This is a genomic window from Algoriphagus sp., from assembly GCF_024305035.1.
Lineage (GTDB): Bacteria > Bacteroidota > Bacteroidia > Cytophagales > Cyclobacteriaceae > Algoriphagus.
This window is the reverse complement of sequence record NZ_JAMWZB010000002.1, coordinates 45,404-103,074: the sequence shown is the minus strand read 5'-3', so window position 1 is coordinate 103,074 and position 57,671 is coordinate 45,404. Positions and strand designations below refer to the sequence as shown.

38 protein-coding genes and 1 tRNA gene (1 of these 39 cut by a window edge) are annotated in these 57,671 nt (G+C 41.3%); 17 read left to right on the top strand and 22 right to left on the bottom strand.

Annotated elements, in window-relative coordinates; genetic code table 11:
- Positions 1 to 434: the 3' portion of a hypothetical protein gene (locus tag Q0L00_RS01450; protein WP_297335079.1), read on the top strand. It extends 352 nt beyond the left edge of the window; 434 of the gene's 786 nt are visible here — the last part of the coding sequence; its start codon lies off the left edge, out of view; its stop codon occupies positions 432 to 434.
- An 8-nt stretch (positions 435 to 442) separates the two neighbouring features.
- A complete protein-coding gene (locus tag Q0L00_RS01445; RefSeq protein ID WP_297335078.1) occupies positions 443 to 1,366 on the top strand; it encodes a DUF4097 family beta strand repeat-containing protein in 924 nt (307 codons plus the stop codon).
- Positions 1,367 to 1,686: 320 nt separating this feature from the next.
- Here the strand turns inward: Q0L00_RS01445 and Q0L00_RS01440 are convergent, their stop codons facing one another.
- Entirely contained in the window at positions 1,687 to 2,175 is a 489-nt protein-coding gene (locus Q0L00_RS01440; RefSeq protein WP_297335077.1) for a hypothetical protein, read from the bottom strand.
- Positions 2,176 to 2,185: 10 nt separating this feature from the next.
- Positions 2,186 to 3,289, bottom strand: coding sequence for a ferredoxin--NADP reductase (locus Q0L00_RS01435; RefSeq protein ID WP_297335076.1), 1,104 nt, complete (start codon positions 3,287 to 3,289; stop codon positions 2,186 to 2,188).
- 219 nt (positions 3,290 to 3,508) lie between these two features.
- Here Q0L00_RS01435 and purB point away from each other — a divergent pair, with 219 nt between their 5' ends.
- Entirely contained in the window at positions 3,509 to 4,852 is a 1,344-nt protein-coding gene (gene purB / locus Q0L00_RS01430) for an adenylosuccinate lyase (RefSeq protein ID WP_297335075.1), read from the top strand.
- Between the two features lie 111 nt (positions 4,853 to 4,963).
- Here the strand turns inward: purB and ctlX are convergent, their stop codons facing one another.
- Entirely contained in the window at positions 4,964 to 5,902 is a 939-nt protein-coding gene (gene ctlX / locus Q0L00_RS01425; RefSeq protein ID WP_297335074.1) for a citrulline utilization hydrolase CtlX, read from the bottom strand.
- 3 nt (positions 5,903 to 5,905) lie between these two features.
- Positions 5,906 to 6,781, bottom strand: coding sequence for a hypothetical protein (locus Q0L00_RS01420; RefSeq protein ID WP_297335073.1), 876 nt, complete (start codon positions 6,779 to 6,781; stop codon positions 5,906 to 5,908).
- Between the two features lie 80 nt (positions 6,782 to 6,861).
- Between Q0L00_RS01420 and Q0L00_RS01415 the strand changes: the two genes are divergently transcribed.
- From Q0L00_RS01415 to Q0L00_RS01405, 3 genes are all read left to right on the top strand, one after another.
- Complete coding sequence (locus tag Q0L00_RS01415; protein WP_297335072.1) at positions 6,862 to 7,284, top strand: hypothetical protein; 423 nt, start codon at positions 6,862 to 6,864, stop codon at positions 7,282 to 7,284.
- 72 nt (positions 7,285 to 7,356) lie between these two features.
- Entirely contained in the window at positions 7,357 to 8,214 is an 858-nt protein-coding gene (locus Q0L00_RS01410; RefSeq protein ID WP_297335071.1) for a hypothetical protein, read from the top strand.
- Between the two features lie 140 nt (positions 8,215 to 8,354).
- Positions 8,355 to 8,431, top strand: a tRNA-Asn gene (locus Q0L00_RS01405).
- 1,286 nt (positions 8,432 to 9,717) lie between these two features.
- Here Q0L00_RS01405 and Q0L00_RS01400 read toward each other — a convergent pair.
- From Q0L00_RS01400 to Q0L00_RS01390, 3 genes are read right to left on the bottom strand one after another with little or no spacing between them, the layout of a single operon-like run.
- A complete protein-coding gene (locus tag Q0L00_RS01400) occupies positions 9,718 to 10,119 on the bottom strand; it encodes a HipA N-terminal domain-containing protein (protein WP_297335070.1) in 402 nt (133 codons plus the stop codon).
- Positions 10,120 to 10,122: 3 nt separating this feature from the next.
- Positions 10,123 to 10,713 (bottom strand): hypothetical protein, encoded by a 591-nt coding sequence (locus Q0L00_RS01395; protein WP_297335069.1) that lies wholly within the window; start codon positions 10,711 to 10,713, stop codon positions 10,123 to 10,125.
- Positions 10,714 to 10,754: 41 nt separating this feature from the next.
- Positions 10,755 to 12,560: an alkaline phosphatase gene (locus tag Q0L00_RS01390; protein WP_297335068.1), complete on the bottom strand. Its 1,806-nt coding sequence runs from the start codon at positions 12,558 to 12,560 to the stop codon at positions 10,755 to 10,757.
- 241 nt (positions 12,561 to 12,801) lie between these two features.
- On the opposite strand from Q0L00_RS01390, the gene Q0L00_RS01385 reads away from it, so the two are divergent.
- Positions 12,802 to 13,875 (top strand): phosphatidylinositol-specific phospholipase C1-like protein, encoded by a 1,074-nt coding sequence (locus tag Q0L00_RS01385; protein WP_297335067.1) that lies wholly within the window; start codon positions 12,802 to 12,804, stop codon positions 13,873 to 13,875.
- 11 nt (positions 13,876 to 13,886) lie between these two features.
- Positions 13,887 to 15,719, top strand: coding sequence for a metallophosphoesterase (locus Q0L00_RS01380; protein ID WP_297335066.1), 1,833 nt, complete (start codon positions 13,887 to 13,889; stop codon positions 15,717 to 15,719).
- Positions 15,720 to 15,806: 87 nt separating this feature from the next.
- Here Q0L00_RS01380 and Q0L00_RS01375 read toward each other — a convergent pair whose 3' ends face one another.
- The 9 genes from Q0L00_RS01375 to Q0L00_RS01335 all read right to left on the bottom strand — a co-directional run bounded on the left by Q0L00_RS01375 (position 15,807) and on the right by Q0L00_RS01335 (position 30,225).
- A complete protein-coding gene (locus Q0L00_RS01375; RefSeq protein ID WP_297335169.1) occupies positions 15,807 to 17,552 on the bottom strand; it encodes a RagB/SusD family nutrient uptake outer membrane protein in 1,746 nt (581 codons plus the stop codon).
- Between the two features lie 34 nt (positions 17,553 to 17,586).
- The gene (locus Q0L00_RS01370; RefSeq protein WP_297335065.1) at positions 17,587 to 20,661 is read right to left on the bottom strand and encodes a TonB-dependent receptor; all 3,075 of its coding nucleotides are present in this window, start codon (positions 20,659 to 20,661) and stop codon (positions 17,587 to 17,589) included.
- A gap of 703 nt (positions 20,662 to 21,364) precedes the next feature.
- The gene (locus tag Q0L00_RS01365; protein WP_297335064.1) at positions 21,365 to 23,311 is read right to left on the bottom strand and encodes a tetratricopeptide repeat-containing sensor histidine kinase; all 1,947 of its coding nucleotides are present in this window, start codon (positions 23,309 to 23,311) and stop codon (positions 21,365 to 21,367) included.
- Between the two features lie 537 nt (positions 23,312 to 23,848).
- Positions 23,849 to 24,313 (bottom strand): hypothetical protein, encoded by a 465-nt coding sequence (locus tag Q0L00_RS01360; RefSeq protein ID WP_297335063.1) that lies wholly within the window; start codon positions 24,311 to 24,313, stop codon positions 23,849 to 23,851.
- 160 nt (positions 24,314 to 24,473) lie between these two features.
- A complete protein-coding gene (locus tag Q0L00_RS01355; RefSeq protein ID WP_297335062.1) occupies positions 24,474 to 24,887 on the bottom strand; it encodes an ester cyclase in 414 nt (137 codons plus the stop codon).
- Between the two features lie 184 nt (positions 24,888 to 25,071).
- Entirely contained in the window at positions 25,072 to 26,172 is a 1,101-nt protein-coding gene (locus tag Q0L00_RS01350) for a serine hydrolase (RefSeq protein ID WP_297335061.1), read from the bottom strand.
- Between the two features lie 471 nt (positions 26,173 to 26,643).
- Complete coding sequence (locus tag Q0L00_RS01345) at positions 26,644 to 27,795, bottom strand: aldose epimerase family protein (RefSeq protein WP_297335060.1); 1,152 nt, start codon at positions 27,793 to 27,795, stop codon at positions 26,644 to 26,646.
- Between the two features lie 11 nt (positions 27,796 to 27,806).
- Positions 27,807 to 28,511: an L-ribulose-5-phosphate 4-epimerase gene (locus Q0L00_RS01340; RefSeq protein WP_297335059.1), complete on the bottom strand. Its 705-nt coding sequence runs from the start codon at positions 28,509 to 28,511 to the stop codon at positions 27,807 to 27,809.
- Positions 28,498 to 30,225 carry a ribulokinase gene (locus Q0L00_RS01335; protein WP_297335058.1) on the bottom strand — a complete coding sequence of 576 codons (1,728 nt, stop codon included), beginning with the start codon at positions 30,223 to 30,225 and terminating at the stop codon, positions 28,498 to 28,500. The genes Q0L00_RS01340 and Q0L00_RS01335 overlap by 14 nt, the downstream gene beginning before the upstream one ends.
- A 387-nt stretch (positions 30,226 to 30,612) precedes the next feature.
- Here Q0L00_RS01335 and Q0L00_RS01330 point away from each other — a divergent pair, with 387 nt between their 5' ends.
- On the top strand, positions 30,613 to 33,054 hold the full coding sequence (locus Q0L00_RS01330) for a glycoside hydrolase family 127 protein (protein ID WP_297335057.1): 2,442 nt from the start codon (positions 30,613 to 30,615) through the stop codon (positions 33,052 to 33,054).
- Positions 33,055 to 33,120: 66 nt separating this feature from the next.
- Here the strand turns inward: Q0L00_RS01330 and Q0L00_RS01325 are convergent, their stop codons facing one another.
- From Q0L00_RS01325 to Q0L00_RS01305, 5 genes are all read right to left on the bottom strand, one after another.
- Positions 33,121 to 36,189 carry a beta-L-arabinofuranosidase domain-containing protein gene (locus Q0L00_RS01325; protein WP_297335056.1) on the bottom strand — a complete coding sequence of 1,023 codons (3,069 nt, stop codon included), beginning with the start codon at positions 36,187 to 36,189 and terminating at the stop codon, positions 33,121 to 33,123.
- A gap of 60 nt (positions 36,190 to 36,249) precedes the next feature.
- Complete coding sequence (locus Q0L00_RS01320; RefSeq protein WP_297335055.1) at positions 36,250 to 38,496, bottom strand: S9 family peptidase; 2,247 nt, start codon at positions 38,494 to 38,496, stop codon at positions 36,250 to 36,252.
- Positions 38,497 to 38,583: 87 nt separating this feature from the next.
- On the bottom strand, positions 38,584 to 40,185 hold the full coding sequence (locus Q0L00_RS01315; RefSeq protein WP_297335054.1) for a RagB/SusD family nutrient uptake outer membrane protein: 1,602 nt from the start codon (positions 40,183 to 40,185) through the stop codon (positions 38,584 to 38,586).
- 11 nt (positions 40,186 to 40,196) lie between these two features.
- Positions 40,197 to 43,238 carry a SusC/RagA family TonB-linked outer membrane protein gene (locus tag Q0L00_RS01310; protein ID WP_297335053.1) on the bottom strand — a complete coding sequence of 1,014 codons (3,042 nt, stop codon included), beginning with the start codon at positions 43,236 to 43,238 and terminating at the stop codon, positions 40,197 to 40,199.
- Between the two features lie 377 nt (positions 43,239 to 43,615).
- Positions 43,616 to 46,360 (bottom strand): DUF5695 domain-containing protein, encoded by a 2,745-nt coding sequence (locus Q0L00_RS01305; RefSeq protein ID WP_297335052.1) that lies wholly within the window; start codon positions 46,358 to 46,360, stop codon positions 43,616 to 43,618.
- A gap of 219 nt (positions 46,361 to 46,579) precedes the next feature.
- On the opposite strand from Q0L00_RS01305, the gene Q0L00_RS01300 reads away from it, so the two are divergent.
- The 3 genes from Q0L00_RS01300 to araA all read left to right on the top strand — a co-directional run bounded on the left by Q0L00_RS01300 (position 46,580) and on the right by araA (position 50,781).
- Positions 46,580 to 47,290: an NUDIX domain-containing protein gene (locus Q0L00_RS01300; protein WP_297335051.1), complete on the top strand. Its 711-nt coding sequence runs from the start codon at positions 46,580 to 46,582 to the stop codon at positions 47,288 to 47,290.
- 96 nt (positions 47,291 to 47,386) lie between these two features.
- Positions 47,387 to 49,261: a sodium/sugar symporter gene (locus Q0L00_RS01295; RefSeq protein WP_297335050.1), complete on the top strand. Its 1,875-nt coding sequence runs from the start codon at positions 47,387 to 47,389 to the stop codon at positions 49,259 to 49,261.
- 29 nt (positions 49,262 to 49,290) lie between these two features.
- Entirely contained in the window at positions 49,291 to 50,781 is a 1,491-nt protein-coding gene (gene araA, locus Q0L00_RS01290; protein ID WP_297335049.1) for an L-arabinose isomerase, read from the top strand.
- Positions 50,782 to 50,864: 83 nt separating this feature from the next.
- Here araA and Q0L00_RS01285 read toward each other — a convergent pair whose 3' ends face one another.
- Positions 50,865 to 51,353 carry a DinB family protein gene (locus tag Q0L00_RS01285; RefSeq protein WP_297335048.1) on the bottom strand — a complete coding sequence of 163 codons (489 nt, stop codon included), beginning with the start codon at positions 51,351 to 51,353 and terminating at the stop codon, positions 50,865 to 50,867.
- Between the two features lie 181 nt (positions 51,354 to 51,534).
- Between Q0L00_RS01285 and Q0L00_RS01280 the strand changes: the two genes are divergently transcribed.
- The 5 genes from Q0L00_RS01280 (at position 51,535) to Q0L00_RS01260 (ending at position 57,198) form a co-directional block, all read left to right on the top strand.
- Complete coding sequence (locus Q0L00_RS01280) at positions 51,535 to 52,491, top strand: YafY family protein (RefSeq protein WP_297335047.1); 957 nt, start codon at positions 51,535 to 51,537, stop codon at positions 52,489 to 52,491.
- Positions 52,492 to 52,735: 244 nt separating this feature from the next.
- On the top strand, positions 52,736 to 54,079 hold the full coding sequence (locus tag Q0L00_RS01275) for a TolC family protein (RefSeq protein WP_297335046.1): 1,344 nt from the start codon (positions 52,736 to 52,738) through the stop codon (positions 54,077 to 54,079).
- 100 nt (positions 54,080 to 54,179) lie between these two features.
- Complete coding sequence (locus Q0L00_RS01270; RefSeq protein ID WP_297335045.1) at positions 54,180 to 55,274, top strand: HlyD family efflux transporter periplasmic adaptor subunit; 1,095 nt, start codon at positions 54,180 to 54,182, stop codon at positions 55,272 to 55,274.
- Positions 55,271 to 56,518, top strand: coding sequence for an ABC transporter permease (locus tag Q0L00_RS01265; protein ID WP_297335044.1), 1,248 nt, complete (start codon positions 55,271 to 55,273; stop codon positions 56,516 to 56,518). The genes Q0L00_RS01270 and Q0L00_RS01265 overlap by 4 nt, the downstream gene beginning before the upstream one ends.
- Positions 56,515 to 57,198, top strand: a complete 684-nt coding sequence (locus Q0L00_RS01260; RefSeq protein WP_297335043.1) for an ABC transporter ATP-binding protein — start codon at positions 56,515 to 56,517, stop codon at positions 57,196 to 57,198. Before Q0L00_RS01265 ends, Q0L00_RS01260 begins: the two co-directional genes overlap by 4 nt.
- Positions 57,199 to 57,671 lie beyond the last annotated feature (473 nt).

Below are 57,671 nucleotides of genomic sequence, written 5' to 3'. Positions count from 1 at the left end.
GTATCGGAGTTTCTTGGTATAATTTCAAATTGGATGACCGGGACCTATTCATCGATCGTACAGCCGACGGACTGGTATTCAGTGAGTTTTCCGAAGGAATCGGAACTAAATCCAAACTTTCAGCTTCATTTGCCAACTTAACTTTGATCCCTACTTTATTGACAAATAATGGAAAAGTTAGATTTGGATTAGGTGGATTTGCCGGACTCCGAATCGGGGGTCGAGGGAAATTTGTCTACGATGATTCGGACGGAAACCAGGAGAAAATCTTCACCAAATCACCTATGTACGTTAATAATTTCCGCTATGGTCCACGTGCCGAAATTGGAATCGGAGATGTAAATCTCTATTTCAATTATGATGCTAATTCGCTTTTCGAGACTGGAAAAGGTCCCGATGTCCATGCCCTTAGCTTTGGTTTAATCTTTAAATAATTCATCCCATGAAACAACATCTAATCCCCACATCCCTATTGGGACTATTTCTTTTCATTGCAACGATCAGTCAGGCACAGCAGGTCCTTGTTGATGTGGATAAGCACTATCCTGGCATCAAAACCATCGAAGTCAATGGAGGCTGGCTGGATGTAAGCTACACCGGTGGTTCTGAGGAGGTGCATGTAGACGCTTTTCTTCAATCCAATGACGATCGACAAGACATTGTCTTTGTGACTCTGGGTGATGTACTCAAAATCTCCTACAAACGGGAATCCGGAAACTATTCCTGGAACAACCGAAGCAAAGGTTTTATCAAAATCACCGGACCTGAAGACATCAGCATTCAAATGAAAAACAGTTCGGGTAATCTTGAAATCCAACAGGTAACTCAAGAACTCACTAAGCTCAGCGTAAGCTCCGGAAAGATTTCTGCAAAAAACTTGCAAGGCAACCTAGATGTCCGAGCCACTTCCGGATCCATTTACGTGGAAGGCGTCAGTGGAAATGTAGCGGCCTTTATGACCTCGGGAAATGCCGATATCTATTCCTTGGGTGGGAATCTGAGCTATGAGTCCACCAGTGGATCCTTGACTGCCGAAGACATCAAAGGGTCAGTTGCAGTCCAGCTCACTTCCGGCAATGCCAAACTTGCAACTATTGGAGAGCTAGGACCACTTCGTTTTACTTCAGGGAATATTCGAGCTGAAAACGCAGGACTTGGTGAGCAGACTTCGTTTAGTGGGTCATCTGGAAACTTTAGGATAAAAACCAACTCCAATCTCAAGGATTTCAATTTTAACCTGAAAGCTTCATCCGGCAATCTAAAAGTAGGAAATATCTCTACTGGCAAAACTTTAGAAATCGATAACAACTCTTCCAAATCCATCAAAGGAAACATTACTTCCGGATCGATTGTGATAGAGAATTAAATCGGATTTATTTCTACAAGAATACGCTCATTCCAGTAAGGCTTTAGACTTTAGCCTAAAGGAAGGGAGTTTAAAATAGCAAATAATCGAAATTAGGTTTTGAAGAAAGGGATACTCAAAATAATTCGTACCATCGTAAATTATTCACCTATCCTTTACTAAAAAAATACCATTACTCCGTTTTGGAGCTGCACTGAGGTCAACTTGGTCGGAGACGAGATTTTGTCGACTCCGCTCAGGTTGACCTCCTTTTTAGCAGGAATACCAGCGTAAAATTTTAACTAGCTTTCTACAGAAATTTCGCTGGTTTTACCCAATATTCAATCCGGTCTAGACATCAATCGAACAAGTTCCGAATCTGCTTTATTCAAGCCATAAAGCCGTCTAATCCGATCTGGTGTTGGTTTAGCTAAGGAGAAAAAAACCAAGGTCACCGCAAATAGCACCACATATACCTCACTTTTAAAAAACAATAAACCAACTGCACTAATCACAGAGGAAAGAAATAAGAAATAAAACCTTACCCTAGTGGATTGAATGTAGGTTTCCACCTTTTTAGTCAGTTCTTCTGAGGCCTTTCCCTTTTTGATAGCTTGATGAAACTTCACATATTGAGCAATTAAAATCCCGATAGAAAAACCTACCAGTAAACCATTAATAAAGCCGGGCAAGTTGGGTAATTGCCAATCGAGATTTCCTGAAATAAAGTATAAGTAAATCATACCAAAAATCGGTAAAGCGATGATCATCAATACCAACACCAATCGCTCCAGCTTATGGTAAGATTTTTTTAGTTCGTCGTGAATCAAAATTTAAGATTTATTCGATGGAAATTTGGATGTCATCTGAAAGGGCTCTAGAAGAACAACAGAGGATAAACCCTGCTTCAATTTCATTTTTACTCAATCCAGCGTCTTCATCCATTTTTACTTGACCTTCTACTAACCTCCCTCGGCAGGCTGTACAAAGTCCACTTTGGCAGCTGTAAGGCATGTTCAGCCCTTGCTCCAGCCCTGCCTCCAAAATCGTCTTGGAAGGATCTACGCTAATCCAATGCTCCTCTCCCTCGAGAATAATTTTCACGTCTCGCGTAAGTAGTCCCTTTGTCACGCCAGCCTTTGCCTCAAGTTTAGCCTGCTCGGCAGCCGCTGAATAAAAGCTTTCTTCATAAATCCGGGCTTCATCTACTCCCTGCTCAACCAATACTTCTTTGGCCGTATTCATAATCCCATCCGGTCCACAGAGAAAGTAAATTTCCTCACACCGTTGTTCATATTCGGAAATACTCACCAGACTTCTGAAAGAATCTTGGTTCAATCGACCTTTGAATCCTTTCCAAGATTCTGAAGGTTGACTGAGATTATGTTTCACTTTAAGACGATCCGGATTGGCCTTTTCCAGCATATCCAGTTGATTTTTGAAAATAATCTGATTTTCGTTCCGACTACAATAAATCAAGGTAATAATGGACTTGGGCTCGTTGACCAAAACAGACTTCATGATCCCCATAATTGGAGTGATGCCGCTTCCTCCGGCCACTAGGATATAATGGCGTTGGTTTTTCGAATGGAAATCAATCGTAAAATTGCCCATGGGAGGAAGGACGTTGATGGTTTTACCAGGAAAAACCTTTTCATTGAGAAAATTGGAAAAAAGTCCGCCAGTGACCCGTTTGACCGATATCCCCGGGAAGGGATCGACATAAGGCGAGGTGCAAAGACTGTAGGATCGACGCTCCTCTTTTCCTTCAAAATCCATCACTAAAGTCAAAAACTGACCCGGCTTGTAATCCATCGCAGGCTCCGGCTGTTCAAAATAAATACTCACCGTATCGGGTGTTTCTCGGACTACTTCACGTACCTTCAATGGGAGAAAGGCATTTTTCTTATTCTCCTCTTTTTTCTTCTTAAATAAATTGAACATTCGAAAATTGGATTCTTTTAATCGGGTGCAAAATTAAGGGCTTGAAAGAATTAATTTGTCTCTAACCCGGTAAATTCAAAATCAAAACCGAAAAAGCAGAAAGTAAGTTTGGCTCAGATAGAATATTCTTTCGGTGAACGGGAAATTTTGCAGGCTTTGCCCTAAATTGCAGCGTCAAAAATAATTTTCGCTGAGCCATCTGGCAAAAACTAAATCCCCATGGAATTGAATGCACTAAGCGCGATCAGCCCGGTAGACGGTCGATACGAAAGTAAAACACTCCCTTTAAGAACGTATTTTTCTGAATTTGCGTTGATCAAATATCGGGTGCATGTCGAGGTTGAATATTTCATTGCGCTCTGTGAATTGCCCCTTCCCCAACTTCAAGACTTTGATGCAAGTCTATTTTCGGCTCTCCGAGCTTTAGTGATCAACTTTTCCCAACAAGATGCCGATTGGATCAAGGAAACCGAAAAAACCACCAACCATGACGTCAAAGCGGTAGAATATTTTTTGAAGGAAAAATTTGATGAACTGGGCCAGCAGAATTACAAAGAGTTTATCCACTTTGGATTGACTTCCCAGGACATCAACAATACTGCTACTCCACTGATGCTTAAAGATGGATTAGAAAACGTGATCCTTCCAGCCTTATACCAAGTGATGGAAAAACTCCAAGCTCAAGCGGAAGCCTGGCGTGAAATCCCCATGCTCGCCAAGACGCATGGACAGCCCGCTTCGCCTACTCGCTTGGGAAAGGAAATTCAAGTTTTTATCACCCGATTGGAAAAGCAATTGGAGCTGTTGACTCAGGTCCCCTTTTCAGCAAAATTCGGAGGAGCAACAGGAAATATGAATGCTCATGTGGTTGCCTATCCAGCTCAGTCTTGGAATGATTTTGCCAATCATTTCGTAGAAAAATACCTGGGTCTAAGTCGCTCATTTCCTACCACACAAATTGAACATTACGATAATTTAGCCGCTATTTTTGATGGGCTCAAGCGGATCAATACTATCCTTTTGGATTTTTCAAAAGACGTGTGGCAATACGTAGCGATGAACTACTTTAAGCAAAAAATAAAAGCCGGTGAGGTGGGGTCCTCGGCTATGCCACATAAGGTCAATCCTATCGATTTTGAAAATGCAGAGGGAAACCTGGGAATTGCCAATGCGCTTCTGGAGCATTTGGCGGCAAAACTTCCGATTTCCAGATTACAGCGGGATCTGACCGATAGCACCGTTTTACGTGCCATCGGTGTGCCACTTGCTCATATGTTGATTTCATTTGAATCCTTGAAAAAAGGACTTGGCAAATTAGAATTGAACCGAGCAGCGATCGATGAGGATCTAGAAGATAACTGGGCTGTGGTGGCTGAAGCGATCCAAACGATTTTGCGCAGAGAAGGATTCCCTAAGCCTTATGAAGCCCTCAAAGACTTGACCCGAACGAACACTAAAATCACCGAAAAATCCATTGCTGAATTTATTGATGGATTAGAAGTAACTCAAGAGGTCAAAGAAGAGTTAAAAAGAATTACTCCGTTTAACTACACGGGAATCTAACTATTGAAAATAGAATGGAGAAAGCAGTGGCAATTTAACCTATAAAATACAACCGGAGCTTCATTTCTTCTGCGCATGTATCTTTGATCATCTTTGCCATTGCAGGTGTCCTCAAAACCGTTCACTACTGGGTAAAAAAATCTCTGCCATCATACAGCGAGCACTTCCGCCGCCGAGCTTTTCAATCGTGGGAATTTGAGGACTGATGATGGTGGTGAACTTCTCGATTTGTTGAATTTGTCCCACATTCAACGAGTCATAAGCCGACTGGGACATTACAGTGAATTTTTCTCCCCCATCGTTACTTACCTCCAGCATATTTCCGGCAAAGTTAAACTTTTGCTTTTCTGTAATGGGGATGACTTTTTTTCCACTTTTGGACAAAGCCTCCTGCACTTTTCTCCGTTCGGAAGATTTGCGAATACTTTCCAAACAAATTACAGCTAAATCCCGACCGATATGCATCATGACATTGGTATGATAAATGGGAGTCCACTTTCCATTAAGCTCTTGAAGTGCCTCAAAACCTATCAAATCGTAACCCAATAAATCAGCCACATACTTCAAAGGAACTGGGTGGGTGCGAACGGAGTACCCTGCAAAAATCAACTTTTGCTCATGATCCATTACCATACTTCCGGTTCCTTCCAAAAACTGCGCATCCTGCTCAAAAAAGCTCAAATTGATAATTTCATTGACCATGAAACCCAAAGACATGAGATGCTCTATGAGGTCCTTTCGACGCTCAAGACGACGATTTGAGGAATACATCGGATAGAGAATGAGTTTACCATCTCGATGAGTGCTGAACCAATTATTAGGGAAAACTGCATCGGTTTTGATAGGACGGTCAGTGTCCTCTATGACGATTACTTTTACTCCTTGATCTCGCAGTAAGGCCACAAATGCATCAAATTCCTGACCAACAACCTGCTGAATTTCCTCAGGACTCCTTAAGTCAGTTTTTTGATAAAAATTGGTGCTGGCTGTTTCTGGGTTAAACCCAAAATTTGCCGGACGGACCATCAGAATATGTGAAGTAGTTTGCATGAGTTAGTCCTTGGCCTGGTAGCGATATAAAACAGGTACTACAGAAAAACGCTTTTCACTTATCGTGAAAAAGTTTTTACCAGAAGGTTCAAAAGCAATAGCTTCTCCCTGAGGCTCGGGCACATAGGAAAGCTGTTTTGGAGCAGCTTTTAAGGCCTCAACAAGCATTTGCCCTTTTTCTCTAGTCCAATGATAGATCGCAAAATAATTTTTGATCAAAACCTGACTTCCATCCGCTGAAATATCAGCGGCGGTGCTACTGGAAAATGAGAACTGATGATGCTCCTCCAATTGGGTAACTCCTTCCTTTTTAAATGCCTCTTGCGAAAAGGAATACAGTGTATTTTTCTTGTCCCGTTTGGACACCAAATATATTCTCCCATCAACGGGATCCACGATCAAAGACTCCGAATCTCTTGCCCCGCCTGGATAAACCAATTTCGCCACCTCAGGCTCAACTTCTATTTTTTCATTCAGTTTCTCAGGCTCAACAAATCGATAAACCATGATCTCAGAGTGAACGGCAAGATTATCTCCTATTTCAGCCACATAAATGTAATTTTCACCTTCAGGCCCAGGACCGATAGCCATATCTTCCCAATCCCGGTTTTTAATCCCTTTCAAGGTAATCTCTCCAAGTAAATCCCCTTCCATATCCAAAAAATACACGATGGGTTCTCCCCCACTATCGGTATGGGTATACCAAATGTTAGGATGTTTTCTCGAAACAGCCATTCCGCTCATTTCTTCCAATTCGGGATTAGAAATCGTCTGAACAGGTATTCCTTCCGTAAATATGGAATCCACTGGGGTTTGACTTTGTCCTAAAGCGACAACATTCAAAACTAGGAGTACTAACACAGAGAAGATCCCTCGCATAAAATTTATTTTAGCCTAAATTTAGCCAATTGCCCCACAATGGAGCAATAAATTAGGAGATAAGCCAAAAATTCAGAACTATGGATAGCCTATTAAAAAAGATGAACTTCAAAGAAGGGATGAAGATCAAAATCTGGAGCCTACCTGATGAACTGAACTATCTCTATGAATCTTGGAACCAAGCCGGTTTAGTGAGCAAAGAATCCGAACAAACAGATTTCTTCCTGGCCTTTGTAAAATCAGAGGAAGAAATCGAACAAATTTTCCCTCAACTGGCAACTCACTCTACGAACGATGAACTCCTATGGATTGCCTATCCTAAGGGAAGCTCTAAAAAATATACGGTGAACATCAATCGAGATAGGGGTTGGGGAATTGCTGGGAAATACGATTTTGAAGTGGTGAGACAAATTTCAATTGATGAGGATTGGTCTGTTCTTCGCTTTCGAAGCATTAAATTCATTAAAACCTTGACTCGGAAATTCAGCACCAAGGATCAATAAGAAACAGGTGGGTGGCCTTAGTTTTTAAACAAAAGTAACAACAAGTTACTTTACCATAGGTTAGCCGCGCATATGTTCATCCACCGATTCTTCCTTTACCAAATTAAAATTTTTGACTTTCTCGATGAGCAATGGGAAAGCCCGCGAGTCAATAAATTTATCAGCAATAGTGTGGTAGTATCCTTCGCATTTGGACTTCTGGTAGGTTTGATGAATTATTTGGAGATTCATACCCCCTTAAGTTCGGTCTCCCCTTTTTTCTCAATAGAGTTAGCCTTCAACGTGCTTTTAATTTTTGAAATCTTAGGATTGATTTTTTTAATTCCCCGGTCAGTGGCCGATTCAGTGGGAAAGCAGTTTGAAATCATTTCTTTGATTCTGCTCCGAGATGCATTTAAGGAGTTTGGTCACTACCTAGGCGACTTAAAATGGGAGATCGACTTTCTGTGGGAATTGGCTCCCATCGTTTCAGATGCTTTTGGAGCGATAGTGATCTTTTTGATTACGGGAATTTTTTATCGAAATCAGCGCCATGTTCAAATTACTGGGAACTATGAAGAACAAAGCGGATTTATCAGCATTAAAAAATTAATCTCCATCTATTTGACTTTGAGCTTTCTGGCAATAGGTATTTATGATTTGATCACTGCTTATCAAGATCAACATTTTAATACCAGTCTGGAGTTATTTTATACCCTGCTTATCTTTGCCGATGTATTCATTTTATTGTTCTCGTTACGCTATAGTTCCAAATACCTGAATTTATTCCGGTATTCATCCTTTGCCTTAGCCACTATTTTTTTGAGACTTACCCTTTCGGCTCCACCTTATTTTAGCGTAGTATTGGCCATAATAGCAGGATTGATGGTACTTGGCGTCACTTATATTTACAATGGGATGCTCAAAAAATCAATTCAGGCTGTCGAATGAAAAAAATAAGTGACTGAAAGTGAAACCCAAACCTTAACTTCCAGGAATAATTCCACTTTTTTTTACATCTGGGTTTGGAAAAAATCACTTAGCCTTCTACATTTGCATCACGTTATCGGAAAGCGGTAACAAAATAAAATTCCTCCTTAGCTCAGCTGGTTAGAGCACATGACTGTTAATCATGGGGTCCTTGGTTCGAGCCCAAGAGGGGGAGCCATTTTAAAAAAGAGGTCAGAGATGACCTCTTTTTTGTTTTTACCCCAGTCAAAACCCTTTCTAAACCCAAAAGAACGGACATTTCAGAAGTGAAGGGTGTGGTTGCAACTTTGAAATCGAGATTTTCAATTTTATCACGAAAGATGCAACCGAGGATCTTTTTCTTGGTTTTCCCATCACTCTTCCTCCTCCAAAAGGAAGGAAGCTTCTGGATCATTGAAAGTGTTTTATTTAAATACTCCTTGAATGGAGACATCTCAGACTGGTAACTATTTATAGTTTCCTCAACTTTAAAAATCTGCTCCTCTACCCTCTTTTTCATTTCCTTGAAATCTTCGGAATCAATATACCCATCCAAAAAAGAGTCCTGTAGGTTCAATTTTCTTTGAATCAATTTCTCATGTTCTGATTTCAATTTTTCGATCTTCGCCTTTTGCTCTGTAAAGTCCTTTTCTATCATCGCTTTAATCGCACTTTTATAAACCAAGACCATTCCAGCAGTCCACGAGATTTTCCCAAGAAGATCCTCTATTTTCATTTGTACTTCCTCAACTCGGTATCGAAAACAACCTCTCCTAGTACAGATATAATAGTGGTAATGTTTTCTCTGGCCATTTCCTCCCCTAGCCTGATATGCCGTAATAGTTCGACCATGTTTGAGACACCTCATGAACCTCTTAACAGGGTATAGATCGGTTTTATCTGATTCGAAGTCCATTTGCCTAACCCTTCCATCAAGAAATGGAATCACTCTTATCCATCCTTCGGATTCTGTCCTATTCTTTTGGTAAGGATCCTGGTTTCCGAGCATCTGATCCTTTTCTTTTCGGTACCATTCTTCGTTACCATACGGAAAGGTTCGGCCCTTCCCAAACCAACTCATGATCCGGTACTTTGCCCTCGGCTGACTCCTCATGACCAGCTTTTCCGTGCTTTCCCATACTTGAGGGATTTTCACACGCCCATGAGGTCTCCCGTGTTAAGGCAACCCACTTTCCCGCCAACTCCCCGCCTTATTTACACTCCGATGTCCTGGTAATCTTTGGACTTTGACTTGTTTGGAAGTCTCATCCCATCGGATAGACCTGATAAGGTTCGTGTTCTTCGGGGTAGCGATTTGCCGCTAGCTTCCTTCAGACTCCACTTCGCAGTGGACACCCTTGCTTTAGGCTAGTGGTTGGCGATTACAACCCCCCACAGTGGACTTACACCACCTAGTTGATTGCCATGCACGGCACACCATAAAAAAAGCCTCGGAACTTTATTCTTCCGAGGCTTTTGATTTTTTTAAACTAGATCCAGTTCATATGGATTAGAAATGGTCTTTTTCCCGAATCGTTTCAACAATTCTAATTCATTGGTTTCATTAATTTTTTCTTTCCGAAGAATTTCTTTAACGGCAGGCTGTTTTAACCCTGGAATTCGAGTTTGAAAAAACGGCCAAAGGGTATCATTTGAATAAACCTTATCCAATTTCGAAAAACCAGGAATATGATTGTATTGATTCTGAAGTGTTTTAAATTCATCTGTGTACATAAATTTCCACACACCGTCCTCACAAAGAAGCTTTCCAATTACAATCTTATCGATTTTCAGTTCAAATGTCGCCTTTTCGTTTGAAGGAAGATGAATTTTGATTTCATTATCATCTACAGACTTTGAAAACAATTTTTTTAAATGCTTTAACATATTTTATACCTCCCTAATACTTTTAAATCTCTCTTTTACAATATGTTCAATTAATTTGCATCTTTCTGGAATGAAAAAACAGAAAAATTCTCTTTTTAACATTCCCAAAACTCGAGTTTCATTTGACTCTGATGCTAATTCATCAATTATAACCCTGAATTCCTCATTCAGGTTCTTTAAATATTTAATTAAGCCAATGTGATTTATTTCACTATCTCCATCAATGCTAATTCTTGGGGATGCAAATTTGATATATTTTTCTACCTTTTTGCCACCTTTCCCCATCAAATTCAGATTTTTGATGATCCATTCATCACTATTATTCCACAGCAAGCCTCTTGCCGAATCATAAATAGTTGCCATTCTTAGAGTAGCTCCTGCTTTTTTAGTGTTGGCAATCACACCCCAATTGTAGAAGTGTCTATCATTGTTACCTACCAACCCATCAAACCCGATCATTTTTACTAACTCCTTAGTCAATCTACCTCCTTCTTCTTTAAATTTAAACTCAATGGCATTTTGAATAAACTCAAAAGTAAATAGTTCTCGAGAAGTCGTTTTTTCATTGGCAATTTCTGCAGCAAATTCCCGCACTTTTTGAGAGCCTTGTAAGCACCTAAATCATTCCAAGCACCTCATTCCTTCCTTACCAAATCAACTATTTTTCGAAACACCTCCGTGTTTTCATACACCCCGCGGAATCGATCAGAATACGATCCATAAGCAATTATGGGAACCAAAATTCCAGTATGGTCATCACTATGAAACCCCAACTCTACTCTATGTGATGCTAGGTCCCCTTGGGGGATTGAAACCCCACCCGTTTCGTGGTCGGCTGTAATCAAAACCAAGGTCCCAGGATTTTCATCAGCAAATCGGATCACCTCCCCTAGTAGGGCATCAAAGTCCAACATTTCTGAAATCAGGGTAGAGGTACTGTTGCTATGCCCTCCCGAGTCAATAAAAGCAGACTCGATCATCAAGAAAAAAGGGCTTCCTTTTCCCTGAAAAAACTCCAACGCAAATAAAGTACTCTCCACTAAAAAATCTCCTCTCCCTTCCAATTTTTTGGGTAAAGCCCCTTCAGCGGCAAAATAACCCAATCGGTCTGTTTTAATGGGTTTGAGTCCTTCTACCAAGGTAAATCCCGCATCAGTCAGATTCTTTTTTTCAGCACGGAATGCCCTTTCTCCTCCTCCTATAACTAAATCCAACGGACTTTTAGCTAAAAATTTTGCGATTTGCTCGGATGCGTCCCGCTCTGAATGATGGGCATAAAACGAGGCGGGGGTAGCTCCGGTGAGCTGATCGGTGGTAATAATGCCATTTTGAAAGCCCAGGCTATCCAAAAATTCGGGCAAGGTTGGCAAGACCTTCCCTTTTGGATCAACTCCTATTGCCCGATTATTGGTTTTATGACCCGTGGCAAAGGCCGTTGCCCCTGCTGCAGAATCCGTGGTAAAATCGTCCGCAGCCTGGGTTTTGATCAAGCCAATATTTTTCAATTGGGTTACATTTAACTCATTCTTGTGACTAAAGAGGCCTGCCGAAAGCTGAGCCAATCCATTTCCATCACCGATCAAAAGAATTACGTTTTTTACCGGAACATCAGCTCCATCCCACTCAAATGTCGGCTGATAAATGGAATGGAAGGCCGTATTTTGATAGATATTTTCGTTCAGCTTACCCAAATATTCAGCCGCCTGCACAGGACGATCCGTATTGATGAAGTCTTCTCCCATCTCATAGAATGCCTTCCAAGCGGATTTACTGTCCGGACTGGCCCAAAAACGAACCGGTTTATCAAAACTATGAACCAAATCGATAAATTCCTCAACCCTTTTCCGTTCTTCTTCCACCATTCTTCCCTTACCATTCCAAACTGAAAACTGCCTAAAATTTAAACTGACCATCGCAATTTTATCCCAAGGAAGCTCTGAATTCAAAGTTTCACTTTGATAGTCAAAAAACATCCACTCGGGATATTGGGAGTAAGTTTCTGGTTTTGGTCGGTTGCCTGAGATAATCAATTTCAGTCCATTGGGATTGGTATCTCCGAAAAGAATGGGGCTATACTGCTTCATTCGCTCCATCAGAACCTCAAGGGTCGGTTCTGCTGCTGTTTTCAAGTCAACCAATAAATGAAAGTTAATTGTTGAAATCACTCCATTTTCAAGTCCTTCGGTAATGGGGTCTAGGTACAAACTTTCTAGGGTACGTTTGGAATCCATACTTTCGGGTTCATGAGCTACCATTAATTCCCTACGGTGCAAAATCACATCTACCTCTATTGAAGATGCTCCGGCACTGTAAGCGGCCCAAAAGGGCACCTCCTGCAAATAATCATTATGGGAATGAAGTCGGAAGGGTTGGGTAGTTTGTGCCTGTGTTCCAACAACCCAGAAAAGGGCTGAAATAACACTTACAAAGAATTTTTTCATGATCAAAAATAAGGGATTCCCCCTCGATTTTTAGGAGCTAAAAGCGAATTTAACCGATCCTTAACTTCTGGATAAAGCCCTAGAAAGAAATGCTCAAAAAACGGATTGATAATAAATTATAGCCACTGATTTAAAGACAGTTGCTTGGAACATCTCATTTAAAATTCATAACAAAAAGATGAAGTCCACCACCCAATTTCTCTGGTAAAAAAAGTAAAACTTGCAAATTAAATTGACCGATATGAAAACTCCCTGCTTTTTGATTCTTGTCTCCTTTTTGGTGACTTTCTCTCTGCCAGTTTCCGCGCAAAAACTGAATGAAATCCAGGTGATTGGCAGTCACAACAGTTACAAAAGTGAAATGCCCGCTGAAATTCTGGATTACCTAAACGAAATAAACCCTGAAACTTCCAAAAGTTTAGCCTATGAACACATCCCCTTAGAAAAACAATTGGATCTAGGTCTCCGAAACTTGGAGCTTGATGTTTTCCACGATCCCCTAGGAGGCAGATACAGCAATCCCAAAGGCTTGGAAATCATTAGATCTCAAAGGGAAAATATGAGCGAATTTGATCCTGAAAAGGTATTAAATCAACCTGGATTAAAACTTTTCCACGTTCAGGATTTGGACTTTCATTCTCATTACCTGCTTTTCGCGGATGCGCTCAAAGCATTGAAAAAATGGAGTGAAAACAATCCCGGCCATAGTCCAATCTTTATTTTGATCAATGCCAAAGATGGAAATATTCCCGGCACCCAATCCACGCTGCCTTTCACTGCATCTGCCTTGGATAGTATTGATTTGGAAATCAAAACCTATCTGGGACTCGATCATTTGATTACCCCTGACATGGTAAAAGGAGAATATCCTACTTTAGAAAGTGCAGTCCTGGCAGGAAATTGGCCTTTGTTGGAAGAAGTCAAAGGAAGATTTTTAGTTGTATTGGATGAAAATGAGGAGAAAATTAACCGATATCTTCAAGCCAAACCCGAACTCAAAAACGCTGTTCTGTTTGTCAATCAAAAAGAAGGAAATCCTACCGCGGGATTTCGAATCATCAATGACCCGGTAAAAAATGAATCTTATATTCAGGATCTCGTCAAACAGGGCTACTTGGTCCGAACACGGTCCGATTCCGGAACTCAAGAGGCCAGAGCAGTAGACTACAGTCGCTTCGAAAAAGCCAAATCTTCCGGTGCCCAGGTAATTTCAACGGATTACTATCAGCCTTCCAGGCTGTTCTCATCCACCTATCAAGTGAATTTTGGAAACCTGAAATTCGAAAGACCCAACCCCCTTCTTACTGAGCAATAATTCAAGTTATTTTGAAGAAAAAGTATTTGATTCCAAGCTTAATGGGGGCAGTATTTCAGTTGGCCTTCCCTCAATCAACCGCGCTTGCACAGACCAAATTAGCCGAAGTCGCATTTTTGGCAGACATCCATTTACAGGATGTTTATGCCGAGCTAAATTCCGCTGAATTTAAAGGGGTCCTCAATCCAAAAAACGGAAAATATGCCACGATACGAACCATGAAAAGCCAGTTGAATTCTACCCGACTTTTTAATGAGAACTACTTTGCTTTGATCTCAGCTTTGGAAGATTTAAAAGAAAAGGGAATTAAGCTGGTTGTTTTACCGGGGGACTTCACCGATGATGGGCAACCGATGAATGTACTGGCTCTAAAAAAAATTCTAGATCACTATTCTCAGAATTCAGAGATGCGTTTTTTTCTGACTACCGGAAATCATGATCCAGTCAAACCCTTCGGTGGAATAGCTGGAAAACGTGATTTCTTGGGAGTAGATGGGTCGGAACAAGCCATTGCAGGAGATAAAAATAGGTTCCCGATGACCAAGACCGCTATCTCTGACCAAATCAATTATTGGGGTTACCAAGAAATTACACATGCCTTATCCCGCTTCGGATTTTTCCCTTCTGAAAAAGATCTATTTTGGTCCCATCCTTTTCAGGAATTGGAAGTAGATGAGTATTCATTTGCCAAAGCAAAGGAAACTTCTAAGTTGGAATATCGAGTAGTTCACATTAATTCATCTGAGTTAGCGATCCCAGATGCCAGCTATGTCGTTGAACCGGTGGAAGGCCTTTGGTTATTGGCATTGGATGCCAATGTGTATGTTCAACAGGAAGGAGAATGGAAAGGATCATCCCTTGGCTTTAACCAGGCTATTGACGCTAAAAAACATCAATTGGATTGGATCAAAAAAGTAAGTCTTGAAGCTAAAAAAAGAGGAAAAACACTAATTTCTTTCAGTCATTATCCGCTGGTGGATTTTCATGAACAAGCCTCTGAGGAAATGAAAATACTATTTGGAAATCAAAAGTTCCAGTTGGCCCGAGTACCTTCTAAATCCATCAGTGAACACTATGCCTCTGCTGGAATCAAACTCCATTTTGCCGGGCATATGCACATCAACGATACCGGAATTTTTCAGAGTCTTAATAATCAGCTAACCCTGTTCAATATTCAAGTCCCTTCGCTTGCAGCCTTCCCTCCTGCCTACAAAATAGCTGCTTTTGATGATCAGCAACAAGTAGAAATTGAAACCATCACCCTTAATCAAGTAGATAATATGCAGGAGTTTTTTGACTTGTACCAGCTGGAGCATCGGTGGTTAGAGGAAAATCAGGACCCCGGAATCTGGGATCGTAGTATTTTATCTTCAAAGGATTACTTCGAATATACCAGAAATCATCTTTTGGGATTGACTAAATCCAGATTTATCCCTGCCGATTGGCCAGAAAACCTGGCATCCCTGCTTCAAAATCTAGGCCCGAAAGAATTTCTTATTTGGAGTAAGCTTCAGGAAAAAGAAGCAGAAGAATTTCTTCAAAAAAGCCTAAAACCCCAACACCAAACAGGTACTCTTAATCCAGATCCCCTACAGGTTATTGACGATTTTTACCTAATAAAAAACGGGGATGAGATTGGAAAAAGGATTATTCCAACTGAGCGCTTGGAATATTATCAAGCTATTTTTTCACAAAATCAAACAAAAACCACTTCCCAATTTTATCCTTTGAACCAAACACTCCATCAATTTTTTGTGATTTTCGAAAAGCTCTTCAATTCCCAGCCATCAGATCATTTTAAGATAGATCTTCAGGAAAATAGAATAGAAAAGATTAGCGATTAACCCCTAGTTGAAAATTCAACGCAGCAAAAAGCCGATGAGGAAATCCTCATCGGCCTTACTTTGTCCGCTAAGCAGAAAAAATAGGGGTTAATAGCCTGGGTTTTGCACCAAGAATCCTACTTCATTGGAAGCTCCGTCAATGGCGCGTTGAGGAATTGGAAAAAGTCGTTTGTTCACATCGCTATCGGTCTTTTCAGTCCAGCTGTCCTCGTATTTACCAAAACGAATTTGGTTCACTCTTCGATGACCTTCCCAGTATAATTCAAATCCTGATTCCCGGAACAAAATATCCAAATCAATGGAGCTCAAAGCCGGAGGAGTCTGTGCAGGACGGGCGTTTCTGGAAGTTCTCAGCGTATTCACATCAGCAAGAGCCCCCACATTGTCTCCTTTGCGCAATTTGGCCTCTGCCCGCATCAAATAAATTTCTCCCAACCGAATCAACACGATGTCCACACTACTGTTTGAACAGCAATTAGGAGCTGTACTACTGAACTGGTATTTGGAAAAGCGATGCCCCGTATTGTGGAGACTTCCCTCATTGGTAAAATCTACCTGAAACGTGTGATCCACGTATCGGATGTTTGCTCCACTACTTCTTCTGTTGATCACTGGATAAATTCTCACTTTTCCATCCTCACAGGTAAGAATAGTACCATTATCATCTCGGCGAGGTCCCCAAATAATGCCCCTCAAAATTCCCCGATTAATTTGAAATTCCTCCGCCTCTACGCAGAAGTAATGATCCTCATCATTGGTAGGATTGACATTGGTAAGATCCCTTAACTCCTCTGGAATTAGAGTATTTTCCTGAAAAAAGCGGGCATCAGCTTCGGCTGGATCCACATCCCCGTAGGCATCATACCAGGACTGAATAAAATCAGGCGTTGCCGCAACCGCATCGGTACCTCGGGTATTGGGAAATTCAGGTCTTGGAATCAGGTCTCCTGAAATAGACCAATATTGCCATCGGCTATGTTCTGTCTGGAGTACTCCTCGCTGATCCAATGAAAAAATGATTTCAGGATTAGTATTATTGTCATCGTTGAATAAATCAAAGTATTCAGCAGACAAGGAATAGGGGCCATTGATGATATTGGTGGTATACTGAATCACCTTATCCATATCCTCAGCTCTAAAGTTCGGAGTTCCATAAGGGTCCCGGTAAACTGCAGCATTTAAATACAAGCGCGCCAGTAATGCCTCTACCGCATACTTATTCATTCTGCCAGGACCATTGGCACTACTAATCAGGTTAACTACAGACAGTAACTCCGATTCCAAATAATCCACTGCTTCTTGTCCTCTTAGAATTTCAGACTGTTGATCTGATGCATCCTTTCTGAATACCAGTCCCCAATTGTCCAAGGCTAACATATTGAGATAGGCTTTCATAGCAATCATTTCGTAGAGAGGATTCTGTGCACTGGAATTACCGTTTTCAACCTCCAAAGCCAGTTGTTCCTGCGCAGCTACTGCGCGGGAAAGGGTGAGGGTAATAAAGGTCCAGGCATCTCCCACCAAACTATTGCTTGGGGTCATCAGGTGCTGATGCACGGCAATAAATTTACCTCCATCAAACCAATCCGTCCCTCCCCGATAAGGGAGAATTCCCTCGTCAGAAGCAACCTCCTGAAGTCCAAAATTTACCGTATGCAACCAAACCTGCCGTAACATTCCATAAACTGGTGCTATGGAACCACTGACTATCTCTGCTTGGCCCGTCCCGGTTAGGGATTCGTCAAGAATATCTTCATCCAAATCCGTACAGCTTAGAAAGGCGAAGAAAAAAGCTGCAAGAGGAAGAAACTTATAAATTTTAGTTGCTTTCATTTTCATGTGTTCTAGTGATTTTACAAATCAAATTTTAAAAGGTGAGATTAAGATTGACCATAAAAGTCCTCGCTCTAGGATAGGTAAATCGATCGATACCAAAGGTTTGAATACCTGCAGAAGTCGCTCCTGTATTCACTTCGGGATCAAAACCAGTATAGTCTGTTATCACAAATAGGTTTTGGCCGGTTACCGAAAGACGAATCGCCTGAAATGCATTGTTGATTCCAATACGGACAGGGTTCAGATTATAGCCCAGGGTGGCATTGTTAAGTCTGAAGAAAGAACCGCTCTCCAAGAACCGAGTCGATACGGTATTGGCATTGTTAAAAGACTCTTCGGGAAACTGAACCGCAAAATCTGTGGTATTATTTGAGCGTGATAATTGAGCCTTGGTGAACAGCGACATGGTCGTATGATTGTAAATTTTGTTGCCCGCGGCTCCATTGAAATTCAATCCCAAGTCAAAATCCTTGTATCGAAAATGAGTATTCAAACCGTAGATTACTTTTGGAATGGCACTTCCGACCACCACTCGATCATTATCCAAGATTTCACCATCTCCATTCACATCTATAAATTGATTAAGACCATCCTCTCCGATCCCATCAAACTGAAGCATGTAAAAGGCTCCAATAGGCTGATTGTTGATGTAGCCATTAATTGTGGCTCCGGTCTGTCCCGCTCCTTGGGCAGCCCCGGTAGTCAATACCGAATAAGGGGAATCCCGAACCTCATTTTGAATGAAGGTGATATTTCCTCCGATGTTATAAGTAAATGCCTGTTGAGGTCTATTTCCATAATTTAAGGCCAGTTCAATGCCGCTATTGAAAATTTTCATATTGTCAATATTATTCCAAAAAGTAGAGGTAGGCTGAACAGGATCTGCAGGAACCACTTCCAACAAAATGTTGGAAGACACTTTATTAAAATAATCCAAGGTACCAGTCAATCGACTATCCATGAAGGCAAAATCAATTCCCACATCAAACTGCGTAGATACCTCCCACTGCAAATTGGGATTGGCTAAGCGAGTAAATACAATGCCGTAGGGATAACTATCCAGGGTATTGCCATCGGTATCGATGGGATAGGTATTGAGACTTCCACCTCCCGTAGCTAATCGGTCCTCTGAAAAACTTGCTTTCGTAATTTTTGAAGGAATTTCCTGATTTCCAGTTTGACCCCAACTGCTTCGGATTTTTAAATTGTTGAATATTGAATTGGCCATAAAATCCTCTTTTGAAAGATTCCAGCCCAAGGCAAAGGAAGGGAAATAGCCATACTTGTTATTATCTCCAAATTTAGAAGATCCGTCTGCCCGAAGAGTAGCCGTTAAGAGGTACTTGTCTTTAAAGGTGTAATTCACCCGACCGAAATACGATTGTAATTCATTTCTGGTGGCTGAGGAATTTACCGTAGTTGGAAACTCACTGGTGCTGTTATGGTCCTGATACCTCGGATCGATATTATTGGCTGCAAAGCCACGGGAAGAAGTTCTTCTGAATTCATCCAAAAAAGTCTGATACGAATGCCCTACCAATACGGTCAGGTTGTGCTGATAATTATTCCAATTATAGGTCAACGTATTTTCAATCAGGCTATTGGTATTGGCAGTGATTAATTCATCCAAAGTGCCATCTGAAACATTTGACTCGTTTACCACCTCTGTAAAGGGTCTGTATTGAATGTATCGGGCAGTATTGGAATAATCCACCCCAAGATTCACCTTATAAACCAAGCCGTCAAAAATCTCAAAGGAAGGAGAAATCGCCCCTAAAATCCGATTGTTGGCCGCATCATCACTATACAATTCATTTCGCTTGAGCGGATTGAGTGCATTGGTATTAAGCAAAGTGGGTTCCCCATCGGTGTAGGCTGGAATAGTGGGGTTGAGGTAAAGCATGTCGCTGGTAATGGAGCCAATTTCCGGTCGTAAATTCTCAGTAAATGAAGCTGTAAGATTGTAATCAACAATCAACCTCCCCTCAAAAGCTTTTTGATTCATATTCAGTTTTCCTGAATAGCGTTTGAGCTCACTGTTTTTTAGAATCCCCTCCTGCTCCTGATATCCCAATGATGCGAAATAGGAAAAACGCTCCGAATTAGCACCGCTCATCGATAAATTATAATCCTGAGAGCGTCCAACTTGAGTCAATTCATCCTGCCAGTGGGTATTTCCTCCAAAATCCTCCAAAGCGCCTCCGACTGCCACCACTTGGCGTCGAAACTCATCTGCATTAAATACATCAATTTGCTTGGCCATGGAAGACCAGGCATTGGAGGCTGAAAAATTTACTTGGGAATTTCCTGCCTTACCTTTTTTGGTAGTAATCACCACTACGCCGTTGGATGCTCGCGAACCGTAAAGGGCTGTAGCACTTGCATCCTTTAGGACATCAATGCTTTCGATATCATTTGGATTGAGGAAATTCAGGGGATTGGAAGCAATACCTGTATTGGCATTGTCCAATAAAAAGCCATCGAGCACATACAAAGGTTGTGTGCCAGAACGTAAACTTCCAATACCTCGAATAATCACATTTTGATTAGCTCCAGGTTCACCACTGGTGGAAGTAATATTTACCCCAGCAATTTTGCCCTGTAGGAGATCGACTGGGTTGGTGATTACTCCCCGATTGAAATCCTCACTTTTGACCGAAGCAATTGCCCCTGTTACATCAGAGCGTTTCTGGGTTCCATAGCCGACCACGACCATTTCCTCCAATTGGGTAGCATCCGGTTCCAGTTGAATTTCAAAAATCGATTGACCTTGGGTAGGCACCTCCTTTAACAAATAGCCTACATAGGAAATTTGAAGAATGGCATCATCTTCCACGTCCAAAGAGAACTTGCCATCTAAATCAGTAACTGTTCCATTGGTGGTTCCCTTAACCAAAACTGTGGCTCCAGGTAAAGGCAATCCATTTTCATCTGTAATAGTCCCAGAGATGGATTGAATTTTAAAAGCGGATATCAAACTGGCATCAGCAAGATCTCGTTCAAAATTCATCCCCATCAATGGAATGGGTGCTGTGCCATAACCAGTCCACATAGCTAAACATGCCGATGTGAATATGGCTTTGGAGAGATGTAATTTTAGATTCATAAAATGAAAATAATGGTGTAAATGATAGTTTAAATACACTGGCGAGAAAAGTGCATTCCCGCCTTGAACAGCAACAAAGTTAAATCAATCATCGGCCCTACTCTTTAATTTTAGATTAGCGCATTGTGAATTATATAGCGTTAATATTTATAACATTTTGATAACATAAAACAAAAAGCCATGGAACAAAAAAAACTCCTAAACTAGACTCGAATTATAAATTCTGCAGAGATTGAATAATTGTTGAAAAAAAACCTAAAAAGCTCAAAAAAAGGAATTTAAAAGAGAATAAAGGTAATATTTCCGAAATTATATTTGACCAATTACCCTATAAATATTGTACTAGATGAATATTAATGTAAAAAATTCAATATCGAAATTCTACCATTATCCTTAAAACTTAAAATTAAATTATAAGCCTACATAATAATGAAAAACAATAAATATTATCCTAAATTAAACAGTTAAATTTTTTAGAAAATATTAATTCCATCTAGGTTTTTATTCATAAAAAAATAATAGTGTAAAAACACTAAAGTAAAGCAGTTCTAAAAAATTAACTCAACCGCTTATTTGGTTCTTACTAAGGTTTAAATGGAAAATTTTGCTGGCCTAGAGTCAACCTTTAACAAAGGCTTTGGTATCCCATTCGAAAAAAGTGAAACTGACCCTTCACTAGCTAAGAAAGAGACCTTAGGGCTTATCAACTGGACGGCTTGGGCCACTTGATCGAAAAAGTGGTCCCTTGATTAATTTTACTTTCCACAAGCAGATCCGCTCCCAAGCTTAAGGCAAATTCCTTACAGAGCAACAAACCTACCCCTGAGCCCTTTTCCCCTTGCGTTCCTAACTGGGAAGATACTCTGCCTGAAAACAGCATTTCTACCTGATCAGAACTCATCCCTACGCCCGTGTCTGACACACTGATCAATTCGCCATCTACCCTGGAATGATGGATTCGAACATTTCCTCCATCAGGAGTAAACTTGATGGCATTAGCCAATAGGTTGCGTAGAATAAAATTTAACCGGTTTCGATCTGTTTTAAGCTTAAGATCTTCGGGCAACTCATTTTCAACATGTAAATCCTTATCCCCTATGGAGGTTGAAAGTTGTTGCATGGTTTGATCGGCCAATTCATGAACATTCACTTCCCGGAACGCAACCTCATTGTAATCGAATTCAGCCTGAGCCCATTCCAGGAGGTTTTCCATCAATTCATTAACCCCGTGGATTTGGGAAGAAACCATGGGCAAAAGCTTCATAAACTCCTCCTGGGTGATCATTTTATCTGACCAGATACCTAAGATCCCTAGCAGGGAGGTGATGGGCGTTTTGAGATCATGGGTGAGCACCGAAAAGAGGCGCTCCCGGATTCGGTTTGATTCGGTTAGGGCCAGATTAGCCTCTTCCAGCTTCTGAGTTTGGATTTCAATTTTTTGGTTTTGGGCTTTAAGCTGACTCAAGATCTCAGTCGTCTCTTGGTGAGCTTCTTGAAGCTGTTTGTTTTTTATTCGTTGAAAAGCCCATACCCCGATTAAACCTAATAAAATTATTCCGGCGGCAAGGAGTAATTCATTCTTGCGCTGAAGGCTCAGATCTAAATACTTTTGCTCCTCCAATAAGGCTTGATTTTCGATTTCCTTTTTCTCCGACTCGTATTTGATCAATAAATCTTCAGTGATCTGCTTGTTGCGATCCGAATTTAATTCCTGTATAGTTTCCAGTTTCTTTTTGAAAAAGCGCAGCGCATTGGGAAAATCCCCCTTCTCCTCATAGGCCTTAGCTAACAATCCTGAAACAGAGGCGATCTGGAAATTTGAATTCATTTCCTCAGCAATTTCCATAGCTTTTTTTGCGTAGGCCAGAGCTTGGTGATTATTGCCTAGTTCCAGATTAAAATCCACCAGTTCGGATAAAAGAGAAATCTGAAGTTCCTGATCTTGAAGTCCGTCTGAAATCTCCAACGCATCAGACAGGAATTCCTTAGCCTTAGAAAAATCACCTTCCTCTCGGGCCAATTGCGCCAGCTGACTCAGTGTATTAATTGAACCCCGAAAATCACGCATGGAACTTTTGATACTGAGGGCTTCCGTTAAATAATATTGGGCAGAATCCAGGTCGGTTCGAGCTTTTGTTTCGGCCCAAAGATCCCTGAAATAGCTTCCCAGATTATTGAATAGGAGACCTTGCCCGCGTTGATTTTCTGAAATCCGGGCATAGTATAGCGCAGTTCTGTAGCGTTCAGCCGCCTCCCGGGCATTCCCTCTTCGATAGAGAATATTCCCAATGTTCAACTGAGACTCCAGTAGACCCACGGTGTCACGAATTTGCTCCCGGATCTCAAGTGCCTGCAAATGACTCTTCATTGCTGAATCAAATTCAGATTTGATCAGAAAAGCGACTCCCCTGATATTTAATGCATTCCCTTGGAGCTTGGTAAGATTATTTTCAAGGGCGATCACCAAGGCAGAGTCCGAATAGGCAATCGCACTGTTTTGGTCTGATCCGTAAATTGCTCTGGCCAATTGATAGTAGAGCTCGGCTTGGATTTTGGGTTCGTTTACTTGCTTGAGTTCATTTTTCAGACTGTCCACCACAGAAATACTTTGCTGGAAAACAACAAGAAATAGCGCAAAAATTGCGGTCATAAAGCGAATGAAAATTTACAATGAAATAAAATAGGCTTTTAAATTCTGCCAATATAGCCAAGAAATCAAAATCGGCAACTGAATTAGTGTTTAGAGGCAAATGCAATATCAGTTCTAAGTGGAAAAACGATAGGGCTGCTTCAATCCATAAATTTTAGAGAATAAAAACAGAGAAAAACAATCATCCATTAATTCTGGTAAGGGACCCTTGAATTAGAAATTTAAGTAGCAGGGATAGGAGAAACCATCCAACACACCTCTCAGAACGGCCGCGTACCAAGCTTTACCTTTTCTTTCAGCCATCGCTTGAAACCTTTTATTGACTCCTGTTAAGAGCGGCTGTCTAGATGAAAGAGTTAATCTCACGGTTGGTCTAGTTTTACATCCTAGAGGAATTAGGATAGAAGAACTAGGTTATTTCAGAGGAATCTCCCAAGAATGGCCCTTTCCCTTGTCCAGAAAACCAGTCAAAAACTCTCCAAAATCCCTTTGGGTTCCGGTCCGCAGGTTAAGATTAAGGTAAAAAAGATGCTGGACTTAGTGGGTAATTTCCAAGTCAATCTGTCTCCCTTCTTCACTTGCCTTCTTATCCATACCTGAGCCAACAGCTATACCAATAGCCATTCCGATAGGCAAGCCTATACCCAAAAATGCCATATTCCCGAGACTCATTCCAAACGCGACCCCAAGTGGCAGCCCGAATGATGCCATTCCTAAGGCCATCCACAGGTTTCGGTAGTGATTTTTAACCACCACCTTATGTATTTTCTCTACCTGGCTCAAAATACCGGTTTGGATTTTAGCAATCCGTTTTATGAGCTCTTTTTCAGATTCCGAAAACGAATTTATTTGATCAACTCCCTGATTAATTAAAAGGACAGTATCTTCAGAAAGATCCTTTTTCTTCAACTCGCCCAATAGGTTATCAAATTGAACGAAAGCCTTCATCAGTTTCTCATTTTGATCAGGGCCTGTTCTTTTTTTCAATTCTTTAATCTTCATATCCTGATATAGTTTAATCCTTAAGATCAATCTCCGCTTCGCTCCCTTCCCTACTTACCAAAATTACTGTATAAGGTAGAAGTTTAGGTCTGAATAGTAGAAAAACAATCTTACCATTTTGGAAATCAAATAAATAACTTTTGGTGATCATCTGGTTTTTCTAAGTATCTAAATGATAATGTCCCAATTGAATTAGGCCATTCAGATTGTCATACTCCACCCAACTTTCCTTAATTTTTCCATCCACCAAACGAAAAAAACAATTGAAGTCCGCTGATAATCGTTTACCCGAAGGCGGGAAGTTCAATAGAGGTCCTGATTGGGTTCCTGAAAAATGGATTCTAGCGGCAACCAAATCCCCTTCTTGAATACTAAAAACAAGGGTTTCCTTGAGATCTGGGAAGGTCTCTAATTCTTTTCGATGAAATTGAACTAGGCCAAGGTTTGTTTTTACCTCTTTTGGCTCAGAAGAACTATGCCTGACAAAATCCTCATCAACCAAAGCCAAAACCTGATCCCAGTCCCTTTGATTTGTAGCCTTTAGAAAGGCAGCTACTACTTCTTTATTGCTCATTAACGATAAATACAGATCAATTGAAAAATACTAAAATACATCAAATACTTCCAATTACCCTAAAAACCAATCATGGTATCGAACCTTTATTCCGAAAAATCGAGGATCTCAAACAAGGAAATTTCCTGCATCAAAAAAATTACTAAAGAAAGCATTTTAGCCTTATCTGGGTAAAAATTCATCCTCATTTATCCATTACCCTACTTAATTTTTCCCACATTTGGTTATGAAATAAAATGGGTACCAGTCCATCATCCGGAGCTTCTCCCATTCTGATGAGTACCAGATTCTGACTGGGCACAACCTCCACAAATTGACCATTTTTACCCATTCCCGCAAATAAATCAATGGGGGCAAAGTCTGATAATGGCATGGCAAAAGATTTAGGATTCCCCGGAAAAACAATTGATTCTTTCCCATTTAGCCACCATAAATAGCCATAAGAAGGGTTTAAGTCCTGAGAACTGGAAATCATTTGTTGGTAATAATTCTGATCGGATAACACCACTGTTTTGTTCCATTGTCCCTTGTTGAGAATCAAAAGTCCAAACCGCGCCATATCCCGGGCCGTACTCCAATACACCGTATTAAAACCTTGTGCTATCCATTGTCCATTCATACCAATCTTAGATTCAAGGGTTAGATGGGTGTATTCATTTAAGGTTTCTCCTGAGGCCTGTTCAATGACTTTTTCTAGCAGAGTGTAGGGGGCATTGTGATAAAACCATTCTTGGCCAGCATCAGATTTATAGTTTAGACAAGCTGGGAGGGTACAATTGAGATCAGGAATGGCATAAGCTAGACCAGTAGTCATGGTCAATTGGTTTTTTACCGTGATCAACTGTTCTTTTTCTGGAGCTAGGCTAGTCCAACCACTACCCAGATAGTTAGCGGTTGGGTTTTCAAGGTGGATTAATCCATTTTCTTGGGCTATGCCCACTAAGGTGGCGGTGAGTGTTTTTCCGGCAGATGCCCAATACCATTGGGAATTTTGATCAAAAGGAGCTGTTCCCAAGATGGTATTCCCGAAATACTCTTCCACAACGATTTTGCCATCTTTTAAGATGATAAATGCTCGGGTATGATTTCCTTCTAAAAACTCCAATAAATCATCCATTTGGGATTGGTTCCAATTTAATTCGGAAGGAGAAATACGTTCCCACTCCTGAGAATTAATCGGAGGAAAATACAGGGACTGTCCATCGGACGAACTCCTGATTTCCTGATCAAACATTTCACAGGAAAAGAGAATGAAAGTCACCACTAAAAATAGGGAATACTTCATAGTAAGTCTATTACCTCAGTTAGACTGCATTTACAACAAAAAGTTTAATCGCTATTCCGCCTTTGGATCTCAAGTTAGGTGTACTTCAAAACACTTTAATTCAAATTACAAAAACCAGCTTGGAATCAAAAGCGGCTTTTTACCCTCCATGGGTTTGCAATTGAATTTTATCATGAGCCAAATGAGGTGCATTTTGGAGCTATTCATGCCTGATTGATAAGCTTGTTCAGTTCAAGGATGTACGATCTACATGGGACTTGAAGGCGCTCAGGCATGTTCATTAAGCCCAATCCCAAAATCATGTCTTGATTCGAAATCCTCTAGATCAGACTAATGGGTTTGGGTTCTTAACTCGCGCTTGGGTCTAGTCTTGCCCTAACATTAGAAGGCGGCTGTAATTGATAGATCTTGCCTGTCTGGCCTTCGGTCAAATTTAGACGTCTTCCCATTTGCTCAATTAAAATCCAATCATCATTCTTTTATTTTAAAATGATATTGGATTTGATGAGCATATATTTCACCCGGATTTAATCGAGCTGATGGAAATGAAGGTTCATTGGGAGCATTTGGAAAGGTCTGGGGCTCCATGCATAAGCCCATATATTGATCATATCTTACTCCATCCACGCTTACCTTTCCATCCAGGAAATTACCGGAGTAGAATTGGACCGCTGGTGAATCAGCATACAGTTCCATTACTCTTCCAGATCCTTGATGATACAACTCAGCCATTTTAACCAATTCCTTGGAATGTGCCCTTTTGACTACAAAATTATGATCATATCCTCCTGAAACCTTGTCAATTCGCTCCCCAATTGCATGCGATGAGGTAAAATCAAAAGGTGTATCAGCAACAGCCTTCAATTCTCCGGTGGGAATTAATTCATCATCGACCGGGGTATAGTGTGAAGCATTGATAATCAATTCATGATCTAAAATAGTTTCCTTCATACCACTTAGGTTAAAATAACTATGATGGGTAAGATTAGCGAGGGTAGGTTTGTCTGTTGTGGCTGTAAAATCCAGAATTAATTTGTTATCCTCCCTCAATTCAAAAGTAAGCGTAGTCTTTAGTGTGCCAGGATACCCTTCTTCTCCATCGGGACTTTCATAGTACATTTTGACCATAACTGATTTTTCGTTTTCAATCAGTTCGGCATCCCAAATCACCCGGTTAAAACCCAAAAGTCCTCCATGAAGGTGGTTGTTTCCATCATTGGTCGCCAATTGGTAATTGACCCCATCTAATTCAAACTGACCTTTCGCAATCCGATTTCCAAACCTTCCTATTGCCGCACCGAAATAATAATCATTGGTATCGTATTCTTCGATATGCTCATATCCGAGTACAATATTTTCTGAGTTACCCTTCTTATCTGGAACTTTTAACTGAGTAATTATTCCACCAAAACTGGAGATTTCTACTTGCATTCCGTTTCCATTATCCAGATGAAACAGCTGGGCCTTCTTGCCCCCAATCAGTACTTCCTCTACCTGTACAGAAAAGTTAATTTCTTCCTCCTTCATCGTGTTTTTTTCTTCTTGACCAGGCTTACAAGCTAAAATCAGATAGATCCCCACCACCCAGACATAAGTCAAACTTGAACTTTTAAATCGTATCATATCCTATTGTTTTAGCATCCTTGACCGTAATAGGCATCCTTGCCGTGTTTCCGTTCGAAGTGTTTTTTGATTAATGAATCTTTTAGCCTTGAAGCATGAGGATTTAGTTGAAGAGTCAGGTGGGCCATTTTAGCCAGTTCTTCCAAAACCCCACTATTGTACACTGCTTTGTGGGCATCCTTTCCCCAAGTAAAGGGTCCATGATTCCCCACTAAAACCATTTCCACTTCTTCGGGATTAAGCTCCTTTGCAGAAAAGCAATCTAAAATTTGTTGGCCGGTATTGTGTTCATAGTCTCCTTGAATTAAGTCATCTGCCATGGGTGGAGCGCAAGGGATATCGGCTGTCAAATGATCTGCATGGGTAGTTCCCAAAATTGGAATGTCCCGTAAAGCCTGTGCCCAAGCCACTGCATAAGTGGAATGGGTATGACAAATGCCTCCAATTTTTTCCCAATGTTGGTACAAAAAAGCATGAGTCTTGGTATCCGAAGAGGGGCGCAGTTGACTTTCAATTACCTGGCCTTCAAAATCGACAAGGACGATATCGGCAGGTTTTAAGACCTCATAGGGAACGCCACTGGGCTTGATGGCAAAAACTCCTTGATTTCGATCTACCACACTGACATTACCAAAGGTATAAATAACTAAGTTTAGCTTCGGCAATAGCATGTTGGCTTCAAAGCATTCCTCCTTGAGGGTATTAAATAGAGACATCTTCTTCTAATTTGGGTAGATTTTTCAACGTGTTTGAGGTGCGTGGAACTTTCCCCATTTCTATAAATTGACCAAAGCTTACATATTCCTCATAGCGTTTTTGATAGATTCTTACGTGACTGGGGATAGGTTCATAAATTTGATCATAGCCTGAACCCATGGTAGAAATAGCCACTTGAATCGAAGGGTGAATTCCCGCTGCCACAGAGGCATACATGGCAGCACCCAAAGCTGGTGCCTGTTCAGAACTTGCTGCTTTGATGGGCATATTGAGAACATCAGCCAAGGTTTGCATCACTAAAGGTGATTTTTTAGCCACTCCACCTAAGCCGATGACGGCATTGACTGCTACGCCTTCCTGGCGAAAACGATCCACAATAGTTTTGGAACCAAAACAGATGGACTCAACCAAAGACTTGAATACCTGAGCGGCATTGGTACCCATGGTCAAATTTCGAATTGCACCTTTCAAAGATTGATTCGCATCGGGAGTTCTACGTCCATTGATCCAATCCAAAGAAACTATTTTAGATTCTGAAACGGGTAGAGCCATGGCTTCCTTTGATAACTTAACTAAGATTTGATCCTCAAGCTCTCTTTTCAGCTTGGTTTTCTGTTGCTCATTCAGGCTTTTACTTTGTTCGATTAATTCAATAGAAGGCTTCAAAAGAAGATCTTTAAACCAAGCCAAAACATCCCCAAATCCCGATTGTCCAGCTTCCAATCCGATTGCACCCGGAATTACAGACCCATCCACTTGACCACAAATCCCTGAGATCAGCTGATTTCCAAGTTTAGCTTTATCAGCAATCATGATATCGCAAGTCGATGTCCCCATTACCTTAATCAGGGTACCTTCTGCGATTTGTCCACCAACGGCTCCGGCATGCGCGTCAAATGTCCCAACGGAAACGACCACATCCGTAGAAAGACCCAATTTCTCAGCCCATTCAGTCCCGAGCCTACCTGCTGCAAAATCAGACGTATAGGTTTGGGTATATAACCTTTCTTTTAAGTCCGACAGATAAGGGTCTAGCGTACCCAAAAAAGCCTTATCGGGCAACCCTCCCCATGATTCATGCCACATGGCCTTATGTCCTGCTGCACACCTGCTCCGCTTAAGCTTATGCAAGTCCTTACAACCTATTAATTGAGAAGTAATATAATCACAATGCTCCATCCAAGAATAGGCAGTATTTTTCACGCATTCATCTTCACGAATGACGTGTAGAATCTTTGCCCAAAACCACTCTGAAGAATAAATGCCTCCCTCATACTTCGTAAAATCTTCTCCTCCCCAATTCTTAGCCAACTCATTGATCTGCTCAGCCTCTGCAATTGCTGTATGATCTTTCCAAAGAATCATCATTGCATTTGGATTCTCTGCAAATTCAGGATGAAAGGCAAGTGACTCCCCTTGTTGATCCACCGCCATGGGTGAGGATCCGGTAGTATCTACACAAATAGCCTTTACAGTAGTAGGATTTACTCCTGATTGAGTCAAAATTGCCTTGATCGTATACTCTAAGCCCTCCAAATGGTCTGAGGGATGTTGCCTGAATTGATTGATTTTAGGATCGCAATACGCCCCTTTCTTCCACCTAGGATACCAATACACTTCACTTGCCAATATTTGCCCATTTTTGGAATCTACTAACACTGCACGAACAGAATCAGAGCCAAAATCCAAGCCGATTACAAAACTTTCATTCATGATCAATTGATAGTTAAAACTTTCATGCAAAACTGAAAATCTTATTCCCATTCACTACCGATAAGAACCCCTAGGACTATTCCCCACCCCAAGTCATGGAAACAAGTAATTTTCTGAATTCATGCCATTTAGGCAAACCTAAACCCAAAAATAAGACCTCAGTTCAGCTTGTTTTTATTTTATAGTGTTAAAAATACACTATAAAATTTAAATAATCTTCAAGATGGATCTTTAAAGGGCTATTTTTTTTTAAAAGTTCGGAATCGATTGCGGAATGAATGAGAAAAAAAATTTATATTTAGTGTAATTTATACATTTATTAAAAAACCTCTAATTCCAGTAGGCTATCAAGCCCAAAATCATTCAGGTCAACAAAAACTCTTAGCTATGAAAAAAAAATTCCTGTTAATTCCCACTATCCCTCTGATTCTGGTGTTCTTTATCCTAAACCAATCCTGTAGTCGGAAAGAAAAGCAGTCAGTAAAAAACTTACCTCAGCCCATTACCCTAGACCAAGACTATCCCATTCAACCGGTAATTTTCACTTCCGTCAAGTTTGAGGATGAATTTTGGTCCAAAAGATTGGAAACTGCTAAAAATGTCACTATCCCCTTTACCCTCGATCAGACCGAGCTTACCGGAAGAATCAAAAACTTCAGAATAGCCGCCGGTCAGGAAGAAGGTGGCTTTTGTTCGGAATACCCTTTCGATGATTCTGATGTATTTAAGATTTTGGAGGGAGCTTCTTATGTATTGATGATGGAAGATAATCCGAAATTAGAGGCAAAGGTTGACTCTTTGATTGCCCTAATAGGTGATGCTCAGGAACCCGATGGTTATTTGTATACAAACAGATCTATTCTTGGAGATAACGCTCATCCCTGGGCAGGTCAAAAACGCTGGGAATTGACCCATGATCTAAGCCATGAACTTTATAATATTGGCCACTTGATTGAGTCAGGAGTTGCTCATTATTATGCAACGGGCAAGAAATCTCTGATCGATATTGCCATCAAAGCTGCTGATCGGGTATCCGAAGATTTTGGATCCGAAAAATTAGTTTCCTATCCTGGTCATCAAATCATAGAACTAGCATTAGCGAAATTATACCGGGCCACAGGTAATCAAAAATACTTGGAAACTTCCGAGTTTTTATTAGAGGCGAGAAAAGGAGGTTCTGAATATAGTCAATCCCACATTCCAGTTACCGAGCAATTCGAAGCCGTAGGACATGCCGTACGCGGGGTATACATGTACTCGGGAATGGCAGATATTGCTGCAATCAAACAAAACCAAGCTTACATTACAGCCATCAATTCCATATGGGAAGATGTAGTCTCCAAAAAAATGTATATCACAGGTGGTATAGGATCTACTGGACATGGAGAAGCATTTGGGGCACCCTATGAATTACCTAATATGGCCGCCTATTGCGAAACATGCGCCTCAATAGGGAATGTGTATTGGAACCATCGCCTCTTTATGCTCCATGGAGATGGCAAGTATTACGATGTCCTCGAACGAACTTTATACAACAGTTTGTTATCAGGAGTGGGCATGTCTGGAGACTCATTCTTTTACCCCAACCCACTGGAATCCCACGGCCAGCATGAGCGAAGCCCCTGGTTCCCTTGTGCCTGCTGTCCTTCCAATGTAGCTCGTTTTATCCCTTCTGTTCCCGGCTATTTCTATGCGATCAGGGAGGATGAACTTTTCATAAATCTCTTTGCAAGCTCTACTGCTGATGTTACGATTTTAAACAATAAAGTAAATATTATACAAAATACCCAATATCCATGGGAAGGCAAAATCGACATAGAAGTCAATCCTGAATCAGAAGCCGAATTCGAAATTAAAGTGAGAATCCCCGGATGGTCCAATCAAGATCAAAGTCCAGGCGGATTATATCAATTTGCAAATAAGGTTGATCAAACTGTCCAAATTCAAGTGAACGGGGAACCCTACTCTTTTCAAACTGAAAAAGGCTATGCGATCTTAGCTAAAAGCTGGAAAAAAGGAGATAAGATTACAGTCAACCTACCCATGCCAGTGCGAATGGTAAAAAGTCATGATCAGGTTAGCACCAATCAGGATAAACTGGCGATACAAAGAGGGCCATTGATTTATGCAGCAGAATGGGCCGATCAGGAAGATCAAAAAGTATTGAATGTAGTACTCCAGCCTGATTCTGAATTCAGTGTAAAATACAATTCAGCCCTACTAGGCGGAGTCAATACCATTCATTCTCAAGCAAAAGCATTAATTGAAAACGAAAATGGCGAATTGGAATCCCGACCCAAAGAATTGACTTTGATTCCTTATTACGCTTGGGCGCACCGAGGTCCAGGTGAAATGCAAGTATGGTTACCCACCAAGGAAGAAGACTCCAAGCCCTCCAGAAATCCAAGCATTGCTTCAAAAAGTAAGCTCAGTGGATCGCACCCTACCAAGGCTTTAAAGGCTATAAATGATCAAATGGAACCCTCTAATTCAAATGATAATTCCATCTTATTTTACCATTGGTGGCCTAAAAAGGATACTACTGAATGGCTTCAATATGATTTTGACCAGCCCTATCAAATCAAGGAAGCTGAAGTTTATTGGTTTGATGACGGTCCTTTTGGAGGAACCCGAATTCCAGCCAAATGGCGGATCCTATATCATAATGGACTAGAATGGGTCCCAGTTGAACCAAGCAGCCCTTATGAAATTAAAAAGGATCAATTCAGTAAAGTAAGTTTTACCCCTGTCCTGACCCAGTCTTTAAGACTGGAGGTAACCTTACCGAAAGAACATGCCAGCGGGGTTATGGAATGGAAAGTCAACTGATCGAATAAACGGAAACGCCCCGAAAACCTTAGATTTTCGGGGCTACTTTTTTTAAAACTCCCCCTCTTATTTCAAGGACACATCCAAGTACACCGAGTGCCTGCCATAGGTCTCATAAAAAGGTTTAAACTCAATTCCATCGATAAAGAAGGTTAAGTCCTCGGGATTACCTTCTATAGACTTCCCTAAATCTTCCGCATCCAAATTGATTTTTCTCCAAGTTTGCAAGGCCTCAGATTCCTGAGCTGCCAATAAGACCGGACCATAAAATAAACTAGCAATATTGGGCTGATCCATGACTGAACTCAAGTGAAATTGAAAAGGCATTTCCAATTCAATCAAGTCCCCGTTCTTCCAATCACGGCTCAATTTAAGATAGGATCCTGGTTGAAAATCATGGTCAAATTCTTTTCCATTAACTTTAACCAAAAACCCCTTTTTTGCCCAGGATGGAATTCGCACATGTAAATCAAACCTGCCTTCTCCTTGAATGGAAAGCCGAGTTCGGTCCTCGTTAGGAAAAGTAGTCGTTTGTTGAAGAATGATTCCCTTTTCCTGCCAGTTCAATGTCGATGGAATAAAGAGGTTTACATATAATGCATCATGGTCATTGCTTCTAAAATAAATGGAGTTTTGAAGCTTGGTACTGCTCTCAATTGCCGTACCATTACAACAGGTAAAACCATTCATTTCCGCGTTTCCAAAACGCTTGATGGAACCCGGTCTTAAGGGAACATGATAGGTATTTGCTGGGCTATCTTTGGCAACGGAGGCCAAAATATGGTTATACAAACCTCGCTCATAGTAGTCCATGTATTCAGCCTTCTGATCAAACAAGAACAAATTACCCGTCAACTTGAGCATATTATAGGTAGCACAGGTTTCATTTTGTCCTCCAGATGCAAAACCATTCTGGTATAAAGTGGCTGGTTGAGCAATAAAACATTCGGCATTGGTAGGGTTCCTGGCTCCAGCTACTCCACCAATACTGTAGGAATAATCATTTACCGCCCGGTACCAATAATTGTCAGCAACTTTGAAATAATCTGACTGCTGAGAAACTCGGTACATTTCCAGACTTCCGACTATTTGCGGGATATGCTGATTGGCATGTAATCCCCGGAAGGTATCCACATTTTTAGCCAGTCCATGTGAATATTGCGCATCTCCAAAAAAGACGCTGATGTTGTCAAATAGTTGAGCGGTCTTCAAAAACTTTGGATCACCGGTAATATCATAGAGTGTCGCCAAGGTCTCATTCATTCCCCCAAATTCCCCGGCGATGTAGGTATTCCACATCGATATTAAGGTATCTTGAGGCACTGCACTCAATCGCTGATAAACCCAATCGCCCATACCTATGGCTACAGCTAAGGCCTTTTCATTTTCGCTTACCTTGTATACATCGATTAATCCAGCCAAAATCTTATGAAGGGTATAATAGGGTGCCCAAATTTGATTTTTTTGCCCCCCGTATTTCGCTCCTTGCTCCAACATTATGAATTGATCGGGTGGGTAGGCACTAATGAATCCCCTACCCCAGTTCCAGTAATCTTGTCGTATTCCCTCATCGCTCAAATCTGAATCATAGCTTAATTTACCCGGTCCTTTAGGCACTAAGTTAGGATCAGCGATTGCCTCCCCCATTCCCTCTGCCGGATTCCCGGAAAGCTGGGAAAGATCATAGAGGACATTCACCATATATTCCATTTTTGAGGCGAAATTAGACTGAAGTTCCGGGTCGTAGGACGTCCCTGCATACGCTTGAGCGATAGCGGTAAGGTAATGCCCTGTGGCATGTCCTCTTAGCTTGGTTTCCTGACTATCCCATACCCCAAGTGGTTCGGCTCCTTCTGGCTGGGTTTGACCAAAGGCATGCCTAAACATATACAAAAAGGAATCGGGATCCGTATCGGCAAGGGTATGAATAAACTTATCCCTGTTTTCGATAAACTTGGTCTGGGTCTGATTTAACCCTAGATCTAGGCTTACCTGATCCAATCCGAATGTAGCCAACTTTAAAGAAGGTGTATTTTTTTCCTTTTTCTCTATCACCGATACCACTACTTTGGGTTGGAAATCGGTACCAGGTACTTTACCAATTACAGTATAGCTTCCTGTTTTAAGAACCGCCGAATTATCACTTGGCGCTGGCCATATGACCCTAACTTTGGGGCCGGTTACTTGATCCCGGTAAACCCCATCTACATGGGTAGGCAATCTTGGTAATTCTCCCAACCCAGTTTCTACCTCCACATTTGATACCGATATCAAAAAGGCATTGTAGAGCTGAGGCTGATTCGGATCAAATTGGGGTAGCTCATCTTCTACCTTTTTGGTTGGTTGGGCATTGGCTTGATTCGTGGCCCCAGCATTAGAATAGATCCCCCCTATTTGCCTCTCATTCAAAGGAATTCTATAAAGACGTAAATCATGGACTAAACCATCCAAGGTTGCCTTAGGGGAATCAGGTGATCCACCAAAATAAACACTTAGTTCCTCCGAATTCCAGGAGGAAAACCCATCCAAAAATTCACTGCCCAGTAAAACAGGATCTCCAAGCGGTTGACTATTTCCATAAACCCTTAAAGATTTGGAAGGAACATCGATTACTAGGGTCAGGAATACCCATGTATTCGGTTTCAAAGCCTGACTTTTAAAGGTTTTCATATCCTCGGCGAAACTCGTACGAAACCCCAATTGAAATCCTTGATAATCGGATTCTTCGCTTGTGGACAATTCTAAAATGGGTTGATCCTCCAGCCGTAATTCCAATACCTGCTGATCTTTTGTGGCAGATCGAAGAAAAACCCAGGTGGACAGGCCAAATGACTCCACATCATTTAACACCTCAGGGGGAATTGATACATACCCTCCTGTGTCATTTCCTAAAGACAGTACATTTCCAAATCGATCGTCTCGTTCAAATTTCAACTCATCTCCCTCAACTTTGGCATGAAGGTTATTTCGAGACCAATCCCGAGTATCACCATTAAATAGGTAGCGAGCAATCAAGCCAGTTTCTCCGATCCCATCCAAAATTTGATCCCCTCCCTGAGCGAGGGCCACCGTATTCCAATAGCCGATTAAGAAAAGCAGTAAAACTGCATGAACAACCACTCGTATCTTTTTCATTTACAGGATTTAATTTATTTCAACTAATTTATTTCAAGTCGCAGGACCAACCTTTTGCTCTTAATTGTCCCAAGCGGGAGGATCAACCCCCCATAAATTTTTGACGAAAAAATCCCGTCGCTTTCGTTCCCCATAAGCTCCACCTGAGGTATGACCGGCACCGGGGAGGTAGATGAGTTCAAAATCCTTCATTTCTTTCACCAAGACATCTGCAAACTGAAAAGTAGAAGCGGGGTCAACATTATCATCCAATTCACCCACGATCAACATTAACTTTCCTTCCAACTTATGCGCGTTTACCGTATTGCTACTCGCTAAATAATGCGGACCTAGCTTTCCCATCCACTGTTCATTCCACCATATTTTATCCATTCGATTATCATGACATCCTGAGGCGGACACAGCCACTTTGTAAAAATCATGATGAAATATTAGCGCACCTGCAGAACTTTGTCCGCCCGCCGAGGTACCAAATATCCCTACTCGATTGATATCCATGTAAGAACGGGATTGAGCTGCAGCTTTAATCCAAAGTTTACGATCCGGAAATCCAGCATCTTTCAAGTTTTGATAAGCCACATCATGAAATGCCTTAGATCGGTTGGAGGTCCCCATACCATCTATTTGGACAACAATAAATCCCAATTCGGCCAATTCATTTAATCCATTATAATTAGGCCGGAAGTTTTTTGGGACATGAGAACTGTGTGGACCTGCATAGATGTATTCGATGACTGGATATTTTTTGGATGGATCCAAATTCGTGGGTTTGATAATCAACCCCCAAATATCGGTTTGACCATCTCTTCCTTTCGCTGAAAAAATTTCAGGAGCTTGCCAACCGGCAGCAGTCAATTCGGAAATGTCAGCCTTTTCAATCAAAACCTGTTCTTTGGCTTTTCCCTTTTCATCAAAGGAGAAAAGCTTGGAAACCGGAGCCAAATCCTGCCTACTAAGCGTGGCTACAAATTTGCTTCGGTCTGGCGAAAAGGTAATTTGATAATTTGCATTTTCCTTAGTATGTACTGTAAAATCACTTCCGTCAAAATTTACGGTGCACAGGTGAGTGTGATAGGGATCCTCTCCCTTGTTTAAACCATTGGCCATCAAATAAACTTTTCGATTTTGCTCATCTACATGGAGCACTTCTCTGACTACCCAATTCCCTTTGGTAATCGGATTTTTGACTTCCCCAGTTTGGCCATCCATCAAATACAGGTGGCGAAATCCATTTCTTTCTGAGGACCAAATAATTTCTTTTCCATCTGCTAAATCCCTTCGAAAATACTTACCACTGTAATCAATGAAGGTCGGACTTACTTCTCTGATCAGTTCACGCGTGGAGCCATCGGAGTTTACCTCAATCACACTAAAGACCTGATGGCCTCGCTGATTGTATTCGAAGGTAAAAGCGCTACTGTCTTCTCTCCAAGAAATTCTTCCTACAGAATACTGTTCTGGAATCAGATCCATCGGGACTTCAACTTGAGTATTTGCTTCCAAATTGATTAAAACGGGAATCCGAATGGGAAGGGCATCTCCAGGTTTGCGGTAATCCCGCTCGATTAACCTGGGCTGAAGCTGATCCATTGGAGAAGATTCCAACAGAGTCAATTTTCGAACTTCAGCCGGACGAGTCTTGATCACAGCCAATTTTTTACCATCCGGAGACCACTGAATCCCCTCGGAATAATATTCTCCTGGCGCCCCATCAAATGTCAATTGTTTTATTTGGCCATCCTCTTCCAAAAAGAGGTTGCCTGATCTAATCAAAACTGTCTTAGTCTTATCCGGAGAAACTACCGGATTTCCGTTCAAATCATTCGGTTGACTTCCCCAGTATTTTTGGGGTTTTTCTTCAATTTCCTCTCCCTTGATCAATTCGTTTTTATCCACATAATAAGCCCATTCATAGCCATCTCTTTGAAAATCTATCCGATTCATTTTAGGATCATATTTTCGAATTTGGATATACAGCTCATCTTCTTTAATTTCTTTTACTCCATTTTCAATCAATAATTTGGCTAGTAAGGATGATTCAAAAAGGGGAGACTTCTGATTGGAGCTTGACTCCATTTTCCAATATTCTCTTCCCGCCGGGGTGAGTTTAGTATACCAAAAATAGGCCCCGTCTTCCGTCCAGACAAAAGAACTTGGGGCATGGTATACTTTACCCAATTCATCCTTTAGAAGAGCAGCACGCGTATAATCTTCGAGCTTACCTTGGCCATGACTGGGAGCTATCCATCCGAAATAGACAAAAAAATGAATCAAGAGGAGATTAGAACCGATTTGAAATTTAAACATGTCAACTAGTATTGAAGGGCTTTGGAATTTAAAAAAGGATACCCGGCAAAATAACTTACCGGGTATACCTTATTAGATTCAACTCAATTAATTATATCCGGGATTCTGCGTTAAATTGGGATTGGCATCAATTGCCGATTGAGGGATTGGAAAGATCGTACGGTGGTCTCCATTTGGTCTATGACTAAACCAAGATTTTGTCGTGTAAACTCCAAATCGAATTAGATCCTGTCTTCTATGGAACTCAGCAGCAAACTCGTACCCGAGTTCATCCAAAAATCTTCCAAACTCAATATCGTCTCCCCCTTCCAGGTCTATAACTTCCCCATCTTCGTAATTACCGTACTGATAACGGCTTCCTTGCATCAAATCTTGTCCAGTCACCATGGCATCGGCAGGATCATCAAAAGATCTCATTCTAACTTCAGTAACTAATTGAGCAGCTGCATCGGCATTGCCTGTTCTCAACAAGGACTCTGCTTTTATCATCAGTGCATCCGCATACCTGAAGAAAGGAACATCATTACTCAAAGGGCCTACCGTTCCTACTCTAATCTCATATTTACCCACTCGAAACCCTTCATACTCTCTGGTACCGTCGACGCTACCCATCGTATTTTGGTAGTTCAATTGAGTATCCCGGAGTGTAGGATCCATGGAATTGTAAATGGGCTCTCCAGATGAAGAAAACTGAGGCCCTCTAATCCAGATGTTATATCGATCATCTCCTTGCTCATAGGTATCTACAAATTGAGGAATTGCCGCGCTTCCTCCCCACGGAGCAGAACCCAAATTGTAGGTTGCAGAACTTGCCGGGTGAAGGGTTTTCCAATGGTAATGGAACCACCCCGCACGGGTTTCATCAAATATTACAGAAAATATCTGCTCAGATGAAGACTCATTATCGGTTGCGAAATTGTTATGGTAATTTGATTCTAGGGTATAGAGTCCAGAGTTAATGATATCATCTACCTGGGAAATAGCATCCTGATATCGGGCTTCTCCTATATAAACCTCAGAATTCAGGTAAATCTTGGCTAGAACCATTTTTGCAGCCCACTTATTCATTTTTCCATAAACTTTGGTCTCAGGAATCGTTTCCATGACTGCCAGTAATTCACTTTCAATAAAATCATATACTTCTCTTCGCGTGGACTGTGTGGGAAGTTCCTCTGGATTGAGCAAGGTCTCTTCGGTTACAATGGGCACATTTCCGAAAGCATCCAATAATAAGTAATAGTAAAATCCTCGCAAAGCCCTCAATTCACTGATCAGTGCAGGAATATTTTCCCCCTCCAGATTTTGGTAGTTGAGCAATGAATTATTCAAAACATTCAATGCACCATACACTCTATTCCAAAGTCCACTGGATTGGGATTGAAATGCATTCCAATTATGCATATGAAGATTCCGGTAAGTGCCACCATCTACCCATCCATTCGGTCTTGCTGGGGTCACGATGGCATCGGAACTCTCTTCAATTAAGTCAAAGTACCCATGCCATCCATACAGCACATCGGTTAATCGGGTATAGACCGGAGCAGACAATGCACTGAGTGTTTCAGCGTCACCGCCCAAATCACTTTCAACCAATACATCATAGGGTCTTTCGGTTAGATCTGTACATGACATGACTGTCAGGACAAGAAAGGCTACCAGACATTTGGGGTTTAAAATTATTTTTTTCATTGGATTAAAGTTTAGAATCTTAGATCTGTTCCTATCGTAAATACTCGTAGTGTTGGGTATTTATCCCTTCCATCATTCCCTGGAGACAATCCAGTCCTAGGCACTTCGGGGTCCAAACCTTTGTAGTCGGTGAAGATTGCAAGATTGGATCCCGCTACATATACTCTTGCACTTTGAAAGAATTTTGAATTTACCGTTGGGAAACTGTAGCCCACTGATAAGTTGTCTATTTTCCAGAAATCACCATCCTCTATATAATGACTCACATAAGATTGTGGGCTACGGAGCACTTGACCATCAATTGGATCAAAAGCAGAGTTCAAGCGGTTATAGACAATGGTGGGATTTTCATAAAACATCCGCTGAAAATTCAAGATCTGATAGTCAAATGCCCCTCTCATGGAAATGGTAGCATCAAAATTTCCAAACTTGAAATAATTATTCCAGGCTAGAAAGAACTTCGGAATACCATTTCCGAGGATCTGACGATCATCCGGAGTAGCATCCAAAATCGACTTTACTTCACCATTGGGTGCTTCGATCAACCACGTTCCATTATTGGCTGGATTGGGAGCATCACTTAGAAGGCCTACACTTTTATACCCGAAGAAAGATCCAATCGGCAATCCCTCTTCAATTTTATGCGTGCTAAGCTGAATAGGATCTCCCGTTCCACCAGTAAAGAAAAAGTTATTTTGCAGTTGGAATTCCTCACTCGAAAGTCTTGTCAGCTCATTCTGGTTGGTACTAAAATTAAGATTAGTTGTCCATTCCAATTTCTGGGTCCGAACCGCTTCGATATTTAAGCTGATTTCTAATCCGCTATTTCGCATGGCAGCCGCATTTGCTAAGGTAGAGCCTACCAAATTTGGTGGAACCGGTACAGGATAACTGTAAACTAAATCCTGTAAGGTTCTGTCGTAATAGTCTACCGAACCGCTAATGAAGTTTTTCCATAAGCTAAACTCCAAGCCCACGTTATATTCGATGTTAGTTTCCCAACCCAAGTTTGGATTAGGGTTGGCCACTGGATTTAATACACTCTGCCAATTCTGGCCATCATAATAAAACTGAGTAGGGCTATACGAATAACGAGTAAGCGACTGATAAGGCCCACTGGAAACTGATCCAGTCTCTCCATACCCTGCACGAAGCTTCAAAAAAGTCAAGGTAGAATTATCGTCCAAAAATCCTTCATTACTGATTGTCCAACCCGCAGAAATCGCAGGGAAAAGGCCCCACTTTTGATTTTCACCAAATCGAGAGGAACCTTCGTAACGCACGCTGGCTAAAAAATTATACTTATCATTGAATCCATACCCTGCCCGGGCGAAGAAACCGATCAATCTCCAATCACTAAACGAAGAGTTGGCAGAGGTACCCCCTAGACCTTCTCTCAAGGCACGACCTTGCTGAATATTTCGGAAGCCAAATACATCAGAAGGAAAATCAAAATTACTGATGGACATTCCTGAGTTTTTCCAATCAATGTAGCTGTAGCCTACCAATCCACTTAATCGATGTGCCCCGATGGTTTTTTGATAATCTGCCGTTAAATCCAAAAAGTTTTCGACCGTAAGCGAATTACTCACATTAGCTACCCCATTTCGATTATCACGAATATTGGAAATATGGTTTCGGGTTTGGTAGCTTCCAAAATCATTCGTGGTCCGATGCTGCGAACCTACTACCTTAAGTTCCAATTCTTGTACTGGAAAATAAGAAACTGAGCCCGTTAACCAGGTCCAATCATTTACATTTCTATAGTCCTGTTCATTGATCAAGGCAAGTGGATTTTCATATTGAAATTGTTCGGGTCTTTCTTGATATCCCCCTTCATCATTGAATACTCGATCTGTTGGATTTCTGATCAAGGCTTGGCGATATGCCCAGCCCCCAAAACGACCATCGTAATTCTGTATCCCCTTTAAAACATTCAGGTTGGCTCTCACTTTATTATCTGCAAAGAACTGAGTTAAGTCCATTCGAAGTTTAAATTCCTCATTTCCGGAACCCAAAAATGCACCTTCCTCATTTTGGTAACTCAAGTTGGTGACGTAACGGGTGTTATTATTTCCGCCTCTGACTGAAAGATTGTGAAAGTGATTGATCGGTGTATCTCTAGAAATCTCACCTAACCAATCGGTATCTCCTCCAAGATCATTGGAAGGATCGATCAATCCCTGGCTAATGTATTCCCTCATATCTGTCGCTGACATAAAATCAGCCGTTTTCAAAAATGAGCTTGTGGAAGCAAAATTGGAGTATTCCACGCTTGGTTTCTCTGCTTTACCCTTTTTGGTGGTAATCAAGATCACCCCATTTTTACCTCTGGCTCCATATATGGCGGCAGCAGAAGCATCCTTGAGAACTTCTACCGATTCAATATCCATAGGAGAAATCACATTCAAGCTTCCCGGATAGCCATCTATTAAAACCAATGGTGAAGAAGATCCGAAAATTGAGGTGATTCCTCTCAAGGAAATTTCCACTCCTGCACCAGGATCTCCAGAAGGAGTACTAATCGCTAAACCCGCTACTTTTCCTCTTAGCAATTCACCTGCATCTCTTACCGCTCCTGTAATAAATTCTTCTGTTTTCACTTGGGCAACTGCGGAAGTAACATCACCTTTTCGCATGGTTCCATACCCTACTACCACTACTTCTTCCATAGCGGTCATATCTAGGTCCATTTGAATGGTCAGGTTACTTGCATTCCCTACCTCGACTTCCTTTACTTGAAAACCAATGTAGCTAAACACCAAAATTGCCCCCTCATCAGGTATTTCCAATTCAAATTTCCCATCTAGATCAGTCGCTACTCCTCGAGTAGTTCCTTTAATCAGTACGCTTACCCCAGGAAGCGCCTGATCATCTTCAGAGGAGGTAACTTGTCCCCTGATCATTCTATCAAATGTGTTGCTTGTCCAATTTTCCTTGAAATCGAGAACTCCAGAGTCAGGACCGGAATCGGCATAGATCGGAAGGCTAAATCCCCAACAAAGTAGGGCCGACAACACAAACATGCTATGCCGGATAGTAAAGTTTCTCATACGCTTTAGTTTATGGTTTAGGTTAAAAAGGGATTTACCCTTGTTTTATTTTGGATTTATTCAAATTCTACAAATTAAATGTAGGTATAACACTTAATTAAAAATAACACAAAATTGATGGATTTCGATACTTTATTGATTTAAAGCTGCTACTATGAAATCATTTATGTTAAAATAATACTTGACTAGTACCGAATAGGTGTAGAAACACCTCTTAATTTTAATCCAATCCACAAAATTTATGAACCCTTACTTTTATGTAACCTCCAAAAAAATCTAGTTTGGATTCTCCTTAAAGAATACTCAAGAAAAAAACCAGAAAAAAAGGGTTGTACATTGTATAACCCTTTTTAATTAACATAAACCCAATCTATCATTTACTTAAGCTTGATGAGTAAGAAATCCTCTTTTAAGTCAATCCAATATCGATTATCCGCGGCCGGAGTATAGTCTATGACTTGTATGGAATGATCTGAATCATAGGAAGAGATTCTCATAACTGCCTTTTTGGTATGTTCGTTTGCCTTATCCAATTCCAGGTGTACTTCACCAGTTTGTATGTTAATGCTTGCTTTTGTCAGTTTTCCGGCATCAAGCTCCACTAAAGTTGACAGGGGCTCTAAATAGAGCGCATTTTTTCCTGCTGTGGTAAGATTGATTTCCACCCAGTTGTTTTTAGTGGAAACATTACCTCCAAAGCCTATCCATCCAAATTCCTCATGATCAACCAAATAGGATCTAGAGTTGACTGCATATCCATAAAAACCAGACCCATAATCGCCGGATAAACCATCGATCTCCAAGGTGCTGGGGAAAGAATGGAACGCTGCAGGAGCAAATCCCTCCGGAGTGATATGAGAAATCCCTCCTAACAATCCACCATAGCCTACACGAAGCAAATACAAATCCTCAGGATTTTGATGGTAGGCCTCTAATACCGGAATGGAATTTAATGCAGAACCATAATGGTGTAACTGACGCTCTACTCTGCGAATTTTTCCACCATATAAAAAGTCCCAATATCTTCTGGCACTACCATTATACCCCCAATGGGGAACTGTAGGCATATAGGCTAATACTGCATTTAGGGTCACATCGGCCTTTTCATTAAAACCGAAGTAATTGGTCCAAGAATAAACTTCCTCCTGTCCAGTAGAATCCCATGGCATTTCACTCCCAAAAGGATAGGCCAACTCCACCCATACATCGGTTCGCTTTCTCATGATTTGTTCCAGCTTTTCGGCAGATTTTTGCATTCCTTCCCGCTTGAGATCCTGAAGAATATACAAAAACACACTCCCTTCCATCTGTCCGAATTGAGCATAATGAGGTGCTTGTTCCACCATTGCAACAGCGGTTTGAAAAGCATTATCCAAATACCAACTCCAAGGATTTTGTCCTACAAGCCCCTCATGAAACCTGGCCAGTCGATACATTACCCAGTGGGCTGCCGCCACATGCGGATAATTATAGGATCGACCTGTGGATTCGGCTTCTTTTTGAGGCCAAGCTGACCAGGTTTTAAAATTAGTTTGATCACTATAAGTACCCTCAGGCATCTTCTCGGGCTCATAATAGTACATACTCTTTCGTACCCCATATTTTTTCTCACCTTCATTGTATTGGATTCCTCCCCAGAGTGTCTGATAATAAAACTTAGACAACTTTTGCATTTCTAGTGGATCCGGATCCAAAAACTGTTTCATCATGGCAGCTAACCAAGAACCTGCCCCTCCCTCATCACTCAATCCTGCAATCCAAGCACGATTGTCCTCTACCACTTTTTCTTTCTTTTCATAATCATAAGAAATCACGGACTGGTCTCTCCCAAACAAATCTGAAGGATTTTCATACCATTGCTCCGTAGTCAAAAATCTCCCCAAGTCATCCACTACGGCCACTTCTGGCTTAATAACTTTATAGTGGATCGTTTGTGTTTCACCAGATTCATAACTCACCTCAAGCCGGGATCTCCCCCATACCTTTCCATTGAGCGAATAAGCTGTCCACTTGCCTGATGTGGTCTTTTTCCCCTTATCTATCGTAATGGATCCTTTAGGATAAACCGTGATGTCCTTGATTTTTTTATGGTTGCTGATATAAAGTTTAGCCTCCACATCTTGTGGTAAAACATAGCCTGGCAAACCCACGGCCAAAGGACGGTCTTGGGACAAAAGTGTTTTTTCGATTTCTCGAAACTCCTCGGCTAGAACAAATCGAAACGCAACCTCATGTTCTTCACCCGATTTTAAGACATGGGAGCTGGGCTCATTCCATGGCTTGGCACCTGCCCATTCTTCTTCAGCTTTTGCCTTACTGTAAACCACCCATTCATGAAATCCTTCAAAGGTAATTCCTCGTGGAGTCCGGTCATCGAGTAAGGGATTATATGCTTCAAAACCGGCATTTTTATGAGGCAGGACCAGTAAAGCTGGAGATTTGCCGCTTAATCTGAGCACCTGTAGGTAGCCCCCATCCTTTCCGATATAGGGATCGTAAAATACCTTTTCTAGATGCGCCTCCTCCAAATTCTTTTCATGGAGGACATTGTCAAATACCATGGGTACTCCCAAATGACCAATCTCAAAGGACTGATCTGAATTATTCTTAAGCATGAAACTTAAAATCAAATCTCCATCCGTAATTTTCCATCTTCGCTCCAATTCAATGGGCAGATTTCTACCAAGGGTAGGGTTCAATAAAGCGGCCGCCAGTTCATTTTCTTGGGTAGGTAAAACTTGAATGGGCACTCGACTATGCGCCGAGGTGTAGGATTCCCAAGACTCGCTGCCCACTGGTCGAAGCATTAAATTAATATCACCCAAATGGTAGAGGCTATCTCTGCTTCGAATTTCCAGTAACTCGGATGGTAAAAAATCAAAACTTGGGTCTATTTTGGGACTTAAGACTGCGGCTGTTTGAGATTCATTTAAAACTTCCAGAGAAAAATCATTCGTTGAATAAGCCGATCGATCCGTAATATCCAAAGTCTGCTCATAGGTTTTTAAGCGATCAAAAATACTTCTCTGCTGAGCCATACTTTCGGGAAGGATGCCCAAAAGAAAAAGAAATACTAGCCAATACGCTTTAATTCTTAACTTGGAAGGTGTAAATTTATCCATTATTGGTTTTATTTGAGGGATAAGAAGATATGCTCTCTTTACAAATGTAAAATAAACACTTAATAATTGGATTGTACTGTTTTGACATATTTCAATACCATATTGATCAAACCAGCCATTAGTCTTAAAATCTAAATCAATATCGTGTAAACTTTTGGTCCTCTCGTGTTAAATTTCAAGTAATAGATGATTTCCTTTTAATAAAGTCCTTTTGTATTCATGAAGTATTCTAACCAAAAACGATTATTAGTAGCTGTAGACTGTATTATTTTTGGATTTGATGGAACCGAATATAAACTTCTGTTAATACAACGAGGCTTTGCCCCTGAAAAAGAGAAATGGAGTCTCATGGGAGGTTTTGTGCAGCCGGATGAGTCCTTAGATGAAGCTGCCACCCGTATTTTGAATCAATTGACCGGGCTACATGATGTCTATTTGGAGCAGTTACAGGCTTTCAGTAAACCGGACCGAGATCCTATCGAGCGGGTTATCGCTGTTTCTTATGTGGCACTGATTGACATTAAAAAATACAACCGACAGATTAGTAATGAATTTCATGCACATTGGTTTCCAATGAACTCCCTGCCTAAATTAATTTTTGATCATCAGGATATGGTTACTGCTGCTCTAAACCGCTTGCGTTATAAGGCTGCTTTTCACCCCATTCTTTTCGAATTATTACCCGAAAAATTTACTTTGCCACAACTTCAAACCCTCTATGAAGGGTTATTTGATACCAAAATTGACAAGCGAAATTTCACCCGCAAGGTTCTTTCTTCCAATATCCTGAAGAAAGAAAAAGATAAAGACAAGTCATCAAGTAAGAAGGGAGCATTTTACTATTCCATTGACGAACAAGTATATAAAGACAATTTCCAGAACTTTCTCAACTTTATCCCTAAAAACGAGCTCAATCCCCAAACAGAATAAATTTTACTTTTTTTTGCCTTTTTTTAAATGTGTAAAAAAAACACTTAATTTGAATCGGGATACTTCCCGAGATTCAACCTAAACTAATGTTAACAGATGAATACAGGATTCTCTACCCTGGACTTTGTTGTATTTACACTTTATGCACTCACGATTGTGGTAGCTGGGCTGTATGTATCTCGAACAAAAAAAGGAGTTCAAAAAACAGCCAATGAATATTTTTTGGCTGATAAGTCTTTAACCTGGTGGGCTGTCGGGGCCTCACTGATTGCCGCAAACATTTCTGCAGAGCATTTCATCGGGACTTCTGGTTCTGGTTTTGCCATTGGTCTGGGAATAGCTGCTTATGAATGGATTGCTGCGATTACTTTAATCATCGTGGCAAAATATTTCTTACCCATCTTTCTCAAAAATGGGATTTATACTATGCCTCAATTTCTTGAGTCACGATTTGATAGACGGGTAAGTACAGCATTTGCCGTGTTTTGGCTGCTGGTTTATGTATTTGTCAATCTAACTTCAGTTAGTTACCTCGGAGCACTTGCCATGGAAAAAATCATGGGCGTTCCGCTTCAATACGGGATTATTGGTCTGTTGATTTTTTCAGGCATCTATTCCATCTATGGCGGCTTAGAAGCGGTAGCCTGGACAGATGTCATCCAAGTCATCGTTCTGATTATCGGAGGGTTGATCACCACTTTTTTGGCCTTAAATGCGGTGGGTGATGGAAATGGAATCTGGGCTGGGCTTAGCAATCTTTATCAAGAGGCTAGAAATCATTTTGTGATGATTGTACCCAAGGGAGAAATCATGGTTCCTGATGGTTCAGGAGGAGTAAGAGATGCTTTCCAGGACCTCCCGGGAATGGCTGTGATTTTAGGCGCAATGTGGTTAACCAATATCGGGTATTGGGGATTCAACCAATACATTATTCAAAAAGGATTGGCGGCTAAAAGTATTCAAGAAGCAAAAAAGGGATTGATCTTCGCAGGATACTTAAAAATTCTAATTCCTGTATTGGTGGTGCTACCTGGGATAGCGGCTTGGGTATTAATCAATAAATCCACTCCTGAGGAATTATCCGCTTTGCTGAAGGTCCCCTTTGATCAAATCGGTACGATTGATAAGTCAGATGAAGCCTATCCTTGGTTATTGAAAAACTTTGTTCCCTCTGGATTAAGAGGCCTTACTTTTGCCGCCTTGGCTGCAGCCATTGTCTCTTCGCTGGCATCCATGATTAATAGTACCTCCACTATTTTCACCTTGGATATTTATCAGGTGTATTTCAAGCCAAATGCTTCAAACCAACAACTGGTACGTACAGGACGGATGGTGGCAATTATTTCCTTGGTAATAGCCATGCTGGTAGCTCCTCAGCTAGCCTCCTTGGATCAGGTATTCCAATACATTCAAGAATACACCGGGTATATTTACCCTGGCGTTGTGGCAGTTTTTTGCATGGGCCTCTTCTGGCGTCAAATTACTGGAAATGCGGCACTTTGGACAGCCATAGCTACTATCCCTTTGGGAATTTTCTTTAAAATTATTTACCCTGAAATGCCATTTTTGCTTCGAATGGGTTACGTATTTATCCTGCTTTTGGCAATTGCATCGGTCATCAGTTTTTCGGAGAAGAAAACATTTCAAAATCCTGAGTTTAAATCATCCCAAGGAAAAGGCTACAGTCACAAGTTTGCCTACCTGTTTCTTGGATTGGGGGTTTTAGCTGCTTTTGTGGGATTACTTAAGTTTACCGTCTGGTCTTATATTGGATTCGAATCGATTTTCATGCTTGCTTCTTTATTTTTCATGTTAGGGATTATCCTTTTAACTAACCTAGAAATGAAGTATGCTGACCGGAAATCCTTGTCTACCAGCCCAGAACTATACAATACGGCTACTCCTTTTAATCTGGGAGCCGCTGGCATAATCCTACTTGTAGGATTACTATATTATTTCTTTTGGATGTAATTAACTATCAAACCTAATTGATAACAATCATGAATACGTTAAAGCAAAATGAAGTTTGGTTTCTTACTGGAAGCCAACACCTTTATGGAGATGAAACCCTGAGGCTAGTTGCCGAGCACTCCAAAATCATAGCAGCAGAACTAAATCAATCTGAAACCATCAGTGTCCGAATTATTTTCAAGCCTACAGTCAAATCCACGGAGGAAATTTATGCTATTTGTCAAGAGGCTAATCAAACTAAATCCTGCATTGGGATCATCACGTGGATGCACACGTTCTCACCGGGAAAAATGTGGATCAATGGGTTAAAAATACTCCAAAAGCCCCTTCTTCATCTGCATACCCAATTTAATCGCGATATCCCCTGGGATGCCATTGATATGGATTTTATGAATCTCAATCAAAGTGCCCATGGAGACCGGGAATTTGGCTTTCTGGTATCCAGAATGAAAATAGAACGAAAAGTGGTCGTAGGCCACTGGAAAGATCTCAGAGTTAAAACAGAAATTGACAGCTGGGCCAGGGCAGCTTCGGCTTGGGCAGATTGGCAAGGGGCAAAATTTGCCAGATTTGGTGACAACATGAGAAATGTCAGCGTCACCGAAGGAGACAAGGTCGAAGCGGAGCTTCAATTTGGCTTTTCTGTAAATACTTTTCCCGTTGGAGATTTGGTTCACTACATCAATTCAGCCAGTGAACAGGAAGTGAAGCTCCTGATCGAAGAATATGAAGCTAGCTATCATTTGGCAGAAAACCTCTTGAGAAATGGGCAAAAAAGAAATGCACTCTTCGATGCCGCAAAAATCGAGGCAGGCATGCGCCGTTTTCTAAACGAAGGAGGATTTAAAGGATTCTCCAATACCTTTGAGGACTTACATGGAATGAAGCAATTGCCCGGAATAGCAACCCAGCGATTGATGGCAGATGGCTTTGGCTATGCCGGAGAAGGAGATTGGAAAACTGCTGCTTTGGTCCGCGCCATGAAAGTCATGGGAACGGGTCTGGAGGGGGGTAGTGCTTTTATGGAAGACTACACGTATCACTTTGACCCTAACAATACATTGGTTTTAGGGGCTCATATGCTCGAAGTAGACCCCGTTTTAGCCAAAGATAAACCCTCCTGTGAAGTACATCCGTTAGGAATTGGGGGAAAAGAGGATCCCGTCCGATTGGTATTTAATGGAAAATCTGGTCCATCCCTTAACGCTTCACTGGTGGACATGGGAAATAGATTCCGATTAGTCGTCAACGAAGTGGAAGCTGTAGAGGTACCCGAATCGCTCCCCAACTTACCGGTTGCCCGAGTCATGTGGAAGCCTTTGCCAGATATGAATACCGGATGTGCTGCATGGATCTATGCCGGAGGTGCTCATCATACTTGTTTTAGTCAATGCTTAACTACCCAGCATTTGGAAGATTTTGCAAAAATTGCCAGAATAGAAAATATCACCATCGACAAGAACAGTACCTTAAGACAGCTTCAAAACGAATTAAAATGGAATGAAATTTACTTTCGGTAACCCCCTAAGTTCAAAAAGTAAAATTTCAAAAAGGGGCGATTGTCTTCCCCCCTTTTTCCCTTAAACATGGGTAAGTTTCCGCTTTATCGCTCCCAAAAAGCAGGAGGCTCTATCCCTAAAACCCGAAGATAGACATAGCCTTGTCCTCGGTGATGAATTTCATTGTCCATAAAATAAAGCAGTGTACAATAGCCCTTATCCTCATATTGCCCAAATGCAACTAACTTTTGCTGAAATCGCTCTTCCGGTATTTGGGGCCAAAACTGATTGATTTTCGTGGTGGTTTGATCCCAAAGCGCTAATAACCTGGATTTTTCGTTTCCAGATCGATCCGCTTCGTCTAATTCCCTCCAAACATCGGTAGCTAACCCCTCTACACCGGGACCAGCAATGGCCAATAACTCAGAAACTAACTGGGCAAAAGTCCTCATTCCCCCAATTGAAAACGAAAAAAGCTGATCTTCTGGAAAAACCTCAATTACCCTCCGGGTAAGTGCACGGTGTCCTTGCCAGTGTGCAAGAAGTTGATCTTTCGAAATCAGGTATTCAGTGTGTTTTTTTAAGGTATTCATAGTAGCTTGTTTAAAAGATTGCTCAAAGAAAAAAACCCAGAGTGACAACAGTATGTCAGTAGCTAGTTTGTTTGGTAAAAAAAAGATGAAATCAAGCATGATCTACCCGTCACACACCGGGATGATTAGATTTGAGAGATTCCCTGTGACCGCCAAAAGACAATTATAAACACATGAAAAAATGAAACGGATCGATCGGCTGACAGCCATTCTTTCACAGCTACAATCCAAGCGATTGATTAAGGCTCGGGAAATTGCAGGACGGTTTCAAATCAGTCTTCGGACGGTCTACCGGGACATCAAAGCCTTAGAAAAAGCAGGAATACCTATTTTAGGAGAGGCTGGCCAAGGTTATTCTTTGGTTGAAGGATATCGCCTGCCCCCAGTGATGTTTACCCAAGAAGAAGGAGTTGCCTTGGTCCTTGCCGAAAAAATGGTTCGTAATCTGACTGATCAAGGGAGCAGTCATCACCTCCAATCAGCAATGATCAAAATCAAAGCCGTAGTAAAAAATCAACAAAAAGACTTGTTGGAAAACTTGGGCCATCAAATCATGGTCATTCCTCAAGGCAAGCCCTTAAACCCAGTTCATCACCCAAATTACCTAAATCTGCTTTTACAAGCCTTAGTCGATAAACTAACGGTAAATTTGGTTTACACCACCTTTGAAGTGGAGAAAGCAAGTAAACGAACGGTTGAACCTGTGGGCATTTTTTATGCTTTTCAGCAATGGTATTTGATCGCATGGTGTCAACTTCGTAATGATTATAGGACCTTTCGCCTTGACCGAGTCAATGAAATGAAATTAGGAGATGAAAGTTATAACCCCTCTAGTCATCCAACTCTAGCAAATTATCTTGCTCAAGTAAAACAAAAAGACCATTTGATCGAATTCGTTCTTCATGTTCCCCTTGAAAATGAGAAATACCTTAAAACCCACAAGTATACTATGGGTTTGGTCCAAGAAATCCAGTGGGGAAATTATTATGAAATGAGATTTATGAATTCTTCAATCGAAGGGTTTATCCGCTGGCTCTTGCCAGTGGGGGACAAAATTCAGCTCATCGAACCAAAGGAAGCTAAGGATTTCATGAAAAATTTAGTGGAAACAATTCAGCTTCGATTAAACCCAGCCTAAATTAAATCTATGACGATCAAACGTTACTCCACATATTTCTTTAGTTATTATCTCAAAAAGTCAAAGTAAGCAGACAAATTATCCTATTAGGGTCTCGGAAATTTTTCCAGCTTTATCCCAAACCCATCCTGGTCTTAGCAGTCCTATTTTAGGTTTCCGCCTAATTTTTGGCGGTTTCACGATTTTATAGTTTATCAAAAAGTTTCAAAAAGTAAACTTCGGGAAATCAACTGATCAAAAATCGATGACTTTCTCTCGTTTACGATTTTCAATTTTGGTCCTTTCGGTCTGGCTTCTGACAAGCAGTTCAGGTTTGGGACAAGAACTCCAATTTCAAAGTCTGGATGAGCTAATCAACCATGCTTTAAGCCAATCACCTGAAGAGCAAATACGCTCCCTGAAAATCGAACAGGGGCGCCTGGCAGAAAAAACAGCCCAGTCTTCTCTTTTTCCAAAAATCCGAGCTTATGGGACTTGGGATGATTATTTACAGTTGCCCGTGCAATTAATTCCTTCCGAAGCTCTAGGGGGAACACCGGGCACCTTTACTGAACTCCAATTTGGGACCCAATACCAACTCAATCTCGGAATAGAAGCTACCTTACCCTTGATCAATAGTGAACTTTGGAATCAAATCAAAGCCCAAAAACTTGAAGCTGAACTAATCCCTTTGCATTCAGCTTCCCAACAACTTGCTTGGAGGGAGCAAATTTCCCGTCTCTATTATTTGATCCTATTGCACCAAGAAAGCCTCAACTTAGCCCAACTTAACGCCGAGGCTGCAGATTCTATTTTTTCTTCAGCAAAAGCCCGGTTTGAGTTAGGCGAACTTGAGCCCCTACCTTATCAACGCATACAGGCTAATGCATTTTCGAGTAAAAATCAAGTTGCTCTTCAAGAAAGTCAGTTGAACAAAGCTTGTCAAAACTTACTCAGATTAATCGGAGAATCCCCCAATCAAGATTTGATTTTGCTAGAAAAACTTCAAAACCAAAAATTACAGGCTATCCAAATCGATTATGAATTGGACATGTTGCCCGATTGGCGCTTGGCCCAGCAGCAAACTCAACTTAGCGCACAACGCCTAAAAGAAGTAAGATCCGCCTATCTTCCGACGCTCTCTGGACTCGGCAGGTTTTATCAGCAGACACTCTCCAATGACTTTAATTTACAGGAAAAGAATGCCTTTGAAGTAGGACTTATCGGACTCAGTTTGCAGTGGAATGTTTTCAGTGGTGGGAAACAGCGCCTTGCCTCCCATCAGGCAAAAATAGACTGGGAAATCGCTCAAAAACAAGAGGAGATTACTCAGGAAAAACTGCTGGAGGAAAAACTCGGATTGCAGACTGAAGTGGTTCAAAACCAAAGACTACTGGCGAATTTTGAAAAAGTCATTGCCCTGTATGAAGACAATTTTCACCTAGCCGGTGTCCAATGGGTGGAAGGGCTCATCACTGTAGATGAACTACTTCAGGTTCAGCAAGAGCTACTCGATCAACAAAAGCATTACCTAGGCACGATCGCTGAGCTTTGTACAGCCAAAGCATTAATTAGCATACGAAGTCAATCCTCCATAACAAGCCGCTAAAATTATGATATCGATAATAAAAAAACGTCACACAACAGGAGGGTTATTGCCTGAACGAGATTCCATGTGGCCCTTGATAAGCAGTTATAAACACTCTAAAATGAACAATTATACCCCCTATCTCTTTCTTGCTCTGATCGTAAGTTTTTCCGCCTGTTCGGAACCAGAAACTAGCAATCCTGAAATCAAACTGGTCCAGGAAGCTGTTTATGCTTCTGGATTTGTAGAGGCTAAAAAACAAGTCGAGCTCCGTGCTCAAGCAGATGGAATTCTAATTCGCCAAGAAGTACAGGAAGGGGAATTGGTCCAAGCAGGTCAGCTTCTTTTTTTGATATCTGGAAAAGCCCTAGATAGCAGGCTCACCGCAGCTCAGACCGCTTTTTCCATCGCTCAAAAAAATGCATCTGACCAAAGTCCGGTAATCCAAGAACTAGAGAGCGCACTGGAAATTTCCAAAACCCAGTATCAAAACGATTCACTCAGGTATCAGCGGTTTTCCCGTCTTTTTGAGCAGCGCGCTACTTCACAGGCTCAATACGAAAGTGTGAAAACAGCATATGAAAGTAGTCGCCTAGCCTGGAAGCTAAGTCAATATCAGCTTGCTTCCAAACAGGATCAGGTTAAAAAGGAATTACAGGCTGCGCGGCGGGATTTACTTTCCTTAAGCGATGAGCTCGATTTTTACGAAGTGAAAAGTGACCGGGAAGGAATATTCTTTCAATCCGAAAAAGAGGTTGGAGAGCTAGTTCGACCCGGTGAAATCCTAGGAACTATGGGTTCTATGGAGGGCTTCATCGGCAATTTAAAAATTGACGAGCAAGATATCGGAAGAATCAAGCTGGGGCAAAAAGTACTTTTTGAAATGGATGCATTCCCCAAGCAGCAATTTAAGGGCGAATTGATTAAAATCTATGCAAAGGTTGATCCCACCGATCAGATGTTGCGGGTGGATGCTGCCCTACTAGATGAACTCCCTGCTCCATTTACCGGCTTGGCTTTGGAGGCCAATATTCTCATTCGAGAAAAAGAAGATGCCTTGATCATTCCAAGCAATTACCTCCTTCCAGGAGATAGTGTACAAGTTTATCAATCCGGGGAAATTAAAAAAATAAGGGTAAGACCGGGAATACGAACCTTATCTGAAGTAGAAATTTTGGAGGGATTAACTAGTAAATCTCAACTTATCAAACCATGAATGTCAACTTCAAAATAGCCAAAACCCACTTACTAGCCAAACCTAAACAAACGCTCGTCGCCATGTTGGGGGTTACCTTCGGGATTGGGATGTTTATCACCATGGTGAGTCTGATGACAGGACTAAACAATTTCACCGAAGATTTAACAAAAATCGCCTCCGCCGATATACGAATGTACAAGGACATCACCGAACCACGTCCTACCCTATTGGAAAAAATCAATCCCAATGCAGTCACTTGGGTACACAATGTCAAACCCAAAAACGAAAGTGAAAAAATCCGTAATGCCCGTCAAATAGCAGATATACTTCGAAAGGACCCGGAGATTTTGGGGGTGGCTCCCCGACTGACTAGTCAGGTGTTTTATAACTTCGGGCCGGTGAAACTTAACGGCTCAGTTGCCGGGGTAGATATTCTAGAGGAGGACAAACTTTTCGATTTGAACTCCAAAATGATAGTAGGATCACTTTCTGCCTTGATGACCACTTCAAATGGACTGATCATCGGATCCGGACTTGCCGAAAAATTATCCGCCAAATTAGGGGATTTATTAATCCTTACTACTCCACAGGGAATTACCTATTCGATGAAGGTGGTCGGCGTTTTTCAGCTTGGTCTAGGAGAAATTGACAACGTGAGAAGCTACGCCAATATCGCCACAGTCCAAAAACTATTAGGTAAAGATGCAGGATACATTACAGATCTCAATATCAAAACAACCAATTATCGAGAAGCCCGACTGAAGGCAGAGAAAATCCAAGCAACCTTCGGATATAAGGCCGAAGATTGGGAAACGGCTAATTCCACTCTTTTGGCTGGCGCCATCATTCGAGACATCATGACTTACTCGGTATCCATTACGCTGCTAGTTGTTGCTGGATTTGGGATTTACAACATCTTGAATATGACAATCTATAGTAAAATGAAAGATATCGCTATCCTAAAAGCTACCGGATTTGCAGCAAAAGATGTGACGGGAATCTTTATGATTCAATCCCTCATCATTGGCTTAGTGGGAAGCTTGATGGGGCTAGTCGTCGGCTATATTCTTTCATTGCTTTTGGCTCAAGTACCTTTCGATGGAGGAGATTTACTTTCCATCGATGCACTTCCCATCAGCTTTGACCCACAGTTTTATTTGATCGGGATCGTTTTTGGTGTAGCCACCACGGCGGTAGCCGGATGGATGCCTTCACGAAAAGCGGGAAAAATTGACCCCATAGAAATCATCCGAGGGATATGAAAAAGACCTTACTTAAAACCGAAGGGATCAGCAAGTACTTTCACGATCCACAAACCTTTCAGGTACTCAAATCCATTGATTTGGAAGTTCGACAAGGCGAATTCCTAAGTTTGGTAGGAAAATCCGGGAGTGGCAAATCTACCCTGATGTATTTGCTCAGTACCATGGATATGGATTTCGAGGGAAAGCTGAAAATCAACGGAACGGAATTGACCGGAAAAAGCCCGGACTTTTTAGCCCAATTCAGGAATGAGCACATCGGGTTTGTTTTTCAGTTTCATTTTCTCTTACCTGAATTCACCGCCTTGGAAAATGTGATGATTCCAGCACTTAAACTACGGAAATATCCAGCATCAGAAATCCAGAAAAGGGCGCTGGAAAAGCTGGATATCCTCGGAATTGCAGATCAAGCTCACAAAGTATCGTCCAAACTCTCAGGGGGACAACAGCAACGCGTAGCCATTGCCCGTGCCTTAATCAATGATCCACTCCTCATCATGGGAGATGAACCGACCGGTAATTTGGATTCGGTCAATTCAAAAATAGTCTTTGATACTTTTAGACGATTAACTCAAGAACTGGGTCAAACCATCATTGCGGTCACTCACGATGATGATTTCGCGGCCAAAACAGACCGGGTAATTGAAATGAAAGATGGAAGAATTTTACAACCTACGTAAAAACCGTAGACCGAATATGGAGAATTGAAAAAAGAACTATTAGTCCGAAATAAGCCTTCTGATGCAGATTTCGAATGTCCTTCGACTGACTTGCTTCAACGCGAAAGCTCATTCATCCAGCCTAATTGATAAAACACCAAGAAAATGAAATCGCCGATCAATAAATTTATACCTTCAGATCACAACCAAAAATTATCCAGCATTGACTTCCAACGGGCCTACCATCGAGCGTTCGAAGAAAGTGTAAGGCAATGGGAAAAATTAGAAGTTCCCCAAATGAACAAAACACCGCTTCGGAAATGAAATCGAGCCGGACTAAAAAGTCACACCATGCCATGAGGATCAACCCTGCGAGATTCCATGTGACCTTTGAAAATCAATGATAAACACATGAAATCGAGCCGGACTAAAAAGTTACACCATGCCATGAGGATCAACCCTGCGAGATTCCATGTGACCTTTGAAAATCAATG

Bases quoted from the DNA above. Each gene is read 5' to 3' on its own strand.
- Q0L00_RS01445 (WP_297335078.1), top strand. From the start codon at position 443: ATGAAACAACATCTAATCCCCACATCCCTATTGGGACTATTTCTTTTC.
- Q0L00_RS01435 (WP_297335076.1), bottom strand. From the start codon at position 3,289: ATGTTCAATTTATTTAAGAAGAAAAAAGAGGAGAATAAGAAAAATGCC.
- purB (WP_297335075.1), top strand. From the start codon at position 3,509: ATGGAATTGAATGCACTAAGCGCGATCAGCCCGGTAGACGGTCGATAC.
- ctlX (WP_297335074.1), bottom strand. From the start codon at position 5,902: ATGCAAACTACTTCACATATTCTGATGGTCCGTCCGGCAAATTTTGGG.
- Q0L00_RS01420 (WP_297335073.1), bottom strand. From the start codon at position 6,781: ATGCGAGGGATCTTCTCTGTGTTAGTACTCCTAGTTTTGAATGTTGTC.
- Q0L00_RS01415 (WP_297335072.1), top strand. From the start codon at position 6,862: ATGGATAGCCTATTAAAAAAGATGAACTTCAAAGAAGGGATGAAGATC.
- Q0L00_RS01410 (WP_297335071.1), top strand. From the start codon at position 7,357: ATGTTCATCCACCGATTCTTCCTTTACCAAATTAAAATTTTTGACTTT.
- Q0L00_RS01400 (WP_297335070.1), bottom strand. From the start codon at position 10,119: ATGTTAAAGCATTTAAAAAAATTGTTTTCAAAGTCTGTAGATGATAAT.
- Q0L00_RS01390 (WP_297335068.1), bottom strand. From the start codon at position 12,560: ATGAAAAAATTCTTTGTAAGTGTTATTTCAGCCCTTTTCTGGGTTGTT.
- Q0L00_RS01385 (WP_297335067.1), top strand. From the start codon at position 12,802: ATGAAAACTCCCTGCTTTTTGATTCTTGTCTCCTTTTTGGTGACTTTC.
- Q0L00_RS01375 (WP_297335169.1), bottom strand. From the start codon at position 17,552: ATGAAAGCAACTAAAATTTATAAGTTTCTTCCTCTTGCAGCTTTTTTC.
- Q0L00_RS01370 (WP_297335065.1), bottom strand. From the start codon at position 20,661: ATGAATCTAAAATTACATCTCTCCAAAGCCATATTCACATCGGCATGT.
- Q0L00_RS01365 (WP_297335064.1), bottom strand. From the start codon at position 23,311: ATGACCGCAATTTTTGCGCTATTTCTTGTTGTTTTCCAGCAAAGTATT.
- Q0L00_RS01360 (WP_297335063.1), bottom strand. From the start codon at position 24,313: ATGAAGATTAAAGAATTGAAAAAAAGAACAGGCCCTGATCAAAATGAG.
- Q0L00_RS01355 (WP_297335062.1), bottom strand. From the start codon at position 24,887: ATGAGCAATAAAGAAGTAGTAGCTGCCTTTCTAAAGGCTACAAATCAA.
- Q0L00_RS01350 (WP_297335061.1), bottom strand. From the start codon at position 26,172: ATGAAGTATTCCCTATTTTTAGTGGTGACTTTCATTCTCTTTTCCTGT.
- Q0L00_RS01345 (WP_297335060.1), bottom strand. From the start codon at position 27,795: ATGATACGATTTAAAAGTTCAAGTTTGACTTATGTCTGGGTGGTGGGG.
- Q0L00_RS01340 (WP_297335059.1), bottom strand. From the start codon at position 28,511: ATGTCTCTATTTAATACCCTCAAGGAGGAATGCTTTGAAGCCAACATG.
- Q0L00_RS01335 (WP_297335058.1), bottom strand. From the start codon at position 30,225: ATGAATGAAAGTTTTGTAATCGGCTTGGATTTTGGCTCTGATTCTGTT.
- Q0L00_RS01330 (WP_297335057.1), top strand. From the start codon at position 30,613: ATGAAAAAAAAATTCCTGTTAATTCCCACTATCCCTCTGATTCTGGTG.
- Q0L00_RS01325 (WP_297335056.1), bottom strand. From the start codon at position 36,189: ATGAAAAAGATACGAGTGGTTGTTCATGCAGTTTTACTGCTTTTCTTA.
- Q0L00_RS01320 (WP_297335055.1), bottom strand. From the start codon at position 38,496: ATGTTTAAATTTCAAATCGGTTCTAATCTCCTCTTGATTCATTTTTTT.
- Q0L00_RS01315 (WP_297335054.1), bottom strand. From the start codon at position 40,185: ATGAAAAAAATAATTTTAAACCCCAAATGTCTGGTAGCCTTTCTTGTC.
- Q0L00_RS01310 (WP_297335053.1), bottom strand. From the start codon at position 43,238: ATGAGAAACTTTACTATCCGGCATAGCATGTTTGTGTTGTCGGCCCTA.
- Q0L00_RS01305 (WP_297335052.1), bottom strand. From the start codon at position 46,360: ATGGATAAATTTACACCTTCCAAGTTAAGAATTAAAGCGTATTGGCTA.
- Q0L00_RS01300 (WP_297335051.1), top strand. From the start codon at position 46,580: ATGAAGTATTCTAACCAAAAACGATTATTAGTAGCTGTAGACTGTATT.
- Q0L00_RS01295 (WP_297335050.1), top strand. From the start codon at position 47,387: ATGAATACAGGATTCTCTACCCTGGACTTTGTTGTATTTACACTTTAT.
- araA (WP_297335049.1), top strand. From the start codon at position 49,291: ATGAATACGTTAAAGCAAAATGAAGTTTGGTTTCTTACTGGAAGCCAA.
- Q0L00_RS01285 (WP_297335048.1), bottom strand. From the start codon at position 51,353: ATGAATACCTTAAAAAAACACACTGAATACCTGATTTCGAAAGATCAA.
- Q0L00_RS01280 (WP_297335047.1), top strand. From the start codon at position 51,535: ATGAAACGGATCGATCGGCTGACAGCCATTCTTTCACAGCTACAATCC.
- Q0L00_RS01275 (WP_297335046.1), top strand. From the start codon at position 52,736: ATGACTTTCTCTCGTTTACGATTTTCAATTTTGGTCCTTTCGGTCTGG.
- Q0L00_RS01270 (WP_297335045.1), top strand. From the start codon at position 54,180: ATGAACAATTATACCCCCTATCTCTTTCTTGCTCTGATCGTAAGTTTT.
- Q0L00_RS01265 (WP_297335044.1), top strand. From the start codon at position 55,271: ATGAATGTCAACTTCAAAATAGCCAAAACCCACTTACTAGCCAAACCT.
- Q0L00_RS01260 (WP_297335043.1), top strand. From the start codon at position 56,515: ATGAAAAAGACCTTACTTAAAACCGAAGGGATCAGCAAGTACTTTCAC.